The sequence below is a fragment of the Fredinandcohnia quinoae genome, from assembly GCF_022427965.1.
GTDB lineage: Bacteria > Bacillota > Bacilli > Bacillales > Bacillaceae_L > Ferdinandcohnia > Ferdinandcohnia quinoae.
In genome coordinates, this window is record NZ_JAKTTI010000002.1 from 1 (window position 1) to 57671 (window position 57671).

General features: G+C 35.8%; 53 protein-coding genes, 1 riboswitch and 1 other annotated feature (1 of these 55 running past the window's edge). Of the genes, 24 read left to right on the plus strand and 29 right to left on the minus strand.

Annotated features, from left to right (window positions below):
• A partial coding sequence (locus MJG50_RS01900) for an IS1182 family transposase (RefSeq protein WP_240252326.1) occupies positions 1-755 on the plus strand: 755 nt, incomplete at its 5' end.
• 324 nt (positions 756-1079) lie between these two features.
• On the opposite strand, the gene MJG50_RS01905 is transcribed toward MJG50_RS01900, so the two are convergent.
• Complete coding sequence (locus MJG50_RS01905; protein WP_240252327.1) at positions 1080-2018, minus strand: alpha/beta hydrolase; 939 nt, start codon at positions 2016-2018, stop codon at positions 1080-1082.
• 19 nt (positions 2019-2037) lie between these two features.
• Entirely contained in the window at positions 2038-2922 is an 885-nt protein-coding gene (locus tag MJG50_RS01910; protein ID WP_240252328.1) for a glycerophosphodiester phosphodiesterase, read from the minus strand.
• Between the two features lie 332 nt (positions 2923-3254).
• Between MJG50_RS01910 and MJG50_RS01915 the strand changes: the two genes are divergently transcribed.
• From MJG50_RS01915 to MJG50_RS01935, 5 genes are all read left to right on the plus strand, one after another.
• Positions 3255-4388 carry an ABC transporter ATP-binding protein gene (locus tag MJG50_RS01915; RefSeq protein WP_275695460.1) on the plus strand — a complete coding sequence of 378 codons (1134 nt, stop codon included), beginning with the start codon at positions 3255-3257 and terminating at the stop codon, positions 4386-4388.
• Positions 4389-4399: 11 nt separating this feature from the next.
• Positions 4400-5326 carry a carbohydrate ABC transporter permease gene (locus MJG50_RS01920; RefSeq protein ID WP_240252645.1) on the plus strand — a complete coding sequence of 309 codons (927 nt, stop codon included), beginning with the start codon at positions 4400-4402 and terminating at the stop codon, positions 5324-5326.
• Entirely contained in the window at positions 5323-6135 is an 813-nt protein-coding gene (locus tag MJG50_RS01925; protein ID WP_240252329.1) for a carbohydrate ABC transporter permease, read from the plus strand. The genes MJG50_RS01920 and MJG50_RS01925 overlap by 4 nt, the downstream gene beginning before the upstream one ends.
• Positions 6136-6152: 17 nt before the next feature.
• Entirely contained in the window at positions 6153-7520 is a 1368-nt protein-coding gene (locus MJG50_RS01930) for an ABC transporter substrate-binding protein (protein ID WP_240252330.1), read from the plus strand.
• Positions 7521-7715: 195 nt separating this feature from the next.
• The gene (locus tag MJG50_RS01935) at positions 7716-8282 is read left to right on the plus strand and encodes a glycerol-3-phosphate responsive antiterminator (protein ID WP_240252331.1); all 567 of its coding nucleotides are present in this window, start codon (positions 7716-7718) and stop codon (positions 8280-8282) included.
• 46 nt (positions 8283-8328) lie between these two features.
• Here MJG50_RS01935 and MJG50_RS01940 read toward each other — a convergent pair whose 3' ends face one another.
• The 7 genes from MJG50_RS01940 to MJG50_RS01970 all read right to left on the minus strand — a co-directional run bounded on the left by MJG50_RS01940 (position 8329) and on the right by MJG50_RS01970 (position 16191).
• Positions 8329-9033: an MgtC/SapB family protein gene (locus MJG50_RS01940; protein ID WP_240252332.1), complete on the minus strand. Its 705-nt coding sequence runs from the start codon at positions 9031-9033 to the stop codon at positions 8329-8331.
• A gap of 66 nt (positions 9034-9099) precedes the next feature.
• Positions 9100-9879 carry an HAD-IIA family hydrolase gene (locus tag MJG50_RS01945; RefSeq protein WP_240252333.1) on the minus strand — a complete coding sequence of 260 codons (780 nt, stop codon included), beginning with the start codon at positions 9877-9879 and terminating at the stop codon, positions 9100-9102.
• 221 nt (positions 9880-10100) lie between these two features.
• Positions 10101-10880 carry a sugar phosphate isomerase/epimerase family protein gene (locus MJG50_RS01950; RefSeq protein WP_240252334.1) on the minus strand — a complete coding sequence of 260 codons (780 nt, stop codon included), beginning with the start codon at positions 10878-10880 and terminating at the stop codon, positions 10101-10103.
• A gap of 27 nt (positions 10881-10907) precedes the next feature.
• Complete coding sequence (locus tag MJG50_RS01955) at positions 10908-11705, minus strand: carbohydrate ABC transporter permease (protein WP_240252335.1); 798 nt, start codon at positions 11703-11705, stop codon at positions 10908-10910.
• Between the two features lie 12 nt (positions 11706-11717).
• Positions 11718-12602: a carbohydrate ABC transporter permease gene (locus MJG50_RS01960; RefSeq protein ID WP_240252336.1), complete on the minus strand. Its 885-nt coding sequence runs from the start codon at positions 12600-12602 to the stop codon at positions 11718-11720.
• 20 nt (positions 12603-12622) lie between these two features.
• On the minus strand, positions 12623-13906 hold the full coding sequence (locus MJG50_RS01965; protein WP_240252337.1) for an ABC transporter substrate-binding protein: 1284 nt from the start codon (positions 13904-13906) through the stop codon (positions 12623-12625).
• 347 nt (positions 13907-14253) lie between these two features.
• Positions 14254-16191, minus strand: a complete 1938-nt coding sequence (locus MJG50_RS01970; RefSeq protein WP_240252338.1) for a lamin tail domain-containing protein — start codon at positions 16189-16191, stop codon at positions 14254-14256.
• A gap of 318 nt (positions 16192-16509) precedes the next feature.
• Positions 16510-16756, plus strand: a binding site (T-box leader).
• 191 nt (positions 16757-16947) lie between these two features.
• Between MJG50_RS01970 and brnQ the strand changes: the two genes are divergently transcribed.
• Positions 16948-18288, plus strand: coding sequence for a branched-chain amino acid transport system II carrier protein (gene brnQ / locus MJG50_RS01975; protein WP_240252339.1), 1341 nt, complete (start codon positions 16948-16950; stop codon positions 18286-18288).
• Between the two features lie 357 nt (positions 18289-18645).
• On the opposite strand, the gene MJG50_RS01980 is transcribed toward brnQ, so the two are convergent.
• From MJG50_RS01980 to MJG50_RS01990, 3 genes are all read right to left on the minus strand, one after another.
• Positions 18646-20262 carry an FMN-binding glutamate synthase family protein gene (locus MJG50_RS01980; protein ID WP_240252340.1) on the minus strand — a complete coding sequence of 539 codons (1617 nt, stop codon included), beginning with the start codon at positions 20260-20262 and terminating at the stop codon, positions 18646-18648.
• 161 nt (positions 20263-20423) lie between these two features.
• Positions 20424-21557 carry a toxic anion resistance protein gene (locus MJG50_RS01985; RefSeq protein WP_240252646.1) on the minus strand — a complete coding sequence of 378 codons (1134 nt, stop codon included), beginning with the start codon at positions 21555-21557 and terminating at the stop codon, positions 20424-20426.
• Positions 21558-21607: 50 nt separating this feature from the next.
• Entirely contained in the window at positions 21608-22258 is a 651-nt protein-coding gene (locus MJG50_RS01990; RefSeq protein ID WP_240252341.1) for a 5-bromo-4-chloroindolyl phosphate hydrolysis family protein, read from the minus strand.
• A 347-nt stretch (positions 22259-22605) separates the two neighbouring features.
• Between MJG50_RS01990 and MJG50_RS01995 the strand changes: the two genes are divergently transcribed.
• From MJG50_RS01995 to MJG50_RS02010, 4 genes are read left to right on the plus strand one after another with little or no spacing between them, the layout of a single operon-like run.
• Entirely contained in the window at positions 22606-23001 is a 396-nt protein-coding gene (locus MJG50_RS01995) for a GntR family transcriptional regulator (protein WP_240252342.1), read from the plus strand.
• Entirely contained in the window at positions 22988-23890 is a 903-nt protein-coding gene (locus MJG50_RS02000; RefSeq protein WP_240252343.1) for an ABC transporter ATP-binding protein, read from the plus strand. Before MJG50_RS01995 ends, MJG50_RS02000 begins: the two co-directional genes overlap by 14 nt.
• Positions 23871-24605, plus strand: a complete 735-nt coding sequence (locus MJG50_RS02005) for a hypothetical protein (RefSeq protein ID WP_240252344.1) — start codon at positions 23871-23873, stop codon at positions 24603-24605. Before MJG50_RS02000 ends, MJG50_RS02005 begins: the two co-directional genes overlap by 20 nt.
• Positions 24605-25300 carry a hypothetical protein gene (locus tag MJG50_RS02010; RefSeq protein ID WP_240252345.1) on the plus strand — a complete coding sequence of 232 codons (696 nt, stop codon included), beginning with the start codon at positions 24605-24607 and terminating at the stop codon, positions 25298-25300. The genes MJG50_RS02005 and MJG50_RS02010 overlap by 1 nt, the downstream gene beginning before the upstream one ends.
• 285 nt (positions 25301-25585) lie before the next feature.
• Here the strand turns inward: MJG50_RS02010 and MJG50_RS02015 are convergent, their stop codons facing one another.
• Entirely contained in the window at positions 25586-26956 is a 1371-nt protein-coding gene (locus MJG50_RS02015; protein WP_240252346.1) for an MATE family efflux transporter, read from the minus strand.
• A gap of 160 nt (positions 26957-27116) precedes the next feature.
• Between MJG50_RS02015 and MJG50_RS02020 the strand changes: the two genes are divergently transcribed.
• Genes MJG50_RS02020 through MJG50_RS02030 form a run of 3 tightly spaced genes read left to right on the plus strand, consistent with a single transcriptional unit; the run spans position 27117 to position 29965 of the window.
• Complete coding sequence (locus tag MJG50_RS02020; protein ID WP_240252347.1) at positions 27117-28424, plus strand: alkaline phosphatase family protein; 1308 nt, start codon at positions 27117-27119, stop codon at positions 28422-28424.
• Positions 28425-28449: 25 nt separating this feature from the next.
• Positions 28450-29733, plus strand: a complete 1284-nt coding sequence (locus MJG50_RS02025; RefSeq protein WP_240252348.1) for an MFS transporter — start codon at positions 28450-28452, stop codon at positions 29731-29733.
• Positions 29734-29788: 55 nt separating this feature from the next.
• On the plus strand, positions 29789-29965 hold the full coding sequence (locus MJG50_RS02030) for an SE1832 family protein (protein WP_240252349.1): 177 nt from the start codon (positions 29789-29791) through the stop codon (positions 29963-29965).
• 166 nt (positions 29966-30131) lie between these two features.
• On the opposite strand, the gene MJG50_RS02035 is transcribed toward MJG50_RS02030, so the two are convergent.
• The gene (locus MJG50_RS02035) at positions 30132-30740 is read right to left on the minus strand and encodes a transglutaminase-like domain-containing protein (RefSeq protein WP_240252350.1); all 609 of its coding nucleotides are present in this window, start codon (positions 30738-30740) and stop codon (positions 30132-30134) included.
• 503 nt (positions 30741-31243) lie between these two features.
• Complete coding sequence (locus tag MJG50_RS02040; RefSeq protein ID WP_240252351.1) at positions 31244-31744, minus strand: hypothetical protein; 501 nt, start codon at positions 31742-31744, stop codon at positions 31244-31246.
• 166 nt (positions 31745-31910) lie between these two features.
• On the opposite strand from MJG50_RS02040, the gene ilvB reads away from it, so the two are divergent.
• The 8 genes from ilvB (at position 31911) to MJG50_RS02080 (ending at position 44155) form a co-directional block, all read left to right on the plus strand.
• Positions 31911-33602, plus strand: a complete 1692-nt coding sequence (ilvB, locus tag MJG50_RS02045) for a biosynthetic-type acetolactate synthase large subunit (protein WP_240252352.1) — start codon at positions 31911-31913, stop codon at positions 33600-33602.
• 112 nt (positions 33603-33714) lie between these two features.
• Positions 33715-34092, plus strand: a complete 378-nt coding sequence (locus tag MJG50_RS02050; protein WP_240252648.1) for a DUF1360 domain-containing protein — start codon at positions 33715-33717, stop codon at positions 34090-34092.
• 67 nt (positions 34093-34159) lie between these two features.
• Positions 34160-34528, plus strand: coding sequence for a DoxX family protein (locus MJG50_RS02055; RefSeq protein ID WP_240252353.1), 369 nt, complete (start codon positions 34160-34162; stop codon positions 34526-34528).
• Between the two features lie 190 nt (positions 34529-34718).
• On the plus strand, positions 34719-36209 hold the full coding sequence (locus tag MJG50_RS02060; RefSeq protein ID WP_240252354.1) for a peptide MFS transporter: 1491 nt from the start codon (positions 34719-34721) through the stop codon (positions 36207-36209).
• A gap of 213 nt (positions 36210-36422) precedes the next feature.
• Positions 36423-39467, plus strand: coding sequence for an efflux RND transporter permease subunit (locus MJG50_RS02065; RefSeq protein ID WP_240252355.1), 3045 nt, complete (start codon positions 36423-36425; stop codon positions 39465-39467).
• Positions 39468-39726: 259 nt separating this feature from the next.
• Positions 39727-41523 carry an HSP90 family protein gene (locus MJG50_RS02070; RefSeq protein WP_240252356.1) on the plus strand — a complete coding sequence of 599 codons (1797 nt, stop codon included), beginning with the start codon at positions 39727-39729 and terminating at the stop codon, positions 41521-41523.
• Positions 41524-41793: 270 nt separating this feature from the next.
• A complete protein-coding gene (locus MJG50_RS02075) occupies positions 41794-42789 on the plus strand; it encodes a hypothetical protein (protein ID WP_240252357.1) in 996 nt (331 codons plus the stop codon).
• A 19-nt stretch (positions 42790-42808) separates the two neighbouring features.
• On the plus strand, positions 42809-44155 hold the full coding sequence (locus MJG50_RS02080) for a DUF4026 domain-containing protein (RefSeq protein WP_240252358.1): 1347 nt from the start codon (positions 42809-42811) through the stop codon (positions 44153-44155).
• A 51-nt stretch (positions 44156-44206) separates the two neighbouring features.
• On the opposite strand, the gene MJG50_RS02085 is transcribed toward MJG50_RS02080, so the two are convergent.
• The 8 genes from MJG50_RS02085 to MJG50_RS02120 form a co-directional block, all read right to left on the minus strand.
• The gene (locus MJG50_RS02085; RefSeq protein ID WP_240252359.1) at positions 44207-44764 is read right to left on the minus strand and encodes a hypothetical protein; all 558 of its coding nucleotides are present in this window, start codon (positions 44762-44764) and stop codon (positions 44207-44209) included.
• Positions 44761-45396: an SCO family protein gene (locus MJG50_RS02090; RefSeq protein ID WP_240252360.1), complete on the minus strand. Its 636-nt coding sequence runs from the start codon at positions 45394-45396 to the stop codon at positions 44761-44763. The genes MJG50_RS02085 and MJG50_RS02090 overlap by 4 nt, the downstream gene beginning before the upstream one ends.
• Before the next feature lie 203 nt (positions 45397-45599).
• Positions 45600-47288 carry a cbb3-type cytochrome c oxidase subunit I gene (locus MJG50_RS02095; RefSeq protein ID WP_240252361.1) on the minus strand — a complete coding sequence of 563 codons (1689 nt, stop codon included), beginning with the start codon at positions 47286-47288 and terminating at the stop codon, positions 45600-45602.
• Between the two features lie 14 nt (positions 47289-47302).
• On the minus strand, positions 47303-47767 hold the full coding sequence (locus MJG50_RS02100; RefSeq protein ID WP_431307251.1) for a cytochrome c oxidase subunit II: 465 nt from the start codon (positions 47765-47767) through the stop codon (positions 47303-47305).
• Between the two features lie 18 nt (positions 47768-47785).
• On the minus strand, positions 47786-47932 hold the full coding sequence (locus MJG50_RS02105) for a cytochrome c oxidase subunit 2A (RefSeq protein ID WP_240252363.1): 147 nt from the start codon (positions 47930-47932) through the stop codon (positions 47786-47788).
• 177 nt (positions 47933-48109) lie between these two features.
• Positions 48110-48715: a methyltransferase gene (locus MJG50_RS02110; protein ID WP_240252364.1), complete on the minus strand. Its 606-nt coding sequence runs from the start codon at positions 48713-48715 to the stop codon at positions 48110-48112.
• A gap of 57 nt (positions 48716-48772) precedes the next feature.
• The gene (gene cyoE, locus MJG50_RS02115) at positions 48773-49714 is read right to left on the minus strand and encodes a heme o synthase (RefSeq protein WP_275695462.1); all 942 of its coding nucleotides are present in this window, start codon (positions 49712-49714) and stop codon (positions 48773-48775) included.
• A 194-nt stretch (positions 49715-49908) separates the two neighbouring features.
• On the minus strand, positions 49909-51438 hold the full coding sequence (locus MJG50_RS02120; protein WP_240252365.1) for a DHA2 family efflux MFS transporter permease subunit: 1530 nt from the start codon (positions 51436-51438) through the stop codon (positions 49909-49911).
• Between the two features lie 275 nt (positions 51439-51713).
• Here MJG50_RS02120 and MJG50_RS02125 point away from each other — a divergent pair, with 275 nt between their 5' ends.
• Entirely contained in the window at positions 51714-52166 is a 453-nt protein-coding gene (locus MJG50_RS02125) for a hypothetical protein (RefSeq protein ID WP_240252366.1), read from the plus strand.
• The gene (locus tag MJG50_RS02130) at positions 52154-52441 is read left to right on the plus strand and encodes a YxcD family protein (RefSeq protein WP_240252367.1); all 288 of its coding nucleotides are present in this window, start codon (positions 52154-52156) and stop codon (positions 52439-52441) included. The genes MJG50_RS02125 and MJG50_RS02130 overlap by 13 nt, the downstream gene beginning before the upstream one ends.
• A 33-nt stretch (positions 52442-52474) precedes the next feature.
• Here MJG50_RS02130 and MJG50_RS02135 read toward each other — a convergent pair whose 3' ends face one another.
• From MJG50_RS02135 to MJG50_RS02160, 6 genes are all read right to left on the minus strand, one after another.
• On the minus strand, positions 52475-53209 hold the full coding sequence (locus MJG50_RS02135; RefSeq protein ID WP_240252368.1) for an amino acid ABC transporter ATP-binding protein: 735 nt from the start codon (positions 53207-53209) through the stop codon (positions 52475-52477).
• Between the two features lie 16 nt (positions 53210-53225).
• Positions 53226-53972, minus strand: a complete 747-nt coding sequence (locus MJG50_RS02140) for an amino acid ABC transporter permease (RefSeq protein WP_240252369.1) — start codon at positions 53970-53972, stop codon at positions 53226-53228.
• 41 nt (positions 53973-54013) lie between these two features.
• The gene (locus tag MJG50_RS02145) at positions 54014-54868 is read right to left on the minus strand and encodes a transporter substrate-binding domain-containing protein (protein ID WP_240252370.1); all 855 of its coding nucleotides are present in this window, start codon (positions 54866-54868) and stop codon (positions 54014-54016) included.
• Positions 54869-54993: 125 nt separating this feature from the next.
• A riboswitch (Lysine riboswitch) is annotated at positions 54994-55174 on the minus strand.
• Positions 55175-55256: 82 nt separating this feature from the next.
• Positions 55257-56402 carry a L,D-transpeptidase family protein gene (locus MJG50_RS02150; RefSeq protein WP_240252371.1) on the minus strand — a complete coding sequence of 382 codons (1146 nt, stop codon included), beginning with the start codon at positions 56400-56402 and terminating at the stop codon, positions 55257-55259.
• Between the two features lie 385 nt (positions 56403-56787).
• On the minus strand, positions 56788-57549 hold the full coding sequence (locus MJG50_RS02155) for an ABC transporter permease (protein ID WP_240252372.1): 762 nt from the start codon (positions 57547-57549) through the stop codon (positions 56788-56790).
• Positions 57546-57671 carry the end of an ABC transporter ATP-binding protein gene (locus MJG50_RS02160; protein ID WP_275695463.1) on the minus strand. Its footprint extends 606 nt past the window's final position, so only the last 126 of its 732 coding nucleotides appear in the window; the start codon falls outside the window, past its right edge — the gene reads right to left on this strand; the stop codon is at positions 57546-57548. The genes MJG50_RS02155 and MJG50_RS02160 overlap by 4 nt, the downstream gene beginning before the upstream one ends.

Here is a 57671-nt window from a genome sequence, read left to right on the forward strand (position 1 = left end):
AAGAATGGAAAGAAATTAAGGAAAGTACGACAGACCCTGAAAGTGGCTATTATGTAAAAGATGAACGAACCAAACAGTTTGCGTATTCGTTTCATACAACCACAGATGAAAAAGGATTTGTATTAGGCACGCTAGTGACTCCAGGAAATGTACATGATAGTCATATGTTACAGCCCCTTGTTGAGAGGGTTATCGAAAAGGTAAAGAAGCCACTTGCAGTCGCTGCTGATGCAGCCTATAAAACACCTGCAATCACGAACTTTCTATTAGAGAATCAAATATTACCTGTCCTTCCTTACACTCGTCCAAAAACGAAAGATGGTTTCTTCCGAAAGAATGATTATGTTTATGATGAGTATTATGATTGTTATCTCTGTCCGCAAGGGCAGGTCTTAAAATACAAGACAACAACAAAAGAAGGATACCGGCAATATAAATCAAATTCAGCGATTTGTGCAGAATGTCCGTTTCTATCGAAATGTACCGAAAGTAAAAACCACCAAAAGCTTATACAACGGCATATTTGGGAGGCCTATTTAGAAGAGGCAGAACATCTCCGTCACAATGATGAAATCAAACAGATATATGCAAGACGCAAGGAGACGATTGAACGTGTCTTTGCTGATGCGAAGGAGAAGCATGGTATGCGTTGGACAACCTTACGAGGTCTAAAAAAATTGTCTATGCAGGCGATGCTTACGTTTGCCGCCATGAATCTAAAGAAAATGGCTACTTGGACTTGGCAACCTGCATAAGTGGGGCCAAACTAGTTGATTGGAGCGGAGGGCGCTTGACTCCTGGGGGAATAGCGGGACAGGTGAGACCCCGCAAGAGCGCTAGCGATGAGGAGGCTCACCGCCCGCCCCCCGGAAAGCAAGTGCCTAGAGCGGAAATCAACGTATTTTTATTACAATCCCATTCCAAAAATGACAAAAGGCACCGAGAGGGATTCCTCTCGGTGCCTTTTGTCGACAATCTGAAGCTACCCACTTTAATTAAATGGGTAGCTTTTTATAATATGTCATTGTAATATTACACTTTCCTACCCTCACTTTTATTTTAAGCAGTGAGTCTTTTTATTAAAATGCCCCTTCTAAATGAGACTGAATCCACTTGATAACATCAACATAAACTTCCTCTTTATTCGTTTCATTTAGTAGTTCGTGTCTAGCGCCTTCATAAAATTTATATGAAATATCCTTCATTCCAACTCGCTTATAGGCTTGATAAGCCTGTAAAACACCTTTTGTATGATTTCCGACAGGGTCTGTACTTCCAGAAATGAAGAACAGCGGCAAATCAGTCGGTGTAAGCTGGAGATTTTTCGGGTCATTGATCACCGCAAGTCCTTCTAGTAAATCATTGAAAAAGCCAGTTGTGAATATTCCTCCACATGAAGGATCTTCAACATATTTATCCACTTCGTGTTTGTCGCGACTGAGCCAATCAAATTCCGTACGGTTCGGGCGAAAAACCTTATTATAATTTCCAAAGACTAGATTGTTAAGCTTTGGACTCGGTGTTATACGACCATGTTTCTTCGCCTCACGACGTGCTATGAGTCTACCGATTTTCCCGATAAATCCTGGATCACCACCAGTACCGCATATAATGGCTCCAGTCAGCCTAGACCCATGTAATTGAATATACCTTCTTGTTAAAAAAGAGCCCATACTATGACCGAATAAAAAGATTGGTACATCCGGATATTCCTTTTCGATCATTGAAGTAAGAGTGTACATATCATTTGCTACCTTTTCAAAGCCTTGTTCATCACTAAAATACCCCGACACTTTATTAAGCTCAGCTGTCTTGCCATGGCCCCGATGATCATTACCAAACACATATATCCCTTTAGATACTAACACCTTTGCAAACTCATCGTATCTTTCAATATGCTCGGCCATTCCGTGCGCAATTTGCACAATCGCACGTGGTTTTTCCTCCGCAATCCACTTTCTTACATAAATTTCAATGTCGTCATCTGTTTGATAGGTAAAACTTTCCTGAGTATCCAATGTGATCACTCCTACTAACTTAATTTTCATTTTCAACAACATCTTTTAGTAAATCTGAAAAATTCGTAAAAGCCCCATCAACCCCCAGATCTACTAGCCCCTTCATATGTACTATATCATTAACGGTATACACATGAACGAGCAAGTTAGCATTATGGGTTTTCTTTACTACTTTTTCATTTACGATTTTGTAATTAACGCCAACCCCAATCGCATAATCTCTCCACCCTCTTAATCTTAAGCTAGTAATTTCTGAAGCTTTCTCATATTGAATAAGCTGAATTAATGGAATTTCCTTATTCAGTTCATGCACCTGTCTTAATGCCTTTTCACTAAATGATTGAATAATTACTTTCCCACTTTTTTGATTATCTGACTGTAAGAGTCCATGCTCCTCCAATAATTGTAATAACATCGACGCCATTCCAGGATTTATATCTGGATTTTTTATTTCGATATAATAATTAACATTTGTTCCGAAGTAAGCCAAAATTTCTTCTAAAGTCGGCACCTCCAGTCCATTAAAGGATCTGTCCGCATAAAGAGGAGAATAAATATTAAACCATGACCCTGCATCCAAATCCTTTAATTGATTAAGAGAATATGACCTTACAGGACCACTACCATTTGTTGTTCGATCTACATTCCGATCGTGCATCGCAACAAGAACGCGATCTTTCGTCATTTGAAGATCAATTTCAATATAATCGGCACCTTGCTCATTTACCAGTTCATAAGATTTAATTGTATGTTCAGGTGAATAACCCGACGCACCACGATGTCCAATCACGATAAAATCCTTTTGATTTGGGTTTTTATACCCCTCATTACGGTGACCACTGCTTGAAAAATTCACAACTACAAAAAGAATAATGATCAGGAGCATTACCCATATTCTTTTCAACAATCTTCCACCTACTATCATTTGTATTTCTACACATTATCTTTTAAATAATTATTTTATAAGTGACATAGATTTGCCAACTATTTATTTCAAAAAAATACGAAAGCACTTACATTTCATTTCTATTTCACATTCGCCAAACATAGGATTAATACAAATCACATAATTAACATGCTTTAGAAAGTATATGTAAGATCTTGTCTACAATACTAAACTATTTCTTCACATAATTTTTACAATATATTTATTTCCAATTAATAATAGATTCCTAAAATGAAATTGTTATGTGTAGAAAAAAGTCATTTTAGAGAAATGAAGAGGGGTTGACGGAATTGAAAAAGGTCGAATTGGTGAACATCTCAAAATCATATGACAAAACGAAGGACGTTATCTCAAATATAAATGTAACGATTAAACCTGGTGAATTTTTTGTCTTAGTAGGTCCCTCTGGATGTGGCAAAAGCACAATGCTCCGAATGATTGCTGGCTTGGAGGAAATTACGAGTGGTGTATTAAAAATTGGCGAGAAAGAGGCAAATCTATTACCACCAAGTAAGAGAGATATTTCAATGGTTTTTCAAAACTATGCACTATACCCTCATTTATCTGTCGAGGAAAACATCGTCTTTGGCCTACATGTTAAAAAAGTATCGAAGATTGAACGTAAAAAACGTTGTACTGAAGTAGCTGAAATGCTTGGTCTATCAGAATTGTTAAAACGAAAACCAAGGGAACTCTCGGGCGGGCAAAGACAACGGGTTGCACTGGCAAGGGCAATTGTGAATCAAGCACCTATTTGTCTAATGGATGAACCTCTTTCTAATTTGGATGCAAAGCTCCGTGCCCATATGCGATCAGAAATTAGACAAATTCAGCGTAAGCTTGGAATTACAATGATCTATGTAACCCATGATCAAGTTGAGGCGATGACAATGGGTGATCGAATCATGATTTTACACGATGGAAAAATCCAGCAAATTGGCGAACCTATTGAAATCTATAACCAACCTGCAAATCCATTTGTTGCAACATTTATCGGATCTCCTCCAATGAATCTGGTCAGTGGGAATATACATCGAGAAAGACGAGAAATTTCAATAGGAGAAACAGTCTCCATTAAAGTTCCTGAAAAAGATGCCCATTTATTAACCACAGAAAAAATTCTCGTAGGGATCCGTCCAGAACATTTAAAACCTGTGGCTAAGGGAGATACAAGTGCACACCATTTTACAGCAGATGTGAAAAATGTAGAGATTTTAGGAAATGAAACAATTCTCGCTTTCCGTGTTGGGGATAGAGAATGGTTAGCAAAATGGAGTGGGCAATGGATGATCCAAGTTGGCCAAGTCATCCCTATTTCAATCGATTATGACTCTATTTGTCTATACGATTTGGAAACAGAGGTATTGCTGAAGGCACCTTCAAATATTGAGAATCATGTAATCAATCAAGAGGTGATTCTATAATGAAGCCTGCAATGAGGAACAAACGAGGTATACATATTCATACAGCTCCAAAGATTGGTTTTTGGCGTCGTTCACTGAATGCACGAACAGCCTTTTTATACTTATTGCCTTCTATCATTTTATTTAGTGTTTTTGTATTCTATCCAATGTTTCGTACGATTTACTTAAGTTTTTTCCTTACGAATCAACATGGTGATCCTGCATTATTTGTTGGTCTAGATAACTATAAATATTTATTTGAATCTGAGAGTTTTCGACAAAGCACGAAGGCAACCCTGTTGTTTGTCCTATTTACCGTTCCGGCTGGAATTATAATTGCTTTATTTCTTGCTTTATTGGCAAATGAAAAGCTAAAAGGGATTGGTTTTTTTAGAACAGTATATTCTTCTACAATGGGGATTTCAGTAGCAGCATCTTCCGTTGTATGGTTGTTTCTCTTTCACCCAAGTATCGGGATGTTCAATCGATTCCTAGGAATATTTGGCTTAAAAGATATTCAATGGTTGCTAGACCCTGAGTGGGCTCTTATCTCTGTATCAATTTCAACGATTTGGCTAAATCTCGGATTCTCCTTTTTAATTATTTTAGGTGGCTTACAAAATATTGATGAACACTTGTATGAAAGCTCAAAAATAGATGGGGCCGGGTATTTTTACAGATTAAGAAGGATTACCATTCCAATGCTGTCACCCACTCTGTTTTTTATTATTACAATTTCAATGATTAACGCATTCCAAACATTTGGACAGATTGATATTTTAACAAAAGGTGGACCTTCTGAATCTACGAATCTGATTGTTTATTCAATTTACAAAGAGGCATTTATTAATTACCAATTTGGAACAGCTAGTGCACAAGCCGTGTTTTTATTTATTACGATTTTAATCGTAACAATTTTACAATTTAAGTTTGGTGAAAAGAAGGTGCACTATCAATGAGTATCCCTACGAAAATACTATTTTATATTCTATTAGTGTTAGGCGCATTTCTAGTGTTTTTCCCGATTTTATATGCACTTATGATTAGTTTTATGGGAAGCAAAGAAATTTTACAAGGAAATTTCTTCCCAGAAGCGATCCATTTTGATAATTATGTCAAGGCGTTTGAACGTTTGCCGTTAATGAAATATTTATTAAATAGCTTTGTCGTTTCGGCATCAGTGATGATAGGACAATTAGTCGTCTGTAGTATGGCTGCATATGCATTTGTTTTTATAGAGTTTAAGGGCAGAAACTTCATATTCTTTTTATTTATTTCAACGATGATGATTCCATGGGAAGCGACAATGATTCCAAACTTCATCACCATTCAAAAATTAGATTGGATCAATACGTATCAAGGGTTGACCGTACCATTTTTCGCACTTGCTTTCGGAACATTTTTACTTCGTCAGCATTTCAAGACGATTCCAAAAGAACTGCACGAAGCTTCCGAAATAGCAGGGTTAAGCAAATTTCAATTTTTCATACGAGTGATTATACCTGTTTCAAGAACAAGTATGGTTACTTTAGGAGCTTACGGGTTTCTTACAACGTGGAATATGTATTTATGGCCACTTTTAGTTACAAATAATGATTCTGTTCGAACCGTGCAAATTGGATTAAAGCAGCTGCAAACTCAAGAAATGGCAACAGATTGGGGGGTGGTAATGGCAGGAGTCATGGTTGTAATTATCCCGACTTTAATACTGTTATTCCTAGGACAAAAGCAATTGCAAAAAGGATTATCACAAGGGGCATTAAAATAAGAAGGAGTGTTGAAAAATTGAAAAAAATCGCTAAATATTTCTCCATACTTTTAATCATTGCTGGTTTATTAGCAATGACAGCTTGTACAAATAGTGCCAATAAAGACGATAACAAGGGCGATGATGGTAAGGATTCAGATTCCACTGGTAAAACTGAAATTGTTTTCTGGCATGCGATGTCAGGTGCTGGTCAGGAAGCATTGGATGAGATTGTCAATGATTTCAATACTTCTCAAGACAAAATCACAGTCAATGCAGAGTTCCAAGGTACTTACGAGGAATCTTTGACAAAGTACCGTAGTGTGGGTGGAACAAATGATGCGCCAGCCATTATTCAAACATTTGAAGTTGGAACAAAGTTTATGATTGACAGTGGCTATATTGAACCGATGCAATCATTTATTGATAAGGACAATTATGACATCTCTCAATTAGAGAAAAATATATTAAATTACTATACAGTGGATGGGCAGTTATATTCAATGCCTTTTAACTCTTCTACTCCTGTATTGTTGTACAATAAAGATGCATTTAAAGAGGCTGGTCTTGACCCAGAAAATCCACCACAAACGTTCAGTGAAATTATCGCTGCCGCTGAAAAGCTAACAAAGAAAAATGGTGATAACACAGAGCAATATGGGTTTTCTATGTTAACATATGGATGGTTCTTCGAGGAATTAGTGGCTACACAAGGCGGTCTTTATGTCGATAATGACAATGGTCGTTCAGATGATGCCACAAAGGCAGTATTTAACGGTGAAGAAGGACTACGAGTATTCAAATTTTTAGATGAAATGAACAAGGCAGGATCTTTCGGAAACTTCGGTACAAACTGGGATGATATTCGTGCTGCTTTCCAAACTGGAAAAGTTGCGATGTATATGGATTCCTCCGCTGGAACAACAAATACTGTTCAAACAGCTCCATTCGAAGTCGGTACTGCATACATTCCATATGCAGATGAAGTTAAAAGACAAGGTGTAATTATCGGTGGAGCATCACTTTGGATGTCAAAGGGCATTGATGAAGCCAAGCAAGATGCGGCTTGGGAATTTATGAAGTTCTTGCAAACTCCTGCAAGCCAAGCAAAATGGCATGTAAAAACTGGTTATTTTGCAATCAATCCTGCTGCGTATGATGAGCAAATTGTAAAAGACCAGTGGGCAGAGATACCGCAATTAAAAGTGACAGTTGATCAGCTTCAAGATACGAAACCATCTTTCGCAACACAAGGAGCTCTGATTTCAGTATTCCCTGAATCAAGACAGCAAGTCGTGACTGCATTGGAGAATCTCTATCAAGGACAGGATCCACAGGAAGTTCTAGATAAAGCTGTTGAAGAAACAAATCGAGCCATTGAAATTGCGAATAAGACGAAGAAATAATGATTAACTCTACTCTAGTTATATCGTCCCTACTTATTAGGGACGATATTTTTTCTAGATATCGTATATTTAAAATTGTAAAAAGGAGTTTTAACCTATGAAATAGAATTAGTTTACTATGACTCATTTTAAAAAATTTCATTTTTTATTATTGAATTTGCTATTCAATAAGTGTCTATGGAAGGAGACTAAAATTTGAGTAAAATCGTAGATCTTGTTCAGTCTCAGGTTATTGCCTCTGTTAAAGAAGAAGTGGATATCGAGAAAGCAATAAAAGGTAAAGCAAACATCGTCTTCCTCTTAACAGGGAATTTAATTAATATGCAGAACTTTGTAACACGTTTACAAAGCGCTAATAAACAGGTATTTATTCATATTGATTTTATTGACGGTTTATCAAATTCAAAAAGTGCGATAAAATACATCGCCCATACATGGAAACCGACAGGAATCATAACAACGAAAAGCTCATTAATTAAATATGCAAAAGAAGAAAAACTAATGGCCATTCAACGAATTTTTCTAATCGATGGCGCTGCAATTTCCAAGGGAATTGAAATGAGCCTTTCATGTAAACCAGATGCAATTGAAGTGTTACCAGGGCTTATGCCAACAATTATTGACCAATTAACTAAACGGGTTAAATTACCAATTATTGCAGGTGGTTTAATAAGTTCAAAGGAAGATATTTTACAAGGTTTAGAGGCTGGTGCACTTGCAATATCCTCCGGTAACCCGGCTTTATGGAATTTTGATTTATAATAAAAAGAGGCTAACTTTTCGTGAGTTAACCTCTTTTAACGTCTATCTATCCATCTATTTCAGTACTATAAATATTGTCAATCTTAGATACCCCATAATAAATATCAGGTGTAGATTTTTTATAATTTGCTCTTACCTTTAAATCTACAAGATAGGATCCATCACGCAAATCCTTAATTCTCACATTTTCAATTTTAATATTATCCTCCTCTATCTTATTTATTACCTCCCCAATGAATTCCCTATTTTTTAAGATTAATCTTAATGTTAGTTCTTTTGACCGAAGTTTCCAAAACCCTAATAAACTGATTAAAAAAGGAATTAACTCCACGCTAATAATGATAAGCACTGCTCCCATAATTGCAGCAACATAAAAACCTGCACCAGTTGCAATTCCGATTCCCGCAGCTCCCCAAACCATCGCTGCAGTGGTTAATCCAGTGATGGTATCATCCTCTCTCCTTAAAATTACACCGGCGCCTAAAAAACCAATTCCTGATACAATTTGGGCTGCTAGACGTAGGGGATCCATTTGTATATTAATAAACTCAGATCCAGGAAATAAATATGCAGATTCAATTGACACGATAGTTAATAGGCAGCTCACAATGGAGATTACTAAACTAGTTTTTAATCCGAAAGGCTTTCTCTTTAATTCACGTTCAAGACCAATCGTTAATCCTAATACCGCTGAAATAAGTAACTTCATCAATATATCCATATCTATTGAATTTAACATTGTTTCTATCATCTTCATCATCCTTTTTCTTTCCCACAATCATCTATGGATATGCCAACTAAGATACCATGCATGCCCTTATATATTTACAATTTCCTTGATACTATTAAATACATAAGTTGGTTTATAGTGAGTTTCCTTAACCATTTCGGCCGTTGAAACCCCAGTAAGCACTAGAACTGTATTAAGACCATTCTCAAATCCCATTCGTATATCTGTTTCTAATCGATCTCCTACCATATAACATTGTTCTGGCTTTAAATTAAGAATTTCATTTACAACAAATTCAGCTGTTAGACGCGATGGCTTTCCAATTACAGAATCGATCGGCTGCCCTGTTGCACCTTCCAATGCTCCAATAATCGCACCACAATCAGGAATCTGACTCCCACCATATACTGGACATGTTCGATCTGGATTTGTTGCAAGAATGATAGCTTTATTTAACCAAGCCTGGTAAGCGATATTCAGCTTTTCATAATTAAATTGACGATCCCAGCCCAGCACCACATATGTTGCTTTTTGCGGGTCATTGGTTAGATTAATATTTTCCTCCCGAAGTTCTTGGAATAACGGTTCCTCGCCAATAACTAAAGCAGCATCATCTTCCTTCATATGATCTTTTAAATATTTCATGGTAATATAATTTGAATTTATCACCTCATCTAAAGTTACGGGTATTCCAAGCTTATTCAGCTTATTCACATAATCAATTCGTGTAGCAATTGATTTATTTGTTAAAAAGACAATCTTATGACCTCTCTCTCGCAAGCTAATAATTGTTTCAACTGCTCCTTCGATTACTTGATCATCTAAATAAACAGTACCATCCAAATCAAAAATAAAGCCTTTTACCATATTGATATCCTCCAACAAGCGTTATCTATTTCAATTCTATTTTTAAACCAGGTAAACAAAGACTCATTTAGTCCAATATTTATATAATTAGAAATTAAAAAAACCCAGCTATAAAAAACCTTAATAGGTTTAAAATAGCTGGGATTTCTCTTCATCTCTTTCCCATGCACTGATTATGTTTTTATAATGATGTGTATGAATGAGTTTTTGGAATTATTCCATTAAAGCTGGCGTTGTAAAGACTCTACAGACTTATTTGCAAATTCCACTGTTTTCATTTCAAAATTAACAAAATAATTCTCTCTTGCTTTTTTTAATACTTGAATGATTAACTCAAAAGGAATTTCGCCATCCCCGATTGCCAAATGTTCATCCGACAGACCATGATTGTCATTAAGATGGAACACCTTAATGTATGGCTCAAGCACCTTTAATTCATGCCCGAAAGAGGCTCTGTTAGATAAAAAAGCATGGCCTGAATCAAAGCATACTCCTACATTTCGATTCTTTATCAGTTCAATTATTGAGATTAACTCGGAAGCACTTGTACCGATTTCATTCTCATACGGTGGCACATTCTCCAAAATCAACAATGTTTCGTTTGGTACTTCACTACTTTTTCCATGAAAATAGTTTTGAATATTCATAAGTCCTTTTTCATGGTTACTTGACCTTCCTGGATGAAATAAAACATATTCACTACCAAAAAAGTCCACCAGCTCCATACATCTATTCCAAACCTCATTTGTTTTTATTCGAATCGACATTTCATCGATCGCCGGATTAAAATCAGTAATTGGTGCGTGAAAATTAATGGTCGCACCACAATCATTTAATAGATAGCGAAGATTATTTCGTCTTGTTTGATCCCATGAGAGCATTTCATATCCATGACCTTCACACATTATTTCAATGACTTTCCAGTTATTTTTCAAAAGTGTATGAATGGTCTGTTCAATCGGCATATGAATCATTGTATAAGAAGATATAACATTTTTCATACGTATCCCTCGTTTCATCATTCTCCTTTATTTAATTCCAGAATGCATAAAGCTACTGATAAATTGTCTTTGGAAAATGAAAAAGGCTAATAACATTGGAAATATTACAAGTAGTGTTGCTGCTGTGACAACGCCCCACTGCGCCCCTGTTTCAAATGATTTTGCAAAAATTGATAATCCTACAGTTAACGGACGATTTTCTACTGAGTTCGTTACAATAAGTGGCCATAGGAAGTTACTCCATTGATGACTCACCGAAATTAAACCAAATGCTACAAAGGTTGGCTTTGCTAGTGGTACATAGACATGCCAGATAATTTGGACTAGATTACAACCATCCATTCGAGAGGCTTCCTCTAATTCATAAGGGATCCCTTTAAATGTTTGCCTAAGTAGAAAAATACCAAACGCAGAAGCAAAATATGGAAGCATAATTCCTAACTTAGTATCCACGAAACCTAGACTAGCAAGAATGCTATAGTTTGGGAAAATCAATACATCTACAGGAATCATAATTTGAACTAAGACTAAAATAAATACGATATTTTTTCCTCTAAACTCTAATCTAGCAAATGCATAGGCTGCTAGGGTAGCAGTAAATAATTGTACAGCTAAAACAACAACAACGATAATTGTTGTATTTAAATAATATTGACCGAATGGGGCTGATTCCCAAGCATTTTTAAAATTTTCTAAGGAAAACTGTAACGAAAATAAGTTCGTTGCTTCAGTTCCAGGTTTAAATGCAGTTAGGACTAACCAGAAAAGGGGAATCGCCCATAAAATTGCAAGAAAATATGTAGAAATCGTAACTAAGCGTTGCATGGTAACTCCCCCTTAATTGTAATGAATTTTTCTATCTACTGAGAAGAATTGAATAGAAGAAATGATTACTAATAGCACCAACATGACTAATGTTAATGTAGCTGCCATTCCGTGGTCCATGAACTTAAAAGCATTTTCATAAATGTAATAGAGTAATAGATTACTTGCATTATCCGGTCCACCTTGTGTCATAACAACTAAATGGTCGACCAATTTAAAAGCATTCGTAATTGCGATTATCATTACAAATAATGTAGTTGGCATGATTAACGGAAATGTTATTTTTCTGAAACGATACCATCCAGATGCTCCATCGATCATAGATGCCTCATATAATTCCTTTGGAACATTTTGTAGTCCTGCTAAATAAAAGATCATAAAAAATCCTGCTTCTTTCCAAACTAGCATGACAATCATGCCTATTAGGACAGTATTTGTTTGTCCCATTACATTAATACTATCAATTCCAAAAACAGATAATAATTGATTTAGCATTCCATACTCTGGCGTATAAATAAATAGCCAAATGTTTGCAACTGCAATGATTGGAATAACGACCGGATAAAAGAAAAAGGTCTTAACAAACCCATTCCATCTTATTGCACGATTAATTAATATCGCCATTAATAATCCTAACCCTACCCCTAGCGGAACAGTTCCAATGGCAAATAGGATATTATTCTTTAAAACCTTCCAAAAAATCTCATCCTTCATCATGCGTGAAAAATTATCAAATCCAACAAAAAATGGTTCAGAAATGCCCATTTCACTATTATAAAAACTTAAATAAACAGTCTTAATAATTGGGTAAAAGGTAAAAAGCATGAGAAATATGAGAGATGGAAGGAGAAGAATCCATGGTGTTAATTTTTTTGTTAAGCCGCTGCTTCTTCTCATTCACAAATCCCCTTTTGTTTCTATTTGTTATATGGTTTCAATACCTCATCGGCCTCTTCTTGAGCCTTCTTGAGTGCCTCACTAGCGCTCATTTTACCTGTAATTGCCGCTTGAATATTATCGTTAATAATTTTGTAAACCTTTCCATTACTATGTGTTGAAAGTTCAGCTGAAGCATGTTCAAGTTGATCTCTTGCTACTACTGCTTGCGGGAAATCCTCAACATATTTTTTCATTGCATCTGTTTCATATGCCGCTTTACTTGTTGCTACATATCCTGTGTCCATACTCCATTGTGCCGCACGTTCAGGTTGTGTAGCCCAATCAATAAATTTCGCAGCAGCTTCTTTTTTCTCTTTTGGAATATCTTTAAACATATAGAAATTCCCGCCACCAGTTGGACTTCCGTAGTTTTTACCAGCAGGTAAGAATGCAACACCAAAGTCGAATTTAGCATTATTTTTTATATTTGTTAGATTACCAGTTGTATGGTAAAGCATACCTGTATTACCTTCTAAGAAATCAGAAGGAGCAGTTGCCCAATCAATAACACCTTCTGGGCTAATTTCATGCTTTTGTGCAAGGTCCATCATGAATTGAAGTGCCTCTACATTTTCAGGTTTATCAAAATAAACCTCTTTCCCATCATCACTCATTAGATTATCGCCATTTTGGAGAGCAAGTGCTTGGAACATCCAGTATTGGAAACCTGTTGAAGGAATTTCAACACCATATTTCATACCTGAGTCAACTATTTTCTTTCCATATTCAACAAGCTCATCCCAGTCCTTTGGTGGCTGTTCCTTATCTAAACCAGCTTTTTCAAATGCGTCCTTATTATAGTAAAGAACAATCGTACTTCTTTGGAAAGGAAGTGAATATGTTTTTCCGCCAGTTTGAGAGTTTTCCATAAAAGCAGGATAGAAGCTTTCTACCTTATCATCTTTAAGGAATTCATCTAGCGGTGTAATTGCATCCATATCTAACAATGTATAAAGTTCTGTTGATAAAAGTACTGCAATATCTGGAACTGTTTTACCTTGAATTGCTGTTTGAACCTTTGTCATAGTTTCATCATACGTACCTGTGTAAACAGGCTTAATCACAATATCAGGGTTTTCCTTCGTAAAGTCAGTAGCCATCTTTTCAATGATTGTGGTCAATGGTCCTCCAACCGCAATTGGAAAATACCATGTCAACTCAACCTTATCACCATTTTTTCCTGAATCCGACTTTTGACTGCAGCCTACAGCTATGAACAAGACAAGCATAATAGTAATACTCGAAAGTAATAATTTTCTCATTTTGTACCCCCTTAGTTTTTTGACCTTACACAACGTATTCTAAATGAAGTCTATCTACATATTCCGATGGAATACTACAAATTCCTCCTTTTATTTTTTGATTTTATTTAAAAAATAGAAAAAAACCCCAAAATAATGAGAAGAGAAAACAATAATGCCTTCCCGTCCATTGAATTTTGGGGTTCTCCTATTCTCTACCCTATTCGCAGACGAAACATTCTAAATTTCGTATATTATTAAGAAAATTTTATACAGAAATGAATAGAATGTCAATACTGGATTTTTTACTATACCAATTCCTATGTTTTGAAAACTATGAGGGACACTAGTCAAAAAATCTACTCTTTTTACCGCTCTTCTTTAATGATTTCCTTGTCATCCTTCATTAATGTTTTTAAGTCTATCTTTAACATACGGTCCATCGGATAGGTTGTTGTGTATCGATATTTATTAGCTCCAGATTCAAACACAACATACAGTTCCTTCCCTACTACTACTATCCCTTCTGGCATCGGAATAGCTTCAATACTTTCTCGTGGTTTTGATCCTACTCCATCAAGGAACCAAAGTGGGACTTGCTTTTCACCAATCGTAACAAAGTCATGTGGCTTTTCCTTTAATGGATGTTCATAGCGATACAATACACTATCATTTGCCCTTCCATAAGAGGTACTTAGTGTAATCCCTTTCTTTTGTACAATGGCTCCTTGGACTTTATCTGTTGTTGATAATACATAATCCGGAATTGCCGGCTCGTCTAGTTTTCCATTCCATTGTTTTTCTGAGAGCATATCATTACTAGGCTGCAGATTATAACCTATCATCCAAGCATACTGGGTAACACCATTACGATTATCTATGTGATGTGTTGGATCAGTTGGGTACGACTTTGCCTCATAAAATTCTCCAACCCAAAGAATCCCCTCATCATATACATTATAGGCTGCCTCAACAGGAACTGGAATTTGATTGATGAAGCGTATTTCATCATTGTCTTTTGCTATTACAAGATCGTTAATCCTTAATGTGAACAAGTAGTTCTCAGAAGCAATCCAAACATGCTCTTTACTTATGGTGACGCCTCCTGCATGTCCTGTGTATGGTGTTCCATCTGTGTTATATAATGTAACTGACTTGATTAATTTTCCACTTGTAGCATTTGTTACGGTTAATGTTCCTGGTCTACCATCATCTAAATAGTTGACCGTTAATAACCAATCTTTTTTCTTATAATAACCTAATCCCTGCGGAACTAGGTCCTGAACCAAGCCAGGAATAACCGGACCATCCTCACTAATATCCCATAATCCTTGATATTTAGGATCCCGATGATTGAGGAACCGTTCTACCTGTGTAATGATTTGGTGGTTTGGTGTTACAGTTATTTGTGCAGACTTCGATGATACATTTCCAGATAAATCTTCTGTAGCCATTTCTATTACATAATCCTGATTTCCCGTTAACATCGATAGGGTAAAATCCTTTTGTGATGAAGGAACTGAAAATTCTAGCACACCATCTTTATATATATGATAGCGGTAAATATCAGGCTCCTCATTTGAGTCCCAAGATAGTACTACTTCACCATTGCCTACATCAGCCCTAATGTTTTTTGGTGTAAGTGGTGGGATTTCGTCTACTATTGGTCTTGGTGGTGCTTGGCTTGATTCAATCCAACCTGGAGTAGGATTTTGATGTCCTGACAAAGTTTTCATTGTTAAACTTCCATCATTAGGGTAGCCAAAACTGACCGACTTTCCGAGGGAAATGTCACTGCCTGAATAATTTGCACTTATCACTTCCTGCTTATTAGGATTAAAAATTGAAACTGACCGTGCACCACTATTTACTATGCCGCCAATATTTCCAAGGATTGTTAATTGATTTTCTTCAACATATTTGTTTTTATATGATACAAAATAATATCGATTAAAAGCTTCCACTGGAATAGGATCGATTTCTTGCCTTCTTGTCCAAAAAATATGCGTATCCCACGGCTCGATTATTAATGAGTCACTTAGTGTTACAGTCCAGCTACCAGATTTAATTGAATAACCTTTCAAATCAATTGCTTGATTGCTATTATTAAATATCTCTATAAACTCAAATGCATCATATCCCGAATAATTATCAGTATCAGCCACTAACTCAGTGATAAGTAATGCAGGAATTACTAGATTTGAATCTGAAGCATTTGTTTTGGTGATAGGAAATACTAAAAAATTCCCTAATACCAAGAAAAGTGATGTTACGTAAATTAACCACTTGTTACGCTTTTTTACCATCCTCATTCCCCCATGAATTATTTTTCTAATAATGGTTCTCATAGTTTACACAAAAAAACCCCATGACAATAAAAAGTATTACAGTATGTAATACAGATTAATGTTCATAGGGTTCTCCTATTCTCTACCCGAAGATATATAGTTAGCTCACCAAATTATTAGATTATTTAAAATAATAGTGTAGAAACGGTACATTAACAATACGTCTTTTTTACTATGTTTGCTCGATAAGTAAGTATTTTATACAATCACAATTATTAAAACTATCAAAAAAATGGCTTGACCTCCTATTTTTACTTTGCTAATATATCAATATATTAAAAATCGATGACGAGAAAGAGTACGTTTGGAACCCTGTTCCCCAGAGAGTCGACATTTGGTGCAAGTCGATGTTCAGATCCTATCCGAAAATCATCTCTGAGATGCAAAGCTGAAAGCAGTAAGCTTTGACGGGTTTTCCGCCGTTACGAAGGAACACGTATGATTGTACGTTGGTCTTGAGAGCCGTATGTTTTTTTGTAGTACGGAATAAGGGTGGTAACGCGAGTATAGACTCGTCCCTACTATAGGGACGGGTTTTTTTGTTTTATAAAAATAGGAAGTTCAAAAAGTCCGGTAAAAATGACACATCGAATTTCTTCGTTGGCTTGCTTTTTAAGTTCCTCACGTATTAACTACATACGTCCCGGTACTCAAAGCTACGCCGCCTCGAACTACTCGGTCCTTTTTGAACCCAATTTAAAGGAGAGATTTGCAATGAAAAAATTAGACACTTTATTTATCGGATTTATGTTATTTTCAATGTTCTTTGGAGCCGGAAATCTCATTTTCCCTCCATTCCTTGGGGTACAGTCAGGAACTTCTTTTTGGGCAGCCATGGCTGGATTTATTGTGACTGGAGTTGGTCTCCCACTTACTGTACTATTAGCTATTTCACTTGTAAGCGGCGGTATCCAAACGATTGGAAATCGTGTTCATCCCATTTTTAGTACGACCTTTGTCGTTGCTGTATATTTATGTATCGGGCCATTTTTAGCAATTCCCCGGAATGCGAATGTTGCCTTTGAAATGGGAGTTAGTCCTTTTCTCGGGGAGGGAGTCATTACGTCGTTGGTATTATTCATCTTTTCTGCTTTATTTTTTGGTTTAGTGTATGTAATTAGCTTAAACCCAGCTAAAATGGAAAAATATATGGGCCGATTTATTGCACCTATTTTAATGGTTGCAATGGTTGTCCTCGTTGTTGTTGGCTTATTCAGATTAGATGCTCCTCTTCAATCTCCAGTTGAACAATATGAATCTGGTGCTTTTTTCAAAGGATTCCTCGAGGGATATAATACAATGGATGCTCTTGCTGCATTAGCGTTTGGAATCGTTATTTTATCAGCTATTCAAAAAAGAGGAATTCAGGATCGTAAGCAATTAACGAACTACACATTGAAGGCTGGGTTCATTGCTGGCTTATTACTTACGTTTGTTTATATAAGTATTGGTTTAATCGGAACAAAAATGGCGAGTAGTGGTTCTTTTAATGACGGTACTGACATTTTATCAGCTGCTGCAACTCTTTTATTTGGAAAAGGCGGAACAGCATTACTTGGTTTTATTTTCACATTAGCTTGCTTCACAACTGTAGTTGGTTTGACTACCGCTTGTGGACAGTATTTTTCAAAGCTACTTCCGAAGGCAAGCTACAAAATGGTGGTTCTCGCTGTTACTTTAGTTGGATTCACCTTATCAAACCTAGGATTGGCACAAATTTTAAAAGTTTCGGTTCCATTTCTAGTTACAGCTTACCCTTTAACAATTGTATTGATTGTCCTAACCTTTTTTAGTCGGTTCTTTGTAAGTAAGAAAAAAGTGTATGGGAGTGCCATTTTGTTTACTGGCGTATTTGCGGTAATCGGAGGTTTGAATGCTTTTGGGCTTGATTTAGGACCAGTTCAGAAATTGAAAAATATGCTACCTTTGGCTTCAGTAGGACTTGAGTGGGTTGTTCCGGCAATTGTTGGTACAGGAATTGGATTAGTTCTTAGTCGATTAGGTAAAAAGGATTCTTATTCCGATGATGAAGATGCTGTAGCAAAGGCTTCATAAGAATCCAATTATGATCTGAATTAGACATGCGGGGAAAGAACTCTGAATTTAGGCTATCGTGCATATAATTCATATAACGAGCATATAATCAAATTAACATGCATATAGTTTTGGTATCGCGCATTTATACAGATTATCATGCATATGCTCCGACTAACGTGCATATCCTCCGATTATCGTGCAAACGGTACAGGAACCGCGCATATAATTTCGGGAACGTGCATATATCTATCTGTTCGTGCATATATCTCGGAAATCGTGCATATCCTAAATTCAATGTACAATCCCAATCCAAATAGAATGTTTCCCCAATCTAAAAGAGAGCCAAATCATTCGATTTAGCTCTCTTTTTCCATTTTATCCAACCTTGCTATCTTCTTTTTCTTCTAATAGCTCACGATTCGACGTTTTTTCTGAAGGAATTGGGAATAAATCCGATAATCGTTGCACTCTTCCTTGTGCATCATTATACACGATATGTTCTCTTGCAAATTTACGTGGCGTATCTAATCCACAGGCAGCTGCAAGCGCAAATAATCCTTGACGAACATTGATAATATAATTCATGACTCGCCACTGTTTTTCATCTGTAACTAGTGCATCCTGGTATTTTGGATCAGTGGTCGTGATACCTGCTGGACATTTTCCAGTATGACATTGGAGTGCCATGATACAGCCATTCGCAATCATGAATCCTCTCGCTGAGTTAACTGCATCTGCCCCGATCGCTAGTGCAATTGCAATTTTATCTGCGGAAATTAATTTTCCTGAAGCAAAGATTGTTAACTTTTCACGAATACCATATTGATGTGCTTTATCGACTACAGCGATTAATCCGGGAATGAGAGGAAGTCCCATCGTATCTGCCATCGATTGATATGTTGCTCCTGTTCCGCCTTCCCCTCCATCAACTGTAATGAAGTCAGGGAAAATTTGCAATCTTTTCATTGCTTCAAAAAACTTATCTAGGCTAGAATGATAGCCGACAACAATTTTTATCCCAACAGGTTTTCCACCTGTATCCTGTAAGGTTTTTATAAACTTTAACGTATCCATTTCATTATGCAAAAACGGAAATCGGTTTGGTGAATTAATCGTTTTACCAGCTTCTACCTTTCGAATCGCTGCAACTTTCGTAGTAACCTTCGAACCTTCAAGATGACCACCACGAATTTTTGCACCTTGACCAAATTTAAGTTCAAATGCTCTCACATTTTTCTCTTGGGCTTTTAACTTAAATTCCTTAATTGAGAAGTTACCATCTTCGTCTCGATAACCAAATAAACCCGGGCCAATTTGGGCTACTACATCTGCATTGCTTTCGAGATGCTCAGGGGCAATTCCCCCTTCACCCGTATTAATCCAAGAACCGCCAGCCATTCTACTTCCATTTCCAGTCGAAAGAATATAATGCTCACCAACTGCACCGTATGAAATTGCAGACGCACCAAATGGACCTTTTAGTCTCCATGGTGTTTCTCGTTCAGGTCCAACAATAATTGCATCGTCATCATGATACAGCCAGCGAGGAGTCTCTTCTTCCGCAAGATGTTCACGTCTTGTAAATAACCCTTCATGGTCAATTTTATATTTCATTGCATGAACCTTTTCTTGATTATCTACACGCAATTCTTCACTTAAAAGTGGAAATAACTCATTTGCAATATAATAGCCCGGTTTTTCAAAATCCCGCTTTGAACCAAAGCTTATTAGATCATTTCGATATTTTGCTGAAAAGACAACTCCTAAAAATTCAGTCCTGGAAAATGGTTTACCACTATTATCGTGATCAAACCAATATTGTCTGAACTCTGGACCCATTTTTTCTAATAGATAACGTACCCACCCTAAATAAGGATGTGCTCGAATGATGGAATGCTGTGGTTTCTTTGCTACCGATTCAAGCCATATAAAAAGGCATAATGGTACACCTACAAATACAACTAAAAGAATAATTAAAATCGTCAACTGCATTTATAAAAATCCCCCTTATTTCATTGTCCACTTCCGTTCACCACTTATCTCCTATTATTACCTTATGTATATGAGTAAAATATGTATCTATTAATATGGTGGCACAAAGTTAAATACCTATGCCAAAAAAGGTACCTTTAATCGGTACCTTTTTCCACTCATTATTCAGTTTTAATATCTAATAATTTCTGTCTTAGCTCATTTTCCATTGAAGATAGCTCAAGCTCAGCTTGACGACGTTTATTCCTGCCCTCTTCTTGAATTCGTAATGTTTCTTCAAGCGTAGATATTAGGTTTTCCTGGGTCTTCTTCAGTGTTTCAATATCAATTAAGCCTCTTTCATTTTCCTTTGCCGTCTCAATCGTATTGCTCTTCAGCATTTCTGCATTTTTTAATAAAAGTTCATTTGTCGTTTTAGCAACCTGCTTCTGTGCTTCAACCGCATGGCGTTGTCTAATCAATGTTAATGCAATGGCCACCTGGTTCTTCCATAATGGGATTGCAGTCATGATAGAGGATTGAATTTTTTCAACAAGAGCCTGGTTTGTATTTTGAATTAAGCGAATTTGTGGAGCGCTTTGGATCGTAATTTCTCTACTTAATTTTAAATCATGAACCCGCTTTTCTAACCTGTCCGTAAATTGAACCATATCGTTTACTTCTTGATACTTCATTTGATCTCCTGTTACTTCAGCAGACTTCTGAAGCTCTGGGATAATCTTTCTATTTAATTCTTCAAGCTTTATTTCACCCGCAGCAATATATACATTCAAGGCATTGAAATAATCTTTATTATTGTCATAGAGCTTTTCAAGAATGGCAATATCAGATAAAAGGACATTTTTACTGCGATCAAGTTTCACACTAATCCGGTCAATTTGGGCACCTGTTTTATGATATTTTGATAAAACTTCTTGAACAGAGTTAGTAATTTTTCCAAACATACGCGAAATCATCGATTTTTTTTCCGTACTTAATTCATCCGGTTTAATATCATCAAGTCTTTTCATTAAGTCGGAGATGATTTGTCCAACTTCGCCGACATCATTTTTTTGCACATGCTCAAGCATTGAATTCGAAAAGGTTAAGAGCTTTGCTTGAGCAGGAGTTCCATATGATATCATCGCTTGGTGGTTTTTCGGATCGATTTGCTCGGCAATTTGATAGGCTCTTGCTTTGTTTTCCTCAGGAATTACATCGATTAATCGAACCGTTTTTTCCGCATCTATTTGTTCTATGATTTCCCCTGCTGCTTCCTTTTTTACATCAAATGGATTTGAAAGTAGCTCATCCATTAAATTACTAGGTTCATTATACTTTCGGGAAGATTGTTCGCTCACTTCGTTTACCTCCTATTGTTATTAATAATTTGAGAGTCGTTCATGTTTTTATTTGTATGCTTTGCAACATCAATTTCGAAATGTAGTTCATCTATATCATTCGACAGCATTTTGTATAAATCCTTTTCAATTGTGTGAGTTAAATCTTCGAGTACTCTTCGTGTTTCATGGAGTGAATGTTCGATCTCCTTACTTTTTCTTGGCTGTGAGGATAATAGCGCATATTTCTCTGTTAACTCAACTACAGAATCTAAATGAGAAAAGAAAAACGGTTCAGCTTGATAAAAACGTTTTGGTTCGCTTTTTGCTAAACGATAGATTTTTTTAGTAATACGATGAAGGTCAATTCTTTGTTTAATTGAAGGAACATGACGGATTGAAAAAAGTGCTTTACTCAAACGTGCAAGCTTCTTTTTTGACTCAGAAAGATTCTTATTAATATATTTGTATTCTTTTCTTGTAAGGCGATGCTTCTTTAAAAAGCGATTATTCATATAAAGAGAGCTAAAAAAATATGTGACTCCACCACCTATGATTGCAAATGTGGATGATAGTAAATAAGTTTGATCATATGGAAAAAAACTGACAAACCATACTGTTACCATAGTAGGAAAAGCAATCATTGATTTTATTATAAATGATAAAAATGGATTCATTTTATATCGACTCCTGACATGCGATCTTATATTTTCGTGTCCAGCTTCAGCTCCTAGCCATTCGAGGCGCTTGCGCTCTTCTTTTAATACGAATGAAAGAGATTCAAGGTTTCATCTTTCCATTATATTCTTGATATCTTAATTCTTTCTCAAGTTTAACTATATCTCGTTTGTTTTAATCATACCATAGACCTGAAATGTAACGTTCTCTAAGACTTGAGGCTTATTTTAAAATATGCTTTGGAAAAATTTACACATATATCATGGACATTATTAGTACGAATATTATATACTACATTATATCACTAATGCACTATTGTACCTAATCACCTTAAGGAGGTGTACGGATGATTTTTAATCATGATGGAATGAAACCAATCTATGTCCAGCTTGCAGAATGGTTGGAAACTGAAATATTGAGCGGAACAATCAAGGATGATGAGAAAATTTACTCACAGTATCAGTTAGCGGAGATGTTCACCATTAATCCAGCTACTGCTGCAAAGGGATTAAATATTTTAGCTGATGAGAACATTCTCTATAAAAAGCGCGGACTTGGAATGTTCGTTTCTCCAAATGCAAAACAATCAATCCTGGAAAAGAGGAAAACTCAAATTATGAAAAATCTTATATCTGAATTAGTTTTAGAGTCTGAACGCTTGGGTGTAAGTGAAGATGAATTGATTGCGATGATTAAGACAGAAAAAAGCGAAATAAGGAGGAATCAGGATGAACGTAATTGAAAGTAAAAATCTTACGAAGTCATATGGTAACTTCAAAGCATTGCGGGAATTATCCTTCACGATAAAAGAAAATACAATAACAGGTCTTATCGGCAGAAACGGTGCAGGAAAAACGACATTATTAAAAACGATTTCCGGTTTCTACCATCCTACCTCTGGCGATATTCGCGTATATTCTGAGAATCCATTTAATAATCTTAAAATCTCTTCAAATTTGATATTCATCGATGATCATATGGTTTTCCCACCGGGATTAAATCTTGGGGACCTTTTAAAATCGGCAGAATATTTTTATCCAAATTGGGATGCCGAACTAGCTAAGCGCTTATTTGATTATTTCGATTTGCGTCCAAAGATGTCACATCATCACCTTTCTAAAGGAATGAAAAGTACGTTTAATATGATTATCGGGCTTTCGTCTCGCTGTGCAGTTACAATTTTTGACGAACCAACAACCGGTATGGATGCATCAGTACGGAAGGATTTCTACAAGGCATTACTGAAGGACTACATCGAAATTCCAAGGACAATCATCTTCTCAAGCCATTTATTAAATGAAATTGATAGTTTCCTTGAGGATATTTTATTAATAAAAAGTGGTGAAAAGGTACTCCATATGCCTGTTATAGATTTGAAGGAATATGCGATTGGGTTAAGTGGGAAAACAGAGGCTGTGAATCAAATTACACAATACTTAGAGATTATTCATCAAGAAACATTTGGGAATGGCAGCTCGTATACCGTTGTTCGAAACATTTTTCCAGACTCCACGCGAAATGAAATGAAGAAATTAGGAATAGATCTGCTACCCGTTCCGACTGATGATCTATGTGTCTACCTAACTGCCAAAAACAAAGGAGGGATTGATGATGTCTTTAACAGAGGTTAATTTGATTGATGTTGTGAAGAAGCAATTCTACTTTAAGTTTAAAGCTTATTTAGGTTCGCTCATTAGCATGGTAACCGTTCAGGTATTAGCTATTCTTTTTTCCTTTAATGGGGTTGGGCAGTACGGAATGGGTGGAAGTGTTATAAGTTTATCAATTAAATCCTATTCAGGTTCAATCATCATTGGCTTCACAATGTTTTGGGCTTTTATTGTTGCAATCACTTTAACAACAAAGCCTTATCGATACATGGATTTTTCGTTTGTTACAAATCGGGTGAGCAGCCATATCTCAACAATTGCTTTACTCGTGATTTATTCAATGATTGGCAGTATTACAGCGATGTGTTCAGGCATTCTTGTTAGAGTCATTATGTATTTCTCCAATGATCACATCATCAAGGAACACTTCCATCTTTCTGTATCTGATCTACTAATAAGTTTATATGTGGCGACACTTTACATCTTGCTCTTTGCGATTGTTGGATATTTTATTGGGATGCTTGTTCAACTGAATAGGTTGTTCATTTTTATTATACCAGCAGTGATAATTGGAGTACTTATATATGAACAGGCTAGTCTTAACACAATGAATGCTTTTACGTTCTATTTTATGGAAGATTCACTTTTTATTTTTTCAGTAAAAATCATTTTTACTATAGCAATCCTTGTATGCAGCATCATTCCAATTACCAATCGACTGGAGGTGCGTAAATAATGGCAGTCTTTTGGCCCATTATGCTTTTCGGAGGCATTTTACTCTGTTTGTACTTCATCCAAAAAAATGCCCATTTTAATGGTTTAAAAATTGTGCTAGGGTTATATGGCGCAATCCTATTAATCTCAGTTATTGTTTATTATGCATTGCCTAATGATCGTTTCATTGCTGATAACATTCCACAAACTAAGATTAATCAAGAAGAACAAAGTGGGGTCTTTTATGATACTTTGTTTAGTGGTTCTATTGAAAAGCTTGAAGATGTTGACAAGATAAATGAATGGAATTTCTCATATGATCATGATGAACTAAATATTGCACCTTTGGATAATCTGAATCTGTTTACCATTTTTGAAAGAAAAGAAAGCGATGACGGACAGATTGATATCGTCTATTACGCGACTAATACGAATGTTTATGGGATTGATTTTTCTAAAATAACTCCTTTGCCGAAGATATCTCTCGAGGATGAACGTATAAATATTTTTTATAATGATGAAAATCGAAATGAATTTGTCATATCAGCGTTCCACAATGACTTTGTGTTGGCTCAATTTAAAGGTGGTGGAGTTGAAGATGATTTCAACTACGATTATATGGAACGACCACTTGATAGCCAAGCAATCTATATAAAAATTCCAAAAAATCTTAAGCTAACTGGATCAGAGTATCCCAATATTGTTGGTGAAGATTAGAAAAAGGAAGGGGATTGATCCCTTCCTTTTTTAATGTGTATCGATTAATTTATCCATACGGAAGCTATCGTCGGATTATCCGTGCTATCGCTGAATTATCCGCGCTATCGCCGAATTATCTACGCTATCGCCGAATTCTCTCTGCTATCGCCGAATTATCTGCGCTATCGCCGAATTATCTAAGCTATCGCCGAATTATCTAAGCTATCGCCGAATTATCTAAGCTATCGCCGGATTATCTAAGCTATCGCCGGATTATCCGCGCTATCGCGGAAATCCTCACTTTTATTCCGTAGTATAGCTTTCTCCAACCCCAAACTTCACCCTCTGTACATGAATAAGCCTCACTGCCAGCCCTATTCCCGCTGCAAGTAGTCCGACTGTCAGCCCAATCCAATATCCAGGAGCTCCTAAGCTTGTGTAATGTGCTAATACATATCCGACCGGCAAACAGATCAGCCAGTACGCTACAAGGGTTGTGATAAAAGCAATGTTAACATCCTTATAGCCCCTTAATGCGGCTTGTGCTGTTACTTGAATAGAATCTGAGATTTGGAAGAATAATGCATAGATTAAAAAGTGAGCAGTCATATTGATGACATCAGCCTCATTCGAATATAGACCAGCAACGTCATAGCGGAATAGTACAACGAACAGACCTGTTACAAGTGCAATGAACATCGATAAGTAAACCCCAAGCCAGCTATATGTTTTCGCATCTTTGTATCGTTTAGCACCCACCTCAAATCCGACTAAAACCGTAAGTGCCATTGAAATACTGACTGGTATCATATAAAGAAATGAAACGATATTAAGTGCAGATTGATATGATGCAATTGTCGTAATTGAAAACTTACTTATTAGGATCGTAACAACTGCAAACATACTCGTTTCAAAAAAGGTAGAAAGCCCCATTGGAACGCCAATTTTTAATATTTCTTTGCTTTCCTTCAGTGTAAATCCCTTTACCCCTCTAAATATTTTATAGGTTGAAAATGGTTCCTTTGTTTTAATAATAAATGCCGTGATCGCAACGATAATCCAAAACGTGAACGAAGTTGCGTAACCAGCCCCTGCCCCTCCAAGTTCAGGAAATCCTAAATTCCCAAAAATCAATACATAGTTCAAAAAGAAATTAAATGGTAAGGAAATTAACAAAATGACCATGACAACTCTGGTGATTCCAAGTGCATAAATAAATGAACGCAGCACATTAAAAATAAATAGTGGAATGATTCCAAAACTTAGTCCAACTAAATAATCATGGGCAGTACTTTGAACACGTTCAGGAAGATTCATACTAGCCAATAATGGATTTAAGAAAAAGAAGCCTAGTACAATGACAAGAATCGCTATTATGAATGATAAATAAATACCACTTGTGGCAACTGACGATACTTCCTTATTCTTCTTTTCACCAAAACGCTGTGCCGCAATTGGGGAGACTGCTAAAAGTATACCGCTTAACCCTGTAAAGATCGGATTCCAAATCGAAGACCCAATCGCAACCCCTGCCAGGGTTGAAGAATCATATTTTCCTGACATGATTGTATTAAAAAATACCATTGAAAACATACCAAGCTGAGTGATCAGAATTGGTATTAGTAAATTGAAAATTAATTTTATTTTTTCTCTTAACGTATGAGTCTCGTACATATTGGTTCTCCTTGAAAAACAATTAGTATAATAACAATCCCCATTATATTCTATGACCATAATCATAACCACTTATTTAGATTTACATATTTTTATTCCAAATTTTCTGCTATATTAGTAGTATGTATTAATATCTACTACTAATTGGGTGGAGGTTTATATGTCACGTCTTACGAATCACTTAATTGTAATTTCTTTTGATTGTTTATCTGCATTAGATTTCCCGTTATTACAAGAGATTCCCCATTTTCAGGAACTATTACAAAAAGGCTCTTATTGCAAAAATGTAGAAACAATCTATCCATCAGTAACTTACCCTTGTCATGCAACAATCGTGACCGGAAATTTTCCAAATAAACATGGTGTTATCAATAACACCTTTATCCAACCAGGTAATCCGTCCCCAGACTGGTACTGGCTTCGCCGGCATATTAAAGGAACAACCCTTTATGATGAAGCGAAAAAGGCTGGGATGACAACGGCCGCATTATTATGGCCTGTAACTGCAAAGGCAAAAATTGATTACAATATGCCAGAAATATTCGCGAATCGTCCATGGCATAATCAAATTGCTGTTTCTTTTATGAATGGAACACCTATCTATCAATTAGATATGAACCGCCGCTTTGGTCATATACGCAAAGGACTGAACCAGCCTGAACTAGATGATTTCGTTCTTGAATCAACCGTTCAAACGATTAAAACGAAGAAGCCAAATCTTTTACTCGTTCACTTTACAGATTTAGATACACAACGTCATTACCACGGATTCTCGTCTGACGAAGCAATAGCTGCCATACATCGCCATGACAAAAGACTAGGACGAATTACACAAGCATTAAAGGAAACTGGTATTTATGAAGATTCTACTATTATTGCATTAGGCGATCATAGTGCCCTTGATGAATCAAAGGCAATCAAATTAAATGTTAAGCTTCGTGAAAATGGGCTGATTAATGTAAATTCTCGTGGCCAGGTTACAGACTGGAAAGCCTATTGTAAAAGCTGTGATGGTTCCGCATATATTTATATGAAAGATGAAAAGGATATAGCAACAAAAGAAACCGTGAAGACACTCATATCAAACCTATTGAAGGATCCTGAAAATGGTATCGAGACAGTTCTTTCTGGTGAAGAAGCACAAGCAATAGGAGCTGATGGAACTGCCGCTTTTATGGTAGAGGCACAACTTGGCTATTATTTCAAAGAGCAGCTTGACGGAAATTATATCGACAATATCACAGTAGAGGATGTGAGAGCCAAAAAATATACCTTCGCAAGCCACGGGTATTCTCCGAAAAAAGAGAATTACTCAACAGTTCTCATGGCAGTTGGTAAAGGAATTCGTCAAAACGTTATCATCCCTGCCATGCACTTAGTTGATGAAGGACCTACTTTTGCAAGATTACTCGGAATTGACTTAGGAGAGACAGATGGCAAAGTAATCCACGATTTTCTAAACGTTTAAAGTAGATTAATAGGGAGGTACATTTATGAAACTTTTTTCCAAAGAGGAAAATAGCTGGATGCTCTATGATTGGGCAAATTCGGCATACTCGATTATTATTACAACAGCAGTATTTCCACTTTTCTATAAAGCAGCTGCAACAAATGCTGGGGTTAGCGCCTCTGATTCAACTGCATATCTAGGGTATACGATTGCTATTTTCACCTTTATTTTAGCAATGCTTGGCCCAATTCTCGGTACAATTGCTGATTATCAAGGGTATAAAAAGAAATTTTTCACCTTCTTTTTTGCATTAGGGGTTGCCGCAACTGCAGCACTTGCATTTATTCCAAGTGACAATTGGCTGCTTCTATTAATTTGTTATACATTTGCTGCACTAGGGTCTACGGGTGCGAATATTTTTTATGATGCTTTTATTGTTGATGTTACTACGGAAGATCGAATGGACCGTGTCTCAGCTCGTGGTTTTGGACTAGGCTACATAGGAAGCACCATTCCTTTTCTTATAAGTATTGCCATTATCCTTTTAGCTACAAAAGAAATGATACCACTCTCGACAAATATCGCCAGCAAAATCGCATTTCTAATTACTGCTATTTGGTGGGGTTTGTTTGCGATTCCATTATTTAAAAATGTCCACCAACGCTATTACATTAATCGTGAGCCAAACCCTGTTGTAAATAGCTTCAAGCGACTTGGAAAAACATTTAAAGAAATCCGAAAGTATCGTGCACTATTTCTATTTTTATTAGCTTATTTCTTTTATATTGACGGTGTGGGAACAGTAATCTCTATGTCGACTGCATATGGTACCGATTTAGGTATAAATTCAACAAGCTTATTAATTGTCTTGTTCGTCTCACAAGTAGTAGCAGCACCTTTTGCAATGCTATACGGGAGATTAGCACAAAAATTCACAGCAAAAAAAATGCTCTATGTCGGAATTATCGTCTATATCATCGTATGTATTTATGCTTATTTCTTAAAAACAACAATGGACTTCTGGATACTAGCGATGCTCGTTGCAACGTCTCAAGGTGGGATACAAGCGTTAAGTCGCTCCTATTTTGGTAAGCTTGTGCCGAAGGAAAATGCGAATGAATTTTTTGGCTTTTACAACATTTTTGGAAAGTTCGCCTCAATAATGGGACCGTTATTAGTAGGAGTAACCGCCCAAATTACTGGGAATACAAATATGGGTGTATTTAGCTTAGTCATTTTATTTATTATCGGAATCATCATTCTAGCCTTTGTTCCTGAAAGTAAGTCCACTTCAATTAACGGCGATAACTCAATCCATGCAAATTAACCCATTTTCAATGTTATAATGGATTAATAGATATTTTGGAAATGAGGTATCGAATATGGATAAGAAAGAGATCGAATATAAAATCCAAGAGCTTAAGCTTGACTACATTCGTCTGCAAAATGATTTAGAAAAAATGGATTCAGTGAACGGCAATATCTCTCCATTAGAAAAACAAATCGCTGAACTTGAAGTAGAATTAAGCTCGTTAAGAAAAATGCTAAATGAACTGTAAGAGTTGCGAGGTCTAGACCTGCAACTCTTTTTTCTTAAAATATAATATGCCTTCCGAATTTACTTGAACAAGCCTTTATGAGGTTCGATTAACCAGCATAGAGAAAGTAAATCGGAAGGCTTAAAACATACTTAGGTGTAAGATAGTACCTGAATTTTTGTGTACTTTATAAAATTTGCTCTGGCCGTTTAAAAAAGAGTTCCTTGCAATCTACCGATTGTTGCATCGAGACTACGACATTCTCCAATGGTTCACTATAAACATATGGATAATCAATCTCACCAAGTTCTGTTCGAATTGGGTAGGCTAATTTTTCAGGAGCGATACTGAATTCTGATGTTACTCCAGGCTTGTTGCCTCGTGGGTCCACGCGAAACCATTTATCAATATCATCAAAATAAACGGCATTTAATCCATGCAGGGCATAACCAGAGTCAGGAGTTCCCTTTCTTGTAACCCGCTGATAGCAAAACCCAGTTGGTATTCCCATTCCCCTTAAAAAGGCCGCTAGCAAATGAGCTTTTGCAAAGCATATTCCCTCACGATGTTCTAACGTATCTGATGCTGAGATTGTAATTAAATCACTGCTTATATCAAAGGAATGCTGGATATCATCCCTCACAAAACAGAAAGCAGCTTCAGCTCGTTCCTGTTTTGTCTTCCCCACCTTTTGAAACTCTCTTATTTTCTCCTCAATCTTTGGATGGCTGAAATTAATAATGCTTGTCTCTTCTACATAAGATTGTAAATCAGAATTACAAATCACCAATTGCATAATCAATCCTCCAACAATCTTTTAACTAAATTATAATAGATTGAAAGAGAATAAATCTGTGATTTACATCAACTACTAGCATTAAGAAATTAAATGGTACTTGCACAGTTTGGAAGATGCAAAATATAAGAAAGAAATACACTTTCTTGCTAATGAATCAGTTTTGGTCCTGTTTTAACTGAAAGTTGAAAAAAATAAAAGGAAAATTTCCGTTTAAATTGTGAAATACCCATATTTCCTTAAAAATAAAGGAAGTTTTTCCTCTTATATCATCGAAAACATTGGTTTTTGACCAATATAGCAGAGTTAGCCGGAAATTCTTCGCCTATTTCTGCTACTTAGGCCTCCCACTATACATTAGCAGGAATTTCTCCGCTTATATCTGCTACTTAGGCCTCTTCTCTATACGTTAGCAGGAATATCTCCTCCTAATTTCTATACGAATCTACCCTCAGTTTTCGTACTTTAAATGAAACATAGTCCCCTCGCATTTTATATTCTCATTACTTTAATGTATCGTTTTCTATTTGTAAGGCTTCATCATAATTCGTAGCCGGTGCAGCTATTCGAAAATCACTTTCTATTTGCATTCCATCATTCTCATTAAGTAAAATCGTAAAACCATTAAAATCATCATCAATGGCAATCATACCTAACAACACTAAGTCAGTCTTTCCTTCATGAGTCGATGTATATGCCAATGCTCCCATCTTCCCTCCCTCATGTTGAAAAAATCCAACATCTATAAGCTCATATGTCTTGGTAAAGTCATATTTATCAATGATCATTTTCCCTGTGAATACCGGATCTCGAAATAATGGCCTCTTATACGTTCCAATAACAGACACTTTCAAGGTCTCACCACTATTAGCATCTTCCGCCATATACTGAAATGCATTAAAATCCTGATTGATTTTCTTAGGGAAGTCGTAGAGAAATAAAAAGCAGGTAACTGGTAAAGCAATTGCAATCATCATCATGACTAGTTTTTTCGATAATTTCATAGTTTCATTCACCTATTCCCAGTAATTAACTTTTATAAATTTTACCATATTATTTGTACTCTACAGTTCAATTTTTCTGAATTTTTAATCTAAAGTATGATTTACTTCACAGACTTTACGTATCAGATTATTTAAAATAGTCCTAAAATGGAAAACAGGTGATAAAATGGCTACGTCTTTGTTAGAGGCTAGAATCAATTCAAAAATGATTATGGAATCAATTTCTTCTATAGGAGTTAAAAGTGTATTTGGATGCCAAGAGGAAAGTTTAATTTCTTTCTATTGTGATCGGAACCCAAATGTCGACTATATTCAATTAAGGCATGAACAAGCAGCCGTTCATGCAGCAGATGGATTTGCAAGAGCTAGTGGGAAGCCTGGGGTCGTACTATTAGGGACATCATTAAGCTTAACAAATGGAATAACTGGTATTGCAACTGCTTATAGCGATTCAGTCCCATTATTAATTATCTCAGGACCACTTTTTCCAATTCATTCAAGTAAAAATGCATTTGATGATTTGAATATTATCGGTATGGCAACACCAATTACAAAGCATATTTTTACAGTTGAGAACACCGACGATTTACCATTAATCATTCATCAGGCATATCATCTTGCTGCAAACGGTAGACCTGGGCCAGTGCTAATAGAAATTTCAACAAATATGGCTCCTAAACATCAAAAGTACGTTTCAAACGACTTCAATTTGGCTGAACCATTTTTACAATCATTGAAAAATGAAAGCGAATTATGTAGAGCCTTGGAGTTTATAGAAACCGCTAGAAAACCAGTTTTTCTGATCGGTGGTGGAACCATTATTTCAGGAGCATCTGAGGTTCTACATAAGATTGTTCAACAATGCCAAATCCCTGTTGTTACTACATTAATGGGAATAGGTGCATATAGCACAGTTGACCGTTTATTTTTAGGAATGCTAGGTATGCACGGAACATATGCAGCTAATAAAGCTGTTCATCAATGTGATTTATTAATCAGCATTGGAATGCGTTTTAGTGATCGAGTGACTGGCAGAATAAGTGGTTTTTCTCCTAAATCAAAAATAATACATGTTGATATTGACGAGTCGGAATTAAACAAAATACTTCAAGTTGATTTACCGATTGTTTCAGATGCAAAGGCATTTTTAAGCTGGTTACACAATCATATCGATCATCAAAAGGTAAATTATAATACTAAAAACTGGGTAAATGAAGCGACTGAATGGAAACGAACTGTTCCAAGATTTGATAAATCCAATAGCATTTTGAGTCCGCAAACAGTGATTCAGATGATTGACCGATACTCAGATGATTCTGCATTAGTCGTTACGGATGTTGGACAGCATCAAATTTGGACTGCACATAATTATAAATTTAAAAATCCTAGGACTCTACTTACATCTGGTGGATTAGGTACAATGGGCTATGGACTTCCAGCAGCGATTGGTGCTGCTATTTCACGTCCAACGGAGCAAGTCATATGTGTATCAGGTGATGGCAGTTTTCAAATGAATTTGCAAGAATTAATCACGATCGTGAAATATCAACTCCCTATTAAGATTGCGATTTTGAACAACGGATATTTGGGTATGGTTCGTCAATGGCAGCAGCTTTTTTTCAATGGGAGGTATTCCTCTGTAAAAATTTCATCTCCGGACTTTGTGAAGCTTGCTGACTCATATGGAGCTGTTGGCTTTAAAGCACAAACTGAAGAAGAAGCCAAGCAAATCATTATCGAAGCGTTCAACCTTCAAGGCCCTGTTCTAATGGAATTTAATGTAGTTGAGGAGGAAAATGTATTTCCGATGGTCCCACCAAACCATAATAATCATCAGACCTTATTATCCAAAGAATAGACTTTATACTAGAGCAACACAATTATTTTGTCCTCTGTAGAGGGCTTTTTTTGATGAATAAAATAATATCTAATCTTTTAGGTAAAAATGTAAAAAAACAAGTAAGGAGAATATCCTTGTGGAAGTATCTTTATTAACTTTAGGAATGATCATACTGGCGAGTTATCGGTTAACGCATTTAATTGTCTTTGATAAAATAACCGAACCTTTACGAGATCCCTTTTTAAAAAAGGAGAAAACCCGGTCAAATGAAACCAAAAAAGTGCCAAAATCAATTTTCGGATATCTTCTTACATGTTACTGGTGTACAGGTATTTGGTCAGCAATATTTCTTGGTACTATGTACATCTTTATACCCTCTATTGCTAAATATCTTATTTTCATTTTATCAATTGCAGGCGGCCAAGCTATTTTAGAAACCTTTGTCGGAGTCAATATTAAGAAAACAGAAATGTATGCTGAACAAATAAAACAGAGCAAACAACAATAACTTTGCAACTTTTTAGTGAAAGTTTGTCCCCCGTTATTCATACAGTTTAATAAAGGGGGATATTAGTATGAATACCAAACTTTCAACTTATAAGCTTATTCGTTATGTAGTTGCTTATGTTTTTATTATTTCTGGAATGATGATTGTATTGAGCCCGGAATTAGGTAATTTTTTCATCAGTTTAGAGATCCTACCCTATCCACAATATATGATGTATCTTGTGGCCATTCTTGAAGTTCTTTGTGGGGCATTGATTATGGTGAATAAAGAGGTAAAGAATGCCACCATTCCATTAATTATCATCATGATTGGTGCTCTTCTATTTGCCAAAATACCGATGCTTCATTCTGGTTTTTTTGAATTTGCATTTGCTGCAAGGATTGACATTGTTATGCTTGCATTACTCATTATTTTATATCGAAACCCTCATAGATAATTGATCACCCTAAAATGCCAGATTGCAAATTTGCAATTTGGCTATTTTTTTGAATTAAAATATTATTTCAAAATAAATATTTTTTCGAACTATAAAAATACAAACCTTCTAGAAATTGGTTGAAAAAAATATTTTGACAAAACAAACTATTGTTACGTATTATATTAATATAACAAAGGGAGGTTGTAACATGTCAGACCTAAATAAACAGAAAATTGTGGCAAGCGTTCCTCAGAAAGGATTCTTCGGACATCCTAAAGGGCTTTTCACATTATTCTTTACTGAATTTTGGGAGCGTTTCTCGTACTATGGTATGAGAGCAATTCTCGTATTTTATATGTATGACAAAGTCTCTGATGGTGGATTAGGACTCGATGAAACCTTAGCACTTTCCATTATGTCAATCTATGGTTCACTCGTATACATGTCCGGAATTATTGGAGGCTGGCTTGCTGATCGAATATTCGGTACCTCAAGAGCAGTATTTTATGGCGGTATCTTTATTATGTTTGGTCATATTGTCCTAGCTATTCCAGGAAATATCACGATGTTCTTTATCTCTATGTTCCTCATCGTTATTGGTACAGGCTTACTAAAACCGAATGTCTCTACTGTTGTCGGTGATATTTATAGCGAAGAAGACCAACGTAGAGATTCAGGTTTCAGTATTTTCTACATGGGTATTAATCTTGGAGCTTTCATATCTCCATTAATCGTAGGTAAGGTAGCAGAAACTGATTACCACTTAGGCTTCGGTATTGCAGCTATCGGTATGTTCTTTGGTTTATTACTTTTCTTATTAACTAAGAAGAAAAATTTAGGCCTTGCTGGTACAATCGTGGCGAATCCTCTATCTCCATCAGAAAAGAAAAAGGTTTACACCATGATTGGTTTAGGAATCGTCATTTTAGCAATATTAATTGCAATCGCTATTCCAACAGGACTTCTTACATTTAAATCATTCATTGCACTTATCGGTATATTAGGAATCTTAATCCCAACGATGTATTTTGTTGTGATGTATCGCAGTCCGAAAACTACTGCTGTTGAACGTTCTAGACTCATTGCCTATATTCCGCTATTTATTGCTGCAATTATGTTCTGGGCAATACAAGAACAAGGATCAACTATCCTTGCAAATTATGCAGATAAACGTACACAACTAGATTTTGCTGGTATTCATATTTCACCAGCATGGTTTCAATCATTGAACCCACTATTTATCATTACATTAGCACCTGTATTTGCATGGTTTTGGATGAAGCTTGGTAAACGCCAGCCATCAATTCCGAAAAAATTCTCATTCGGATTATTATTTGCTGGTTTGTCATTCCTAGTTATTCTTCTTCCTGCGTATTTTGGGGGATCTGATTCTTTAGTTAGCCCACTATGGCTAGTATTAAGTTATTTCATTGTCGTTCTTGGTGAATTATGCTTATCACCAGTAGGACTTTCTGCTACTACAAAATTAGCACCTGCTGCATTCACTGCTCAAACAATGAGTTTATGGTTCTTATCAAATGCAGCTGCACAAGCAATCAATGCACAAATTGTTAAATTCTATACACCTGAAACAGAAATGGTTTACTTCGGTGTAATTGGTGGAGCTTCAATCGTACTTGCGATTATTCTCTTCATCATCTCACCAAAAATTCAAAGCTTTATGAAGGGTATAAAATAGAGTTATAATATCAGCCTGACCATAATGGTCAGGCTTTTTTTATTTATAAACATAGGTCCTCCTCCTTGCTTTTCCATATTGTTCTAAGCCTCGAGCCTTAGTGAAAAATATATCTCTAGCTCCTTATAGGTTCGGGTATTCAATCGGTAAGATAGATAGCAGATGTGGAAAATCTTGCCTAGAATAAGACTATTTAGGAAAAGGAGAATGATTGTGAACGTAATTAAATTTATTGTACAAAGAAAGATTTTAATAGGACTTTTACTCGTCCTAGTCGTGATGCTTGGGAGCTACTCAATTTTCAAGTTAGACAAAGAGATGATTCCAACCGTTAAAATGGACGGAGCTTATATCGAAATTAGTGCCGGTCAAATGTCAGCTATTGAAGTTGAAAGATTGATAACAACTCCCATAGAGCAGAAAATTCAGGGAATTGATGGAGTTGAAGGTATTAGCTCAACAACAAATATTGGGAGTAGTGTTCTTCAAATAATCTTTGATCAAGGAAAAGGGGAAGAACTTTTTAAAGAAGTGGAAGCCATTGTTATTTCCATGAAAAGTGAAGTTTCAGGAATCACAAATGTCGTTGCCGAACAGTACGGTGGTAGTCCTGGTTATGAATTTTTCATGGATGTTTCCGGTGGGGACATGGATCAAATGACTAAATTCGCTAAAAATGTGATCGAACCAAAATTAGAAGAGCTTCCCGAAGTAAGAGATGTACAATTAACAGGTATTTTGGAGCATGAACTTATCATTCAACTTAATCATGATCAATTGCAAAAATACGGGCTAAATCCTGCTCAAGTAATTGGTGACATTCAGCAAGCTAATCGTGAATCAACATTGGGAGAGTTAAGCAGTGATAAAGATTCTCCATCTCTTCGCTGGAATACAAAATTAACAAATATTGATGATGTCAAAAATATTAAAATTCATACTCAAACTGGTTCTATTCTTTTAGAGGAAATCGCTAATGTTTCATTGCAGCCATTAGAAAATTCCTCCTATGTTTGGAAAAATGGAACGAAGGATTTTATTTTGATACAGATTGGGCGAACATCAGATGTGTCACAAATCGAAATGGCAAATGCCGTACGGGAAGAAATTAAAAAGATTCGCAATGAAAATCAATTAAAAGGTTTTGAATTAAATGAAGTAGTCGCTCAGGCTGACTACGTTGAAGAAGCCATTGATGGAATAAAAAGTAATATATTAATTGGTGGAGTCATTGCGATTATTATTCTTTTACTTTTTTTACGAAATCTACAAGCAACATTTATTATTGGTCTCTCAATACCAGCCTCTGTTTTACTTACATTCGCAACCATATGGCTATTTGATTACAGTTTAAATATATTGACAATGATTGGACTTGGACTTGGTATCGGGATGATGGTTGATTCTTCAATCGTCATATTAGAATCGATCTATAAAAAGAAAGAGCAAGGATTAACAAAGCTTGATGCAGTTTTAGTAGGGACGAAAGAAGTTGCTTCAGCCGTTATTTCGTCAATGTTAACGACAATTGTTGTGTTTCTGCCAATCGGATTAATTGGTGGGGATATGGGACAATACATGATCATGTTATCTGTTGTTGTTGCTATAACACTGATAAGTTCAGTGATTGTAGCCTTTACATTAATCCCTTCATTAGCTGAGAAATTTATGAAGCTACGCAAACCAAATAAAGTCTCAAAAGAAGGAATGTTCCTTAAAGCGTATAGTAAAATCATTTCGTGGGTAATTATGAAAAAACGTCGTTGCGTTGCTGTTATTATGTCCTTTCTCATCATGTTAGTCGGTTCAGGGTTTCTTGTCTCAAAAATACCGATGACCATTATGCCTGATATGTTTAATCGTTATACTGAATTAATGGTAAATACAGAACCAGGACTGTCAGTCGAAGATAAGGAAAAACTCGTCCAAAGTATAAATAACAAACTACAAGGAATTCAAGATGTAAAATCAAACTATGTCATGGAAAATGGTGGTGCCCTGTACTCTATCATTAATATGACTACTGGTGACGAAATCATCAAAGAACAAAAGGTAGTAAATGAAGAAATTCTCAAATCTTTACGTTCACTTCAAGAAACTGAGCCAGTTATAAGTGTACAAACAGCAATGAATGCGGGTAGAGGTCTTCCTGTTCAAGTCAATATTAAAGGGAAAGACTTCAATGAATTACAAACAATCTCAGAAGATTTTATTCAAAAATTACAAGAAATTGACGGAATTGTCGGGATCTCAAACTCAATCCAACGGACGTCCGAAGAACAATTAATTGTGTTAAAACCAAATGCGATTGAAGAAGCCGGTCTTACCGAAATCCAATTGAAACAGTTTATTGAACAATCATTTCTTGAAATACCATTCGAATTTATGTCGATGAATGGTGAAGATATACCTATCAACATAAAATCTGGAGGAAAACCTGGTACAAAATCTGAACTTTTGGATTTAAATATCCCTACGATTAACGGTGAGGAAAAACTATCTCAATTTATTGAATTACTAACTGTATCCGCACCAAATAATATTAGCCATATTGATGGAGAACGTTACATTTCAATTTCAGCAGATATTGAAGAAAGAGATCTTGGAGCAGTAAATCGTGATGTCCAAAAACTAATAGAGGATTTTAATACACCAGCAGACTATACGGTTTCTTTAGCAGGAGACTTGGAACAGCAGCAAGAATTAATGAATGATATGATCATGATTTTTGCAATTGCATTATTCCTTGTATATCTCGTAATGGCCGTTCAATTTAACCATTTAGGACACCCATTAATCGTGATGTCGATTATCCCGATTACGATTATTGGCGTTATTTTAGGGTTATTCATTACCCAAATGGAGTTAAGTATTATGTCTGGAATGGGCATCGTAATGTTAATTGGAATCGTCCTTAATAATGCTATTCTACTAATTGATCGGACTAACCAACTTCGCAAGGAAGGAGATAGTGTTGAAATTGCTTTAATTGAAGCAGGAAAAAATCGAATACGTCCTATCTTCATGACAACACTAACCACAGTAGGCGGAATGCTACCTTTAGCTCTAGCTTCTGGAACATCTGGAAATTATCAAGCACCGATGGCAACAGCGATTATATCAGGACTTATGTTTGCAACAATTATTACATTGGTTTTGATTCCAGCTGTATACCGTTTATTTACAATCTCTCAAAAATCGAATCGAAGAAAAAACAAGGCTCAAATCAATGCTGAGGTAGCAGCAATGAAACAATAAGTGAATAATTACTTTAAACCTTCTGTTTCTTCAGAAGGTTTTTTTAATTTTAACAAATATCTAGGTAGAGTAATTCCTATCCATCTCTCTCAATAATTCTTCTATAGGTAAAAAGTTGCGTCTTTCGTTGAAAGCATTGAATATCATTGTTTTTTTTCATAAGATAAATGTAATAGTTTGGTAGAAAAGGTCATGATTTGTAAACAAAAGAGTTTGAGTAGGTTCAAATTAGTGAAACCTACATGAAAGGAAAAATATAATGAGTGAAAACCTTCGCTTCCAAGTCCATTTGACTGGAATGATTGATATTCTGTCCAATCATTTATACAACGAAAAAGATGTCTATATTCGTGAATTATTACAAAATGCAAACGATGCAATTACTGCAAGAAAAAGGCTTCATCAGGATTTCACACCACGAATTTATGTTTCCCTGACAGAAAGCACAGAATCATCTCCTACCATTATTTTTGAGGATAATGGTGTGGGGCTAACAGAAAACGAGGTCCATCAATTTCTTGCAACGATTGCTAACTCATCAAAGGGCGAAAAGACCTTTGGAGATAGTGGAACTGATTTTATTGGTCGATTTGGGATCGGATTACTTTCCTGTTTTATCGTAAGTGAGGAAATTGTGATGGTTACTACATCAGCAAAAACCTTTGAAACGATTGAATGGCGTGGGAAATCTGATGGGACCTATCTAATTCGCAAGCTAGATGAGGTTCAACTTGAACCAGGAACACAAGTTTTTATTAGAAAGAAAAAAGCCGATGATTTACCTGGTGATTGCTTCAATCAAAAAACATTGCGGCAAACTCTAAAGAAATACGGTTCATCACTAGAGCCCAGCATCACCCTTGCTCATCTTGGAGTAGAAGAAGAGCTTAATCATTGGAGTAAACAATTTGCCGAACACACAAAGCTGCATCAAATGTCACGTTCAGAAGTTTTAAAATTGGGTTTGGATATTTTAGGAATGGATTATCAGGATTATTTTTTGATTGAAAATGAGACTGGACGAACTTTCGGTATTGCTTATATAGTCCCACATACGATACATATGAATGCAAAGAAGACTAATGCAGTATTTTTAAACCGGATGTTTGTGACAAAAGATTGCCAAAGTATATTACCAGATTGGGCATTATTCATCCATTGTATTTTATGGACCGATGAACTAAGTCCTGTTGCATCACGCGAAGACTTTTTCAAAAATGAGGCACTTGAACTTGTTTCTGAAAGCTTAGGTAATGCGATTAAGAAAAATATTATTACACTACCAGATGTTACGTTAACGAAGCTTATGCATATTCATTATTTAAACTTCAAAGCATTGGCTAGCCAGGATGAAGAGTTTCTATCATTCATTTACCCATATTTACCGATGAGAACATTGGACGGTGAGCAATCACTTCAAACCATTTTTAAAAATCATAAGGTTATTTATTATACCGAAACGGTTGATGCATTTAGACAAATTCAAGATATTGCTAGGGCCAAACAAATGATGCTTGTCAATGGTGGCTATACATATGATGTCTTTATTTTAAATAAACTTGAAAATCTCTTACCTGAACAACATCTACAGTTTATTAACCCCTTAGAAATGACAGCAACATTACAAAAGTTGGATACAGATGAGGAATTAACATTTTCAAACATTTTAAAAGAAATGAACTTACAAATGGATCGATATAAGGTAAATATTGAAATTAGACGATTTGAGCCTATACACTTACCTACTCTCTTCATCCATTCCAACCAGTCACAAGAGGACCGGGAATTAGAAAGGATTGCTGAGGCTTCAAATTCATTATTTAATCAATTGCTCATGTCACTTCAGCCTGAGGAACCAGAAAGACCGATCCTTTATTTGAACCTGAGTAATCACCTTACCCAAAGAATCTTAACATCTGGTAAAACAGCGGAACAATTGGCTGTAATAATTCAAACCCTATATATTCAAGCATTATTATTAGGTCATTACCCTCTTAAGCAAAATGAACTTGAAATGATGAATCGAAATTTACTGTATATGCTTGAACTTATTTAACTTTATTCACCAGAAGTCTCCCACTTCTATATATGGTGAGATGAATGCAAATCAGTTTCCAATTCAGTGGGGTTCAAACCCCGACTGAAATTAAGGAACTCAGACTAAGAACGCCACATCCTGTGGCAACGTCTGAGTGACCCACATCGTGTGGGCCTAAAGCCTCCGGCGGATGCCTCAGATTTTTAAAGGAAGCTTTTCGAGCAAGCTCGAAAAAATCTGGGCGCAAATACGCCAAGGCGCATTTGATCGTAGATAAGGAGAATCCATATGGCGGAATACTTAGATTTATTGGATGATGCATTAAAAATGGCAGACGAAGATCTTGCACGAATTCCTTTACTTGAAAGAATCATCCTTGAAGCTGATAGTCATAATGATATTGAGACCGGAGTTGTTGCACGTTTTGAATTAATTGATACGTGTCATGATACCGGATACCCTAAGAAGGCTTTGCAGGCATTCAGCTGGCTCATACACAAATATGAATCAGATGAAACTATTATTGATGAAGAGGATTTATTTTGGCGCTATAAATGGATTATCGGATATGCTCTAAAATTCCCGGAAATTCCAATTGAACAAATTGAGACCCTACAAGCTGATATGAAAGAAAAATTCAAAGCAAAAAACTATTCTTTAAAACCATATTATTATTCCAAACTAAGAATGATCTTGAGAATGGGCGGAGAAATAGAATTAGCCGAGCCGTATTATGAAAAATGGAAAGAGACTTCCGCAGATCATTTGTCTGATTGTCGTGCATGTGAATTAGACAGTGAAGTAGATTACTATATACATGCTGGTGATGTTGACAAAGCTTATAAATTAGCCCAGCCTCTCCTGATCCAGAGGCTCACCTGTTCTAGTGTACCGCATATCACCTACAGTTATATGGTACTTTCCTTATTACATATTGGTAAAAAAGAGGCAGCAGAAAAGTGTTATAAAAAAGGCTATAAGTTGGTAGCTAAAAGAGGGGACTTTGCTGAAGAAATCGGAGAATACATTTTGTATTTATTAAAAACCAATCGAAAACAGGAAGCTGAAACAATCCTTAATGAAAATATTGAAATCATCGAGAAAATTGATACAACAATCGATAAAATTATGTTCATGCAGTCCGCCTATCCACTCTTTGCCGAAAAAAATGACGTGAAAAGGATGAATTGGGTAGAAGAATACACACAAAAATTAGATACTCGCCATGGAAATGGCTATTATACAACTCGTTTAAACGAAATTAAACAATTTACACTCAATTAAAGTGAAAAGAGGAGATAAGATGGAAGTACAAACAAATTCATACCGCAATGCTAAAGAAGGAACATTAGAGCGTACATTTTCTGACCTGATTGCCGTTGTTCCCGAAGTATTAACTTTGGACCATTTAAAAGAAAGAATTTCAGCAATCGCTGAAAATGGAATTGAAGTGAAGGTAATTAATGAGGATGAGACTAGTATTTTAATAGAGTTAAATGAAAATGATGTGGTAACTCCTTTTGAAATTAATATTCAATTACCACATGAGGATGTTCACTATGAGCAATACTATCGACAGGACCAAACCACACCAGAGGAAGTATTCCACCAAGCGTACAATGGCTCTGAAATTTTTGTTCGGACATTATTCACAGATGATGTTTTAAGTAATTTCTACTATCAATTGGAGTTTCTATGGCGCTTAGCTCCAGATATGCTTTTCACGTTAGATTTAAGTGCTTCTACAAAGCTCATATCACGAAGCTATATAAAGTACCATATCGAGAATCATATTTTACCAGAAATACAAGATTTATATGTGATTCATTCCATTTATGAAGGCGGCGAACAAGACGAACCTTCACAATATTGGTTTCATACACATGGTTTAAGTAGGGCTGGCATAACAGAAGTAGAATTGATTATCCCAAACCGTCTTGCCTCCTATTATGGAATACCTGATCTATTCAGTACGTTTGTTAATAATGCAATTGAAAATGGTAAACTATCCATTAATGAACCGGTAACGGTCGGACAAAGTAATTCAGGGTATATCCAAGTCATTGCTGTTCCCTGGGAAGAAGGATTAGCTTATATTGGTAAAAAGACATACTTATTTGATTTAAATGATATTGAGGACGATGAAGTTCATCTGCAACCTATAGATTCAGGCTATACATTTATTGGTGGGATGAATGATCGCGATGAATACCATCAGGAGCCATCTTGCCTCTTGTTCGAGTATAAGGAAGAAGAAGGATATATGGAATGCTTCTTCAAAGAATTTGAAGATCAAGAATTGATGTATTATAAGACAACTAGTGAAACAGCTCGCATCTCATTTAATGCCAAACATAGCTTTGGATATTTTGATAACATTTTCAACTTAGAAAAGGAAAACGAGAATTTTCGCTTTTTAGCCAAGTTTGGCATACCTTATGATGGAGAAGAAAGAGAACATATGTGGTTTGACATGCAAACCATTGCCGAACCTACGATTATTGGTCTATTAATTAATCAACCATATTATATTGATTACATGCAGGAAGGTAATCATTATGAACTTAATTATGAAGATTTAACTGACTGGGTAATTTACGCTGGGGAAGATGTGATTACACCTAGTAACTTATATCAATTTATTGGTTAATAAAAAAACCTTCTGAATCAGTGTAATACTGATTCCAGAAGGTTTCTTTCATTATTCATATTTTGATTTATCAGTGAAATTTACATATACCAAATAAATCACGATACAAATTGCTGTCGTTAGAAATCCCCATCCAAGGGTGATTTGATCAATCCGCAAGTAGTTATTACATAATTGTACAGGTACATTTACATATATTAATCCCATAGCAAAATATTTGATTGTGAAAAATAGAAAAACAAGATTCTTACCTTTTGACGTGAGTTTCTTCCAACTATCACGTAATGGGATACCTGCTAAAAATGGTAAACTAAAGAATTTAAAAACTTCCATACTTGTAACATTTAATGTTTCGTCCATTGTTTTAGGGATGGTCCAATAGATCATAATCATAATAAATAATAGAATTCCAGGTACTCCCGTTCCATTCCATTTTTCGAAAAACGATGGAAATCGTAATTGAAAAAAACGTGCCATAAGGAAACCAGAGAAAACCAATAAGGGCATTTGCATATGCATATGAATAATCATGATTGATTCTAGAAAGTTTGCGACGGGTGGGAGGGCTAAAATGATAAGTAAAATAAGCCCATAAAGAGATTGCTTCATCTTTTATTCCCCTCTTCCTTCTCTAGAATACTGATTACTTTATCTGCAGCTTCATCAATTTTTGTATAATCCATCACATCAACTAGACTACCCTTACCATCAACTAGATAAAATGCGGAATTATGTGAGAAATTTCCGTAAGGATCTGGGATGACAATGACGCCAAATTCCGTTAATAATTCATCTAGTTGTGCTTGATCACTAATTCTTGCCATCCTCCACGTTTCCCCGTCTGCATTAAAATAGTCCTTATATCGATCCAATGTAGCTGGATCATCTCGTTCGGGATCAAAGCTAATACTTAAGAACATAATATCCTTCCCGATATACTTGCTTGGGATTTGCTTATAAACTTGAGCCATATTTATTTCTAACTGAGGGCAAACTGTTGTACAGGATGTATATAAGAATGTGATAAATACATATTTATTTTCAAATTCAGAAATAGGATACATCCGTCCCTTGCTATCTTCAAATGTTACATTAGGGAATTGTGGTTTAGTCTCGATTAATTGATTTACCCTCGCAGTCTCCTCTGTGAATGCACGAAAACCATCGGTTCCAGAATAGAACAATGCACATCCAAATAATAAAACAATAATGATGGCAAATGTATTGTGATTTTTGATCATGTCGATCACATCCTACTTCTGATTTTTAATATAAAGAGATAGCCGTGCAAACAAGCTATCTCTTTACTTTTCTTATTTAATTTGTCTAGCTACAGCAGCTAGAAACTCGAGAAACTTCAACTCCTCCTACAGAGGCAAAAAACGCCTCTTTGTCGGAGTTTCCAGTTTTCTCGTTTCTGAACAAACTGCTTCCGCTTTTCTTTTTACCAAGTCTTTTGTGGTGGTGACCCTGGTGGTGCATTGACAATCATATCTGTAAGTGGCAATACATATGCCATTGAGATTACTAATATCATTAGAACTACCCATAGTCCCCAACGCTCAGTCCAATATGGAGTTTTAGAAGCATTTTCCTCTACCTCAGCAATTGGGAATTCTGTTTCTCCTTTTGGTGCAAAGAACATCATGTTAAATACTGCATATACTTGGATAATGACTGCGATTAGTAACAATGTTGCTCCAATTCCAACACATAATAATAACGGATTCCAGCTTAAGGCTGTAGGGTTATCAAAATAGGTTGAGAATGAAGTTCTTCGAGGTGATCCTAATAATCCTACCCAGTGCATTGTCACTGACATAAGTGTCATACCAATTGTCCAAATCACTGTTTGAACAACACCTAATTTATTCATTCCCGGTGTCAATACACGATTAGATAAATGTGGTATTAACCAATAACTAATTCCGAAGAAAGTCATAACTACTGACATTCCAAGCGTTAAATGGAAGTGTCCTACAACCCACATTGTATTATGAATTACTTGGTCTAATTGGTTAGTACTTTGAGCAATACCACCAGCTCCAGCTGGAATGAATGCTACCATTGCGATGAATGGTGCTAGGAAGCGAACATCACCCCATGGTAGCTTTTTCAACCAACCCAATGCACCTTTTCCGCCTTTTCTTCTTCCTGTACGTTCAAATACTGCGAATAAAGCAAATGCTGTCATTAATGATGGGAAACCAATTGCCAAACTCATGAATACGTGCATGAATTTAACTGGTAATTCAATACCAGGGTCAACGATCTGATGGTGGAATCCACCAGTGATATTCATGATAACTAAAGCAATAACAACTACACGAGTTAATAAGTCACTCCAACGACGTCCGCCAATGATTTTTGGTACGATTACATACCATGCTGATACCGCTGTTAAATACCAAATGTTAACTGCTGTGTGTCCGAAAGCCCAGAATAAAGTACGAGCGACCATTACATTGATCGTATCTGTCCATCCAAGTACCCATGGAATAATCATGAATAGTACTTCGAATGCAACAAATGCTGTTGCACCAACTAATAGAATAAATACTCCAGTTGCAAAGAATGAGAATATTGGAAGGTGCTGACCTTTATGATTCTTTCTCCAGTTTGCAACTTGAATAAATGCCCCAGTTGCTAGTGTCCATATACCCAATACAACGAATACCAATCCAAAATAGAATACTGGATGTGCTGCCATTGGTGGATAGAATGTATACATAACAGATGCTTTATTCATTAAGATTGGGATCACAACTAATACAAGCCCAACGATTTTCATCCAAAATCCGATCCATGCCATCATTCTAACCTTCGGAAGAAGTCCTCCTAGGGTATGTGAAATCCCAGCGTAAAAATATCCGATTGTAAAAAATGCTGATAATACTACTACTAATAAGAGTCCATGAGCTGTTAATACTTGATAGTAATTAAGCCAGCTCGGTAGTTCAAGAAGACCTGCACGATTCAAACCTTGTAATAACCCTAATAATCCACCTAATAATAATGCGATAAATGCTACTGATAAATATGCTTTTGAAATTTTAGCATCTGCAAGGTTAACTCCTAGAACTTTATTTGTTTTTTCTTTAAGTGTTTTTGATTGTCCTACTACAGCTTCCATTAGACTTCCCTCCTTTATTTAACAGTAATTGTTGTGCCCATTAATTGGTGACCAGCACCACAATATTCATTACATAGCACTAAATATTCGCCTGCTTTATCAAACTTCTGAGTAATTCTTTGAATATGCCCTGGCATAACCATTGCATTTAAGTTCGTTCCTGCAACTTGAAAACCATGTGTAACATCTTTAGAAGTCATGATAAAATGAACAGTTGAACCAGCAGGCACCTCAATATTAGCTGGAGTAAAGCTGAATATTTGTAATGTCATAACAACTTCATATTCATTTTCACCAATCTGTTTAATCCCCGGATTATCAAATGGTGGTGTCTGATCCACCTTTTGAGGATCGATTGTTTCCATATTACTTGGTGGTCCCATTTCTAATGCGAAGGTTTGATAACCTGTTACAAGCATGAAAATCATAATCATACCAAAACTTAGCGTGAGCCATATTTTTTCGTCCTTATGCATCATCTTCATTTCTTTCCCTCCCTAAAATCTCGCCATATAAAGCCCATAAAGTAATATATACGTAGCAAGTATCACTGCCCCAACAACACCTACGGAAATCCATGTTCCTTTCAAAGGAGCCTCGTGTTCTTCACTTAACTTTTCTTTCTGATTAACCTTTGTTCCCATCCAAACCAACCTCCTTATATATTTCATACTTACATATTAGTTGGTAATCGTTCTCAAGTAAGTGAACTGAATCACAGGGTATAAAGAGAATAGTGACAAATTATTGAACAAAGATTAATCCACAAAATTAAAAAAACTACCCCATAATCGTTCATAGGGTAGTAAAAGTAATAATTGTTATGTGAGAGTATAAATTAAAAAGCGCTCATTGGTATTATTTACATATAGATCAGGTAGAATGATTTCTTCTTTTAATTCGAAGGATGTACTATTTTCTAAGTAGTGTATATAGTCTTCTGATATATAGTAAAAAATTAAATCAACTTCACGTTGAGTTTCTTCAACTGATTGTAAAATATGATTGATAACCTTGATAAATATTTGAATCGAAAATGGATTAAAAAAATAAAACCGGTTATCCATTGGGTTAATCCGATATTCCTCAGCATATACGCACTGAAACTGGATTTCTCCTTTTCTATTTGTATGCTTTCTTTCATATCTTATCTGATTTTTCACTGCATCTTGATACAAGCTTTCATTCATTTCTATACCAGTTACAGTTGCCCCAAATCGATAGTGAATATAGAATAGCATTCGACCTTTTCCACATCCAAAATCAACAATTCGATCACTGCTTTTCAATTCATAATGATTAAAGAAATGCTCAAGCGCATGATAAGGAGTTGGCTCATACCGATGATAATAGGTAGCTTTATAAAATCCCATCTGCTCTCCAACTGTCTTAATATTCAACAAAGCATCCACATATTTCTCGCTCACGATACTCCTCCTACTAATAAAAAATAGCCTTATCACAAAATGGATAAGGCTTAATTCCTAACTAAAAATCGGTAATGTAACGATTACCATCAATAAGAATAATAATGCGATATAATTCACCGAATAAACAAACGAAATACGTGCCCATTTCTGATCGTCCTTTGTAAAAAATCCACTTATACTTAATGCCAACCAGCCAAGATTAAGTAATGTGGCAAGCACGATAAAGGTCGTACCCAGTGAACCTAAAAAGAAAGGTAATGGAAGCAAGCATGCCACATACACTGCAATTTGCCGCTTTGCCATTTTAAACCCGTACACGACAGGGAGCATTTTTACCCCTGCTGCTTTGTATTCATGATATTTCCTCATCGCAATTGCGAATGTGTGGGGCATCTGAAAAATAAATAAGATTAGAAATAATATAATCGGAACAATATGATTGCCAGATGTAATAGCCGTCCACCCGATTAAAGGTGAAACTGCACCAGACACACTTCCAATAACTGTATTCAATGTATATCTTCGTTTTGACCACATTGTATATAGCACAACATAAGTGAACCAGCCAATGAAGGCGTAAATAGTCGATTCCAATGTTGTAAAAAACAAAAGAATAAAACCAATTATCGAGAAACTGATTCCCATTGTTAATACAGTTTTGAGTGATATATTTCCGGTTACAGTTGGTCGATTTTTCGTGCGATCCATAATTGTATCAATATCAACGTCATACCAATTATTTATGATAAGAGCACCAGCCATTACAAATGTACTCCCTATCATTGTTAGCAAAAATAAACCCATATTATCCATTAAGGACATATCGCTAAAATATAATGCTAACCAAAATCCTGTAAATACAGGCAATACATTGGCAATTAGAACATTTGCTTTAAAAAGTAACTTTAAATCCGAGATCAAGGTAGAGGTTTTGTACTCTTTTGACATAGTAGCTTTCCCTACATTTTGTAGAGAAGTTATACCCTCTTTACTCATCTACAATTCACCTCCAAAAAAACGTTGCAACAAAACACATTTGTCTTACTACATATAAATATATCATTTCTATTCATTAAAAATAAACTTTCTTACCTATTACCATTAAAATACTAACTAATCTTATACATAATTTAGACACAAATTAAAAAAAGAGGAAAGAAAACATCTTTGATGCCTCTTTCCCCCAACAGTTAATTCTCGGCTAATTTAGGAACAACTTTATTTTCCTCAGGCTTATTGTTCATTTTATCCTCTGCCGGAGTTGCTCGCTTGATAAAGAATGATAACACAATTGCCACAGCAATAATAAACGTTGCAACTACAAAAGTAAAATTAATTCCCTCTAGCATTGCACTTGCCTCAATTTGTTTTTCCATCGCGGCAATTGCTTCTTCTGAAGGTGGTGCAGTTAATTTTTTCTTAGCTTCTGCTGCTAAATCGACAGCAGCAGATGCAGCCCGATTTGACATAATGGTTACTAATAGGGCAGTACCCACAGCACCAGCAACTTGATTCAAAGTATTGTTCATCGCTGTGCCATCTGGGTAATATTTTGCCGGTAATTGGTTTAAACCATTTGTTGAAACAGGCATCATTACCATGGACATTCCGAACATTCGGACTGAGTACAAAATAATTAAATGTGTGTAAGTTGTCTCAAATGTTAATTTACTAAAATAATAAGTTGTAACACATGTAATGGTTAGCCCAATAATCGCTAAAATGCGTCCACCAAACTTATCAAATAACTTCCCAGTAATTGGTGACATGAATGCCATTAAAATAGCACCTGGAAGCATCATCAGACCCGCATCCATTGGAGAAATCCCACGCAAATCCTGAACATAAATAGGAAGTAACAGCATCCCTGAGAACATTGCCATATTTACGACCATGGTGATCGTTGATGATAAAGCAAACATTGGATATTTAAAGATTCCAAAGTGAAGAAATGGTCGTTCAATTTTTGATTGGCGCATAATTAACACTACTAATGCTATAACTCCAATGGCAATGGTGCCATATACATATGGACTGTCCCAGCCTTTTTTACCAGCAGAGCTAAATCCATAGAGGATTCCACCAAATCCTACACTCGATAAGATTAATGATAGGAAATCCATTGTCATATCCACTTTCTCCTTCTTATCTTTAAGCAAGAAAATACCTAATAGCAGTACAACGACAGCGATTGGTGTAATAAAGTGGAAAAGCATCCTCCAGTCATAATGTTCAATAATCCAACCTGACAATGTTGGTCCAATTGCTGGAGCAAACATTAAAATTAGACCGAATACTCCCATTGCCGCTCCCCTTTTTTCAATCGGGAAGGCAACGAGCATAACATTCATTAATAACGGCATCATTATCGCAGAACCTGAAGCTTGAATCATTCGTCCCGCAAGCAACATTGGGAATACATGTGCAAATCCCGCTAATACTGTACCGATTGTAAAAAGCGCGATTGCGGATATGAATAGTCGTCTAACAGAATATTTTTGAATTAGAAATGCAGTAGTTGGAATTAATACCCCATTTACTAGCATATATCCTGTTGTAAGCCACTGAACTGTTGAAGCTTCAACCTTTAAGTCAGCCATTATAGACGGCAATGCGATATTTAAAAGTGTGTTATTTAAAAATGAAATAAATGCACCGATCATCATAATTGTAAGTATTCCATATGGTGGACGATTAGATGTAGTAAGTGATTGATTCATTATTTCTCCCCTTTGTACTAGTAGTCCATTATTTTATACTTCTATTCAACATATCTTATACCACCAAATCAATTTTAGCAATTTATATGTAACCTCTGAAACAGTGAACATTTTACTAATATTTTTCTTCAAAAGTGAAATATTAACCCCATGGTTTATTTTACCAACGAAAAAAAATGAAACTTATGTTATCTTTCATCGTAAATAGATTCGAGGATAATTTCTAACCATTATAGTATAATAGTTTTTAAACATTCATTTTTGGAGGGAACATCATGAAAAAAATAGCAGCAGTTTTACTTACAGCAGCACTTATATTTTCACCTGTAGGAAACTATGTATTTCAAGACCATTCAACAACGGTTGAGGCGAAATCGTATAAATCAGGAAAAAGAGGATTTAATAGTAATACAAATACCCAAAAGAATAATAACTCATTGTTCCAAAATAAAAAGACAGATTCTACTAAAACAAGTAAATCAACCACTACTACTAATAAAAAACGAGGATTTTTCTCTGGTGGAAGTTTAATGAAAGGCTTGATGATTGGTGGTCTTGCCGGCTTATTATTTGGTGGCATTTTCGCTAACATGGGTGCTTTAGGATCTATTCTAGGTCTAGTTATAAATATTTTAGCAATTGTTATTGTAATTAATATCCTTCTTTCGATCCTATCATTCTTTAGAAGAAAACGTAAAAAAGAGGATATGAAACCGTGGAGAAGTTAATTATACCTGAACAGGATATTATTAATGCCATTTGCGTCTATATTTCTCGTAAGAAGCAAATTAAGCCTGAAGAAGTAGAGGTCGAGCTGATGTATGATGATGATTATGGCTTTTCAGCCGAAGCATACGTTGATGGACGGAAGCAAGTCCTCATTACAGCAAATATCATCGAAGCGTTAAGACTTTGGCTTGAAGAATATTTAAATAGAGATCCTTATGCAGGCATCAAGCTCGTACTCGATGACGAAGAAGGAATAATTGCTGAAATTAATTAGTGGGAAAAGGGGACAAGCCCCTTTTCCCACTTTTTATTTTAATGTACGTCTCAAGAACTCTCTTGTCCTAACCTCTTTTGGATGATTGAATATTTGTTCAGGGGTGCCTTCTTCTGCAATTATCCCTTGGTCCATAAAGACAACTCTATCTGAAACATCTTTGGCAAATTCCATTTCATGTGTAACGATTAGCATCGTAAGCCCTGATTCTGCAAGCTCCTTCATAATTGTTAGAACTTCTCCTACCATTTCAGGATCAAGGGCGGAAGTTGGTTCATCAAATAACATTACGTCAGGCTCCATCGAAAGCGCTCTGGCGATTGCAACACGTTGCTTTTGACCACCAGATAAATGTCTTGGTTTTGCATGAATATATTGATCCATTCCAACAACATTTAAATATTTCAATGCTATTTTTTCTGCTTCCGCTTTTGTACGTTTTAACACTTTTGTTTGTCCGATTACACAGTTTCCTAATACATCATGATTATTGAAAAGATTAAATTGTTGAAATACCATTCCTAATTTTATCCTGTACTCGTTATGATCATGATGATCATCTAAAATATTTTCTCCATTATAAATGATTTGGCCACCAGTAGGTTTTTCTAATAGATTTACACAACGAAGAAGGGTTGATTTTCCCGAACCAGAGGATCCAATGATAGAGACGACTTCACCCTTGTTAACGGAAAAGTCGATGTCCGTTAATACTTCATGTGTTCCAAAGGATTTACTTAAATGTTGAATCTCGATGACTTTTTCCACACTCTATCTCTCCCTTCTATTTTCCTTCTCCTGTTTTTACTTCAGAGGAATTGTTAATCATCGTGTAATGATCTGGCCCATCTAACTTTCTTTCAAGATATCTTAAAATAAAGGAGACTGATATTGTCATTATTAAATAAATCATACATGCGATAAAAAACGATTCAAAATATCGATAATTATTTCCTGCGATTGATTTTGTTTGGAAATATAGTTCCGTAACAGAAATTACATTTAAGACTGAGGTGTCTTTTATATTTATGATCAGTTGGTTACTAGTAGCTGGTAAAATATTTCGAATCACCTGTGGTAATACAACATGAAACATTGTTTGAAAATGATTCATTCCAATTGCTTGTGCAGCTTCAAATTGCCCCTTGTCAATTGAGACAACTCCACCACGAACATATTCAGCCATATATGCCCCAGTATTGACAGATACAATAAAGATAGCTGCATAAAGTCTGTCCATATCAAAACCAAACGCTAGTGCTGAACCATAAAAAATAACCATTGCTTGTACGATCATCGGGGTACCGCGGAAAAATTCAATATAAATAGTAAGAATGGCATTAACCAGTTTAAGAATCACTTTTTTCAAACCACGTTCTGGCACGGGTATAGTACGAATCACTCCGATTATTAATCCAATAAGTGCGCCAATAATGGTTCCTACTAGAGCAATTAAAAGTGTTACACCTGCACCACGAAGGAACATTGGCCAGTTTTCTGAGAGTATTGTTAGTATCCATTCTAAGCTCATCGTCGTTCCTCCTTATTGTCTAAGCTGTCTAGCTCTTTTCTTTAGTTTGCTGCAGGTTGATTTTTAATGGCATTATCCATGATTTCTGTACGTTCTTCTTCCGAAATTCCAGCTAAGATCTCATTTATTTTTTCTGTTAGCTTGCTTCCTTTTTCAATACCTACTGCGATTGCGGTATCATCATCTGATGTTTCGAATCCATCTGTAAATTCAACCATTGCAAAGTTATCATTTGCCGCTGAAGCACTAACACCTTCTGGTCGTTCAGAGACATATCCATCAATAACTCCTGATTCAAGCGCAACTCTCATTGCAGGGAAATTATCCATTGCTGTCTGTTTTTCAACATCATTAATTTGGTCGATAACTGTATAGTGAAAAGTGTTTAATTGAGCAGTAATTTTTGCTCCTTTGAAATCTTGGATTGAAGTTGCATTATCATAATTTCCACCTTTTTTAACAACCATGACTAGATTAGATTTATAGTAATTATCGGAGAAATCAATTGTCTTTTTACGCTTTTCTGTTGGTGACATACCAGCGATAATAGCATCAATTTTACCTGAAGTTAATGACGGTACAAGCCCATCCCATTCAGTCTTCACAATAACTAATTCTTTCCCTAATCCATCCGCAATTCTCTTCGCAATTTCCACATCATAACCACCTGCATATTCTGCGTTGCCATCTATTTTTACAGCACCATTTGAATCATCCATTTGAGTCCAGTTAAATGGAGCATAACCAGCTTCAAGACCTACAGTAAAAGTTTCTTTCTCAGGCTTTTCAGATGCTCCAGATGTCCCTGCATCATTCGCCCCCTTTGTACCACAACCTGCTAATAGAATAATAACTGATAGTGACAATGCTAAAAATATTGTTACGTTCTTTCTCATCATAATTTCTCTCCCTTTTATTTATTTTGCTAGAATAATCAGGCAAATTATACAATAAAAAATAGACCTGAGATGAACTCAGGTCTATGTATGTATAGATGCCCTAAATCCCTCTTCTTTTCCCAAAATGAGATAGCACAACTCAATAAACCGGGTGTTTATTGAGACAGTTCTGCAGCTCTTAACTACAGACCCAGCAAGTAATACTGAGAATATTACTAACTTCGGCGACATTCCCTTCTCCCTAGCATCACTGCTTCTCAAGCTCCACTAAGGACTGTTAAATATCGCGCCTCTACCTCACTTGCTAAAAGTGAGGTCTTATTAAATTATATTAAAATATTACAATATCATTTTTATGATGTCAACTTGGTAAAAATCTCCTCTGTTAATGGCTCACAATTGAAACCGTAGTTTGTAAGGTAATATTATTGTATAACCATTCAACATCTGCGTTATGCATCCGAATGCAGCCTAAACTAATATGTTTCCCGATAGAGGATGGATCATTTGTTCCATGGATTCCATATTTAGTTCCACCCGTACCAGGTACATTAAGACCAAGCCACCGACTACCTAATGGATTTTTTGGATCTCCCCCTGGAATACCTTTCGTACTGTACCACGGGTTTTTAATCTTATTAACTATTTTAAAACTTCCTTCTGGGGTTGTTGAAGCATTTTTACCTGTCCCTACTGAGAAGGTTTTTATCATTTTATTATCTTTATAGACAATAAGTTGATTTGTCTTTTTATTAATAACGATGTTAACTTCTTTTTTCCCCGTTGCATTTTCCCCCACTACTTGTGTTTCCCGCTCTTGCTTAGGGAGTTCTTCATTTTTTAGTAATGAAGCAGGGTTGGGAATTCGAAGCTTAGTACCGAATTTAACATTATTCAAATCCTTAATCCCATTAAAACTAGCTAAAGATCGAATATAATCAGAAGTCCCATAATATTTTTTACTAATACTGATTAATGTTTCTCCCTTTTTTACATGATGAAAAAACATAAAATCAGGATTAGGAATCGTAAGCTTCATTCCAGCTTTTAATTCCTTTTCGGGATTTTTCAAACCATTTATACTAGCTAGTTTTTTTTGCTGGTTACTATTTGAAAAATAGATCATTGTGATACTATATAGGGTTTCCCCTGGTTTTACTTTATGTATAATGGCATTTTCGGCTTTTACCTTTTCGACTATATTTATTTTAGTTTCTACTATCTCCTTATCCTCAATGTTATTAATGGAGGAGATTTCTTCCTTTTGTTCGATTTGTACAATTTTTTGATTCTCACCTTTTACTTTTTCTTTATGTTCCACACGCTTTAATTCCAGAGGTTCCTTATTGCTCATCACATGTATGTCATTAGGTTTACTCTCTGAATAAAAAATAGGAACAAGTACCATTAAACTTGCAATAATTAATAGACTCGTAATTAACATTACGGAAAATCGAAGTTTTTTCTTTCTTCTTTTGTGCCGATAAGCACGTGATATGAATTTATTTTGGTCATTACTTCCATTCGACATCAATCTTCCCCCTACACAATCGATATGCAAAAGCACACCAAGTATAGCGCATATTTCGAGCCGAATATACAAATAATGACAAAAATAGGACCAATGAAATTGAAAAATACTTCTTAATATCCATTAAGCAGTATTGCTTTCATTAAAGCCAAACCATAATTACCTATATGTGCCTATTCCTTTGCTCCCTATCAACAAAAACGTACTAAAGAAAAAGGATGGACAGGCAGCAGGTCCCATATGAAAACTTACTGTTAGGTACACCTGGATATATGGGGACAGGTCTCTCTCCCCACTTTTGTTATATTTAATTCTACATTGAATAAGATGACTAGGCTGTTTGAACGAGTTTCCCAATTTGCTATTTTTATTCCAGCCCAAGCTATCACGTTAAATGTTTCATTTTTTGTAATTGCATACGTCGATTGAATAGACTAGGGTACGATAAAAAACCTAGCATAATGCTAGTAACAGCTGCAGTTGTTAATAATAGAAATAGAATAAGCAGTTGAAATTGTACTGCTTGGATTGGGTTTGCTCCTGCAATGATTTGACCACTCATCATTCCTGGCAACTGGACAAGCCCAATCGTTTTCTGGCTTTCAATTGTCGGTATCATGCTTGCCTTAATTGAAGTTATTAATTGTGTATGTATTGCTTGTTTTGGAGTTCCTCCAAGGGAGAGAATAAGCTCAGTCTGATCTTGATGCGCTTCTGTCTCTGCAATAAATCGATTAAGAAATAGTATCGCAAGGACCATGGAGTTTCCCAGAACCATTCCACTTAATGGTATAATATATTGAGCAGTAGGTGGGGTAATTTTGAAGCCAAGTAACACACCTTGAGTTAGAACTTCTATCAGGATGAATGTAACAGCAATCTTCCAGGTGATCCCTTTTATCGATGCCCCTTTTTTCCGTGCATTTTGAGTAGCTGCACCGATCATCACTGTCACCATTAGAAAAATATAGATTATGCTTTCTGATTCGAATACAAATTTCAGCAAGTACCCAACAACAAATAATTGGATAATCGAGCGTATCACCGCGATTACTGTGTCCTTTTCAAGCCCAAGCTTAAAAGTTTTAGACAGTAGAATTGGAATAAGAACGAAAATTAATGAAATAGATAATGCTGCCGTACTCATCCTAATTGCCCCTTTACAAATTTCCTCACTCTCTCATTTTTAGGTGAAAGTAGCAAATTACTTTCTCCTACCTCTACAACTGTTCCATCCATCATCACCCAAGTATACGCACCAATATTGAG

Coding starts and splice junctions, on each gene's coding strand:
- MJG50_RS01920 (WP_240252645.1), top strand. CDS start 4,400: ATGAGGAACAAACGAGGTATACATATTCATACAGCTCCAAAGATTGGT.
- MJG50_RS01925 (WP_240252329.1), top strand. CDS start 5,323: ATGAGTATCCCTACGAAAATACTATTTTATATTCTATTAGTGTTAGGC.
- MJG50_RS01940 (WP_240252332.1), bottom strand. CDS start 9,033: ATGATAGAAACAATGTTAAATTCAATAGATATGGATATATTGATGAAG.
- MJG50_RS01945 (WP_240252333.1), bottom strand. CDS start 9,879: ATGGTAAAAGGCTTTATTTTTGATTTGGATGGTACTGTTTATTTAGAT.
- MJG50_RS01950 (WP_240252334.1), bottom strand. CDS start 10,880: ATGAAAAATGTTATATCTTCTTATACAATGATTCATATGCCGATTGAA.
- MJG50_RS01955 (WP_240252335.1), bottom strand. CDS start 11,705: ATGCAACGCTTAGTTACGATTTCTACATATTTTCTTGCAATTTTATGG.
- MJG50_RS01960 (WP_240252336.1), bottom strand. CDS start 12,602: ATGAGAAGAAGCAGCGGCTTAACAAAAAAATTAACACCATGGATTCTT.
- MJG50_RS01965 (WP_240252337.1), bottom strand. CDS start 13,906: ATGAGAAAATTATTACTTTCGAGTATTACTATTATGCTTGTCTTGTTC.
- MJG50_RS01970 (WP_240252338.1), bottom strand. CDS start 16,191: ATGGTAAAAAAGCGTAACAAGTGGTTAATTTACGTAACATCACTTTTC.
- brnQ (WP_240252339.1), top strand. CDS start 16,948: ATGAAAAAATTAGACACTTTATTTATCGGATTTATGTTATTTTCAATG.
- MJG50_RS01980 (WP_240252340.1), bottom strand. CDS start 20,262: ATGCAGTTGACGATTTTAATTATTCTTTTAGTTGTATTTGTAGGTGTA.
- MJG50_RS01985 (WP_240252646.1), bottom strand. CDS start 21,557: ATGGATGAGCTACTTTCAAATCCATTTGATGTAAAAAAGGAAGCAGCA.
- MJG50_RS01990 (WP_240252341.1), bottom strand. CDS start 22,258: ATGAATCCATTTTTATCATTTATAATAAAATCAATGATTGCTTTTCCT.
- MJG50_RS01995 (WP_240252342.1), top strand. CDS start 22,606: ATGATTTTTAATCATGATGGAATGAAACCAATCTATGTCCAGCTTGCA.
- MJG50_RS02000 (WP_240252343.1), top strand. CDS start 22,988: ATGAACGTAATTGAAAGTAAAAATCTTACGAAGTCATATGGTAACTTC.
- MJG50_RS02005 (WP_240252344.1), top strand. CDS start 23,871: ATGTCTTTAACAGAGGTTAATTTGATTGATGTTGTGAAGAAGCAATTC.
- MJG50_RS02010 (WP_240252345.1), top strand. CDS start 24,605: ATGGCAGTCTTTTGGCCCATTATGCTTTTCGGAGGCATTTTACTCTGT.
- MJG50_RS02015 (WP_240252346.1), bottom strand. CDS start 26,956: ATGTACGAGACTCATACGTTAAGAGAAAAAATAAAATTAATTTTCAAT.
- MJG50_RS02020 (WP_240252347.1), top strand. CDS start 27,117: ATGTCACGTCTTACGAATCACTTAATTGTAATTTCTTTTGATTGTTTA.
- MJG50_RS02025 (WP_240252348.1), top strand. CDS start 28,450: ATGAAACTTTTTTCCAAAGAGGAAAATAGCTGGATGCTCTATGATTGG.
- MJG50_RS02030 (WP_240252349.1), top strand. CDS start 29,789: ATGGATAAGAAAGAGATCGAATATAAAATCCAAGAGCTTAAGCTTGAC.
- MJG50_RS02035 (WP_240252350.1), bottom strand. CDS start 30,740: ATGCAATTGGTGATTTGTAATTCTGATTTACAATCTTATGTAGAAGAG.
- MJG50_RS02040 (WP_240252351.1), bottom strand. CDS start 31,744: ATGAAATTATCGAAAAAACTAGTCATGATGATGATTGCAATTGCTTTA.
- ilvB (WP_240252352.1), top strand. CDS start 31,911: ATGGCTACGTCTTTGTTAGAGGCTAGAATCAATTCAAAAATGATTATG.
- MJG50_RS02055 (WP_240252353.1), top strand. CDS start 34,160: ATGAATACCAAACTTTCAACTTATAAGCTTATTCGTTATGTAGTTGCT.
- MJG50_RS02060 (WP_240252354.1), top strand. CDS start 34,719: ATGTCAGACCTAAATAAACAGAAAATTGTGGCAAGCGTTCCTCAGAAA.
- MJG50_RS02070 (WP_240252356.1), top strand. CDS start 39,727: ATGAGTGAAAACCTTCGCTTCCAAGTCCATTTGACTGGAATGATTGAT.
- MJG50_RS02075 (WP_240252357.1), top strand. CDS start 41,794: ATGGCGGAATACTTAGATTTATTGGATGATGCATTAAAAATGGCAGAC.
- MJG50_RS02080 (WP_240252358.1), top strand. CDS start 42,809: ATGGAAGTACAAACAAATTCATACCGCAATGCTAAAGAAGGAACATTA.
- MJG50_RS02085 (WP_240252359.1), bottom strand. CDS start 44,764: ATGAAGCAATCTCTTTATGGGCTTATTTTACTTATCATTTTAGCCCTC.
- MJG50_RS02090 (WP_240252360.1), bottom strand. CDS start 45,396: ATGATCAAAAATCACAATACATTTGCCATCATTATTGTTTTATTATTT.
- MJG50_RS02095 (WP_240252361.1), bottom strand. CDS start 47,288: ATGGAAGCTGTAGTAGGACAATCAAAAACACTTAAAGAAAAAACAAAT.
- MJG50_RS02100 (WP_431307251.1), bottom strand. CDS start 47,767: ATGATGCATAAGGACGAAAAAATATGGCTCACGCTAAGTTTTGGTATG.
- MJG50_RS02105 (WP_240252363.1), bottom strand. CDS start 47,932: ATGGGAACAAAGGTTAATCAGAAAGAAAAGTTAAGTGAAGAACACGAG.
- cyoE (WP_275695462.1), bottom strand. CDS start 49,714: ATGAGTAAAGAGGGTATAACTTCTCTACAAAATGTAGGGAAAGCTACT.
- MJG50_RS02120 (WP_240252365.1), bottom strand. CDS start 51,438: ATGAATCAATCACTTACTACATCTAATCGTCCACCATATGGAATACTT.
- MJG50_RS02125 (WP_240252366.1), top strand. CDS start 51,714: ATGAAAAAAATAGCAGCAGTTTTACTTACAGCAGCACTTATATTTTCA.
- MJG50_RS02140 (WP_240252369.1), bottom strand. CDS start 53,972: ATGAGCTTAGAATGGATACTAACAATACTCTCAGAAAACTGGCCAATG.
- MJG50_RS02145 (WP_240252370.1), bottom strand. CDS start 54,868: ATGAGAAAGAACGTAACAATATTTTTAGCATTGTCACTATCAGTTATT.
- MJG50_RS02150 (WP_240252371.1), bottom strand. CDS start 56,402: ATGTCGAATGGAAGTAATGACCAAAATAAATTCATATCACGTGCTTAT.
- MJG50_RS02155 (WP_240252372.1), bottom strand. CDS start 57,549: ATGAGTACGGCAGCATTATCTATTTCATTAATTTTCGTTCTTATTCCA.